Origin of the sequence: Amycolatopsis roodepoortensis (genome assembly GCF_024628825.1) — a bacterium.
In the GTDB taxonomy this organism is placed as follows: domain Bacteria; phylum Actinomycetota; class Actinomycetes; order Mycobacteriales; family Pseudonocardiaceae; genus Amycolatopsis; species Amycolatopsis roodepoortensis.
Genome location: NZ_CP102415.1, coordinates 3,573,374 through 3,630,425, shown reverse-complemented (window position 1 = coordinate 3,630,425; position 57,052 = coordinate 3,573,374). Strand labels below are relative to the sequence as shown.

Below are 57,052 nucleotides of genomic sequence, written 5' to 3'. Positions count from 1 at the left end.
TCGGGCCCGAGCATCGCTTCGGGCGTGTACGGCGCCGAAGCCGGCAGCACCTGCTTCCCGCCAGGCCCGCTGAGTGCGATCTCCGAGCCCGACAGCCGGTACTCGACCTTCCGCCGCCCCGAGTCGTCCTGCAGGTCGGCCTTACCGACCGCGCCACCCTCGAGGCTGACTTCGCCGTCGAGCCCGCGCACCGGCAGGCCGGTGACGACGCCGTTCACCCCGAGCGTGAACCGCACGCTGCGCAACGAGACGAGGGAGTCGGCCGCCGCGCTTACGTAGTCCTGGGCAGGCGGCAGCGGGGGAGACCCCGCGCAGCCGCCGATGAGCCCGATCGTGAGCAGCAGCGCCGGCACGAGGTGACGGCAGCGCATGACCGAAGCCTATGGCTTGGCCCGAATCTTTCGCACAGTGTCCTTCCGGCCGCTTTCGCTGAGCTCCGCCGCCCACGACTCTGTACCCGTGCAATCCGAGACCCGGCTCCACCGCGCGTGGTTCGTCGCCGCCGCCGCATTCATCGCCCTGCTCGCCGCCGCCGGTTTCCGCGCGGCTCCCGGCGTGCTCATCGACCCGCTTCACAACGAGTTCGGCTGGTCGCGCGCGACGATCGCGTCGGCCGTCTCCGTGAACCTCGTCCTCTACGGCCTCTTCTCGCCCTTCGCCGCGGCTCTCATGGAGCGCTTCGGCATGCGACGCGTCGCTTCGACGGCATTGTTCGTCGTCGCGATCGGCGCGGGCGGCACGGTGTTCATGAACGCGAGCTGGCAGCTCATCCTCTGCTGGGGCGTCCTGGTCGGCGTCGGCACCGGCTCGATGGCGATGAGTTTCGCCGCGACGGTCGCCGCCCGCTGGTTCGTCCGCAGCCGCGGCGTCGTCACCGGGGTCCTCACCGCGGCGGGCGCCACCGGCCAGCTGATCTTCCTCCCGATCGTGGCGAACCTCGCCGTCGACGAAGGCTGGCGGACGGCGTCGCTCGTCATCGCCATCGCCGCATTGGCCGTCGTGCCCGTCGTTCTCCTGGTGGTCCGCGATCACCCGTCCGATATCGGAATGACGGCTTACGGCGCGGAGCCCGGCGAAGTCGCCCCTGCCACCCGCACGGGTGGTTCCGTCCGCCGCGCGCTTTCGGTGCTGGGCTCGGCAGCGCGCACGAGGACGTTCTGGCTGCTCGCCGTCGGCTTCGCGATCTGCGGCGCCACGACGAACGGACTGGTCAGCACCCACTTCGTGCCCGCGGCGCACGACCACGGCATGCCGCAGACGACCGCCGCCGGACTGCTCGCCCTCGTCGGAATCTTCGACGTCGTCGGCACGATCGCCTCCGGCTGGCTTACCGACCGCGTCGATCCGAGGATCCTCCTCGGCGTCTATTACGCCCTTCGTGGTGTTTCGCTCGCTCTCCTCCCGCAACTGCTGAGCGGAACGGTGGAACCGAGCATGTGGGCGTTCATCATCTTCTACGGCCTCGACTGGGTGGCGACGGTTCCGCCCACGGTCGCGCTCTGTGTCCGGCAATACGGCGCCGCCGGGCCGATCGTCTTCGGCTGGGTCTTCGCCAGCCACCAGCTCGGCGCTGGTCTCGCGGCCTTCGGCGCGGGCGCGATCCGCGATTCCTCGGGCAGCTACGCGCTCGCTTGGTACATCGCGGCGAGCCTCGCCGTGATCGCTTCGGTCGCTTCGCTGGCGATCACCAAGGCGGCCAAACCCGAACCGGTCCTCGTGGGGTGATCCACCACTTCCGGCCGAACGGCGCGTCGCGAAACATGTCGTTAACACGTTCTCGTTAGGGTGCGGCCATGGATCGCCAGCAGGAGTTCGTGCTCCGTACCTTGGAAGAGCGCGACATCCGTTTCGTCAGGCTCTGGTTCACGGATGTGCTGGGGTTTCTCAAGTCGGTCGCGGTCGCGCCCGCCGAGCTCGAGGGCGCCTTCAGCGAAGGGATCGGCTTCGACGGGTCGGCCATCGAAGGATTCGCGCGGGTCTACGAGTCCGACATGGTCGCGAAGCCCGACCCCGCCACGTTCCAGGTCCTCCCCTGGGAGACCCCGGACGGCGGCCCGTACTCGGCGCGCATGTTCTGCGACATCGCGATGCCGGATGGTTCCCCGTCCTGGGCGGACCCCAGGCATGTCCTGCGCAGGCAGCTCTCGAAGGCGGGCGAAGCGGGTTTCACCTGCTACGTCCACCCCGAGATCGAGTTCTTCCTGCTCTCCAACCTGCCGGACGACGGCAGTGAGCCCGAGCCCGCGGACAACGGTGGCTACTTCGACCAGGCCAGCCACGCGACCGCGACGCACTTCCGCCGCCACGCCATCGAGACGCTCGAGGCGATGGGGATCTCGGTCGAGTTCAGCCACCACGAGGGCGCGCCCGGTCAGCAGGAGATCGATCTCCGGTACGCCGACGCGCTGACCATGGCCGACAACGTGATGACCTTCCGCTACGTGGTCAAGGAGGTCGCGCTCACTCAGGGCGTCCGCGCGACCTTCATGCCGAAGCCGTTCACCGATCAGCCGGGTTCCGGGATGCACACCCACGTGAGCCTGTTCGAGGGCGATCGCAACGCCTTCTACGACGCGGAAGACCCGTACGAGCTGTCCGCGACGGGCAAGGCCTTCGTGGCGGGACTGCTGCACCACGCGAAGGAGATCTCGGCCGTCACCAACCAGTGGGTGAACTCCTACAAACGCCTGATCAGCGGCAGTGAGGCCCCGACGACCGTTTCGTGGGGCCGCGCCAACCGCTCCGCGCTGGTCCGGGTGCCGATGTACTCGCCGGGCAAGGCGTCGTCACGCCGTGTGGAGATCCGCACGCTCGACTCCGCGTGCAACCCCTATCTGGCGTACTCGGTCATCCTGGCCGCCGGGCTCAAGGGCATCGAGAAGGGCTACGAGCTCCCGCCTCCCGCCGAGGACAACATCTGGCAGCTCTCGGACGCCGAGCGCCGCGCGGCCGGATACGCCCAGCTCCCGCAGAACCTCGGCGAGGCACTGGCGGAGATGGAGAAATCGGAACTTCTGCCCGAAGCGCTCGGAGAGCACGTTTACGACTTCTTCCTTCGCAACAAACGTGTTGAATGGGATAACTACCGCAGCGCGGTGACCCCGTACGAGCTGCGGACCCTGCTTCCGGTTCTCTAGACGAAGGAGACCTGATGGTGCGGCGACCGGTGTTCCGAGTTCTGACGACAGTGGTCGCCGCGGCCATCGCGGCGAGTGCCGCGCCGGCGGCGTCCGCCACCGGGAAGCCACTCGATCTCGACTCCGCCGACATCCCCGCGCTCCAGGCCCGGATGTCCGCCGGACGGCTGACCGCGGTCGGCCTGACCTCGGCTTACCTCGATCGCATCCGCAAGGTCGACCGTAAGGTGAACGCGGTCATCACGGTCGATCCGGCCGCGATCGCGCAAGCCGCGGAGAGCGACGTCCGGCGTCGCGCCGGCAAGACCCGCGGACCGCTGGACGGCATCCCCGTCCTGGTGAAGGACAACGTCGACACCCGCTCCATGCAGACGACGGCGGGCTCGCGCGCGCTGCGCAGCAAGCCCGCGAAGGACGCGACCCTGATCCGCCGTCTGCGTGACGCGGGTGCGGTCGTCCTCGGCAAGGCGAACCTGTCCGAATGGGCGAACTTCCGCGCCGCCAAACCCACTTCCGGGTGGTCAGGCGTCGGTGGGCAGACGAACAACCCGTACGTGCTCGATCGCAACCCCTGTGGGTCGTCCGCCGGATCCGCCGCCGGTATCGCCGCGTCACTCGCCCAGGTCGCGATCGGCAGTGAGACCGACGGCTCGATCGTCTGCCCGGCCGGGATGACCGCGACGGTGGGGCACAAACCGAGCCTCGGCCTGGTCAGCCGCACCGGCGTGGTGCCGATCTCGGCCGAACAGGACACCGCCGGTCCGATGGCCAGGCACGTCGTCGACGTCGCGCTGACCCTGTCCGCGCTCCAGGGCCGCGACCCGAGCGACCCGGCCACCGGCGCGTACCCGCCGAACCAGCCGACCGACTACGCCGCGCACCTGCGGCCCGGTGTGCTGAAGGGTTCCCGGATCGGTCTCTGGCGCCTGCCGGTCCTCGGCCCGGACGTCGACGCGGTGATGACGAAGACCAGGAACTCGCTGGTGAAGGCGGGTGCCGAGGTCGTCGAGGTGACGCCGCCGTACCAGGCCAGGCTCAGCGAACTGGAGTTCCCGGCCCTGCTCACCGAGTTCCACCGGGACATCGATCGCTACCTGGCCACGCGCCCCGAAGGCCCGCGCGACCTCGCCGCGCTGATCGCCTACAACAGGTCCGATCCGCTGGAGCGGACCTGCTTCGCCGGACAGGAGCTTTTCGAGCAGGCGCTCGCCGCGCCCGGCCCGTCCGACCCCGGCTACCAGGCCATGCGCCGCGAGCTCACCGATCTGGCGAAACGCTCGATCGACGAGACCCTCGCGAAGTACCGCCTCGACGCGATCGCCGCGCCCACGAACCCGCCCGCCTGGAAGACCGACTGCAAGACCGGCGACAACGACGTGATCCCGTCGTCGACGCCGGCCGCCGTCTCGGGCTACCCCGCGGTGACCGTGCCGGCCGCGTTCGTCGGCGAGCTCCCGGTCGGTGTCTCGTTCATGGCGGGGCAGTGGACGGACGCCCGGGTGCTCGCCTACGCGGCCGACTTCGAACGTGTCGCGCCCGCCCGCAAACCGCCCCGCTACCTGAAGACCGTCGGATGACGGTGGTGCGTACCGGCTGACCTGCGGCGATGTCGTTAAGTGACCCCCCTGTTTTCAGGGGGTTCCGGGGCATGTAATCTTCTCTTCGTCGCCAGGAACACCGGGCCGCCGGGGCCGAAAGCCCCGAGGCAAGGAACCAGGGCCGAGCGGGTTGACACCGCGAACCGGACCAGGTAATGTTCAGCGTCGGCCCACGAGCGGCCGCCGACCCCCTACGACTAACAGCGTAGGATTCGGCATGCTCGACCAAAAAGCTTGTGAATATCGCTTTGAAACAAAGCGTGTTGCTTGAGAACTCAACAGTGTGCTAGTGAACTAAGCCAGTAGAGCTTATGTATTTGAACCTCGTTTGAGGTTCCTTTGAGAGCATTAAATTGCCTCGATCAAATTTGACATTGTTGGAGAGTTTGATCCTGGCTCAGGACGAACGCTGGCGGCGTGCTTAACACATGCAAGTCGAACGATGAACCGGTTTCGGCCGGGGATTAGTGGCGAACGGGTGAGTAACACGTGGGCAATCTGCCCTGTACTTTGGGATAAGCCTGGGAAACTGGGTCTAATACCGGATATGACTGCTGATCGCATGGTTGGTGGTGGAAAGCTCCGGCGGTACAGGATGAGCCCGCGGCCTATCAGCTTGTTGGTGGGGTAATGGCCTACCAAGGCGACGACGGGTAGCCGGCCTGAGAGGGTGACCGGCCACACTGGGACTGAGACACGGCCCAGACTCCTACGGGAGGCAGCAGTGGGGAATATTGCACAATGGGCGCAAGCCTGATGCAGCGACGCCGCGTGAGGGATGACGGCCTTCGGGTTGTAAACCTCTTTCGCCAGGGACGAAGCGCAAGTGACGGTACCTGGATAAGAAGCACCGGCTAACTACGTGCCAGCAGCCGCGGTAATACGTAGGGTGCGAGCGTTGTCCGGAATTATTGGGCGTAAAGAGCTCGTAGGCGGTTTGTCGCGTCGTTCGTGAAAACTCCACGCTTAACGTGGAGCGTGCGGGCGATACGGGCAGACTTGAGTTCGGTAGGGGAGACTGGAATTCCTGGTGTAGCGGTGAAATGCGCAGATATCAGGAGGAACACCGGTGGCGAAGGCGGGTCTCTGGGCCGATACTGACGCTGAGGAGCGAAAGCGTGGGGAGCGAACAGGATTAGATACCCTGGTAGTCCACGCTGTAAACGTTGGGCGCTAGGTGTGGGCGACATCCACGTTGTCCGTGCCGTAGCTAACGCATTAAGCGCCCCGCCTGGGGAGTACGGCCGCAAGGCTAAAACTCAAAGGAATTGACGGGGGCCCGCACAAGCGGCGGAGCATGTGGATTAATTCGATGCAACGCGAAGAACCTTACCTGGGCTTGACATGCGCCAGACATCCCTAGAGATAGGGCTTCCCTTGTGGTTGGTGTACAGGTGGTGCATGGCTGTCGTCAGCTCGTGTCGTGAGATGTTGGGTTAAGTCCCGCAACGAGCGCAACCCTTATCCTACGTTGCCAGCGCGTTATGGCGGGGACTCGTGGGAGACTGCCGGGGTCAACTCGGAGGAAGGTGGGGATGACGTCAAGTCATCATGCCCCTTATGTCCAGGGCTTCACACATGCTACAATGGCTGGTACAGAGGGCTGCGATACCGCGAGGTGGAGCGAATCCCTTAAAGCCGGTCTCAGTTCGGATCGCAGTCTGCAACTCGACTGCGTGAAGTCGGAGTCGCTAGTAATCGCAGATCAGCAACGCTGCGGTGAATACGTTCCCGGGCCTTGTACACACCGCCCGTCACGTCATGAAAGTCGGTAACACCCGAAGCCCATGGCCCAACTCTTCAGAGGGAGTGGTCGAAGGTGGGACTGGCGATTGGGACGAAGTCGTAACAAGGTAGCCGTACCGGAAGGTGCGGCTGGATCACCTCCTTTCTAAGGAGCAACACATCCACCCCGCCGGGATACCCGGGGCAACGGTGGTGGAGTGGCCAGGACTCAAGTGCCGAATGTGTGCGTGTTCTGGTTGCTCAAGGAATTGTGGAACTACTGGTTAGGGTTGGGTTCGGCGGGCGAGTACTGCCCCGGGAGCGGGGAAAAGTGTTACGGGAGTCGAGAATTGTTCACTATGCACGCTGTTGGGTCCTGAGGCAACACGCCGAGGGGCTTACACGAGCTCCGGGGTTTTTTGTTTCTGGTGTGGTGTTTGAGAACTGTAGAGTGGATGCGAGCATCTTTGTGGTCAAGTTGTTAAGGGCACATGGTGGATGTCTTGGCTTCAGGAGCCGATGAAGGACGTGGGAGGCTGCGATATGCCTCGGGGAGCTGTCAACCGAGCTGTGATCCGAGGATTTCCGAATGGGGAAACCCAGCACCAGTTATGTGGTGTTACCCGCATCTGAATATATAGGGTGTGTGGAGGGAACGCGGGGAAGTGAAACATCTCAGTACCCGTAGGAAGAGAAAACAACCGTGATTCCGTGAGTAGTGGCGAGCGAAAGCGGAAGAGGCTAAACCATGCACATGTCAAGCTGTCAGGCGTTGTGTGTGTGGTGTTGTGGGACCCGCCTTGGAAGATCTGACAGTCTTCCGGGTTTACGCGTGTGTTAGTGGAACGCCTTGGGATGGGCGACCGGAGTGGGTGAGAGTCCCGTACGCGAAAACACATGTTTGTGGACCTTGGTGGTGTTCCCGAGTAGCAGCGAGCTCGTGGAATTTGCTGTGAATCTGCCGGGACCACCCGGTAAGCCTAAATACTTCCTGAAGACCGATAGCGGACTAGTACCGTGAGGGAAAGATGAAAAGTACCCCGGGAGGGGAGTGAAAGAGTACCTGAAACCGTGTGCCTACAAGCCGTCAGAGCCCGAGCACATCCTTGTGATGTTGAGGTGATGGCGTGCCTTTTGAAGAATGAGCCTGCGAGTTAGTGCTGCGTGGCGAGGTTAACCCGTGTGGGGTAGCCGTAGCGAAAGCGAGTCTGAATAGGGCGATTGAGTCGCGTGGTCTAGACCCGAAGCGGAGTGATCTACCCATGGCCAGGCTGAAGCGTCGGTAAGACGACGTGGAGGGCCGAACCCACTTAGGTTGAAAACTGAGGGGATGAGCTGTGGGTAGGGGTGAAAGGCCAATCAAACTCCGTGATAGCTGGTTCTCCCCGAAATGCATTTAGGTGCAGCGTCACATGTTTCTCCACGGGGGTAGAGCTACTGGATGGTCTAGGGGCCTTACCGGGTTACCGAAATCAACCAAACTCCGAATACCGTGGTGTGAGAGTGTGGCAGTGAGACGGCGGGGGATAAGCTTCGTCGTCGAGAGGGAAACAGCCCAGAACACCAGCTAAGGCCCCTAAGTGTGTGCTCAGTGGGAAAGGATGTGGGATTGCCCAGACAACCAGGAGGTTGGCTTAGAAGCAGCCACCCTTGAAAGAGTGCGTAATAGCTCACTGGTCAAGTGGTCCTGCGCCGACAATGTAGCGGGGCTTAAGCACACCGCCGAAGCTGTGTCATTGACACATATAGATCGGCGTTCTCCTTGCGGGGACGTCTAGTCGTGTTGATGGGTAGGGGAGCGTCCTGCATCCAGGGAAGCGGCGGCGGAAGCCAGTCGTGGAGGGTGTGGGAGTGAGAATGCAGGCATGAGTAGCGAATGCAGAGTGAGAAACTCTGCCGCCGGATGACCAAGGGTTCCTGGGCCAGGCTAATCCGCCCAGGGTAAGTCGGGACCTAAGGCGAGGCCGACAGGCGTAGTCGATGGATAACGGGTTGATATTCCCGTACCCGAGCACGTGCGCCCAGGATGAGGCGGTTGATACTAACCACCCGAAGCGCCATCCAAGACCCTTCGGGGTGGAGGGTGGTTGTGGAGCGTGGGATCTGATTCCGTAGTAGTCGAGTGATGGGGTGACGCAGGAAGGTAGCTCCGCCAGTGAGTGGTAGTACTGGTGTAAGCGTGTAGACCGAGTGGTAGGCAAATCCGCCGCTCATCAAGGTTGAGACGTGATGCGTAGCCGATTGAGGCGAAGTAGAGTGATCCTATGCTGCCGAGAAAAGCCTCTAGCGAGTGCGTGCACGGCCCGTACCCCAAACCAACACAGGTGGTCAGGTAGAGAATACTAAGGCGATCGGGTGAACTGTGGTTAAGGAACTCGGCAAAATGCCCCCGTAACTTCGGGAGAAGGGGGGCCAAACACTCTGAAGTCCCTTGCGGACTAGGGGTGGGTGGCCGCAGAGACCAGCGGAAAGCGACTGTTTACTAAAAACACAGGTCCATGCGAAGTCGCAAGACGATGTATATGGACTGACGCCTGCCCGGTGCTGGAACGTTAAGAGGACCGGTTAACCCTTCGGGGTGAAGCTGAGAATTTAAGCGCCAGTAAACGGCGGTGGTAACTATAACCATCCTAAGGTAGCGAAATTCCTTGTCGGGTAAGTTCCGACCTGCACGAATGGCGTAACGACTTTCCGGCTGTCTCAACCACAGGCCCGGCGAAATTGCACTACGAGTAAAGATGCTCGTTACGCGCGGCAGGACGGAAAGACCCCGGGACCTTTACTATAGTTTGGTATTGGTTTTCGGTTCGGCTTGTGTAGGATAGGTGGGAGACTGTGAAGCCGGCACGCTAGTGTTGGTGGAGTCGTTGTTGAAATACCACTCTGGTCGGATTGGGAATCTGAACCTCGGACCATGATCTGGTTCAGGGACAGTGCCTGATGGGTAGTTTAACTGGGGCGGTTGCCTCCTAAAGAGTAACGGAGGCGCCCAAAGGTTCCCTCAGCCTGGTTGGCAATCAGGTGTTGAGTGCAAGTGCACAAGGGAGCTTGACTGTGAGACAGACATGTCGAGCAGGGACGAAAGTCGGGACTAGTGATCCGGCACCACCTGGTGGAAGGGGTGTCGCTCAACGGATAAAAGGTACCCCGGGGATAACAGGCTGATCTTGCCCAAGAGTCCATATCGACGGCATGGTTTGGCACCTCGATGTCGGCTCGTCGCATCCTGGGGCCGGAGTAGGTCCCAAGGGTTGGGCTGTTCGCCCATTAAAGCGGCACGCGAGCTGGGTTTAGAACGTCGTGAGACAGTTCGGTCCCTATCCGCCGCGCGCGTAGGATACTTGAGGAAGGCTGTCCCTAGTACGAGAGGACCGGGACGGACGAACCTCTGGTATGCCAGTTGTCACGCCAGTGGCATGGCTGGTTGGCCACGTTCGGAAGGGATAACCGCTGAAGGCATCTAAGCGGGAAGCCTGTTCCAAGATGAGGTATCCCACCCCTTTGTGGGTTAAGGCCCCCAACAGACCATTGGGTTGATAGGCCAGAAATGGAAGCACAGTAATGTGTTGTCGAGTTGACTGGTACTAATAGGCCGAGGACTTGCCCACAAAGATGTTACGCATCCACTCTACAGCTCTGAAACACCACACAACCACACACCAACGTGTGAGCGTGTGTGGGTGTTTCACAGTGTTTCGGTGGTTATAGCGTCAGGGAAACGCCCGGTCCCATTCCGAACCCGGAAGCTAAGCCTGACAGCGCCGATGGTACTGCAACCGAAGGGTTGTGGGAGAGTAGGACACCGCCGGACTAACATTGAAAGAAGAGGGTCCAGGCCCCGGTCGAGAACCACGAGTTCTCCCGGGGCCTGGACCCTTTTTCCATACCTGCCCCTTGCGAAGTGGTAGCAAAGGTCCCTTGCTCCCGCAGCGCCGCTCAGCAGGCCCGCCGGCCTACCGCGCGCCGCCGAACAGGCGACGAGAAGACGAGAGAAGTCATCGTCTCCCCATAGCGCTGCATCCGCTCTACAAGCTCCTCCAACTCCGCAGTGCTCCGGCAGGCGACTCGGACCAGCCAGCACTCGTCACCCGTGACGTGATCGGCGTCGAGCACCTGGGGAAGCGCGAGGATGGTTTCGCGGAAGCGGGCTGTGTCCAAGCTGCGCACCTTCGCCCGGACCATCGCCTCGATCGGTAACCCGAGCTTCGCCACGTCGACGTTGGCCGAGTACCCGGTGATGATCCCCTTCTCCTCGAGCCGGCGAACCCGCTCGGTCACCGCGGGCGCGGACAGCGACACGCGCCGACCGAGTTCCGAAAAGGTCAGCCGGCCGTTGGACTGGAGCAGTTCGAGTAGCTGCCAGTCGAGATCGTCGAGGTTCACAGAACTCCAGGTTGATCGTCGTGCCCACCAGGAAACTCCAGGCTAGCCGCCGGCGAGACCAGGATTATCCGATGTTGTGGACGATCACCTGCCAGCAGGATTGAGGCATGACGACCGAACCCCGCGTACTCATGTTTCCGGCCTTGGACAGCGCGACCGCGGCCGCGCACCTGCGCGCCGAGCTCGCCCTCGAAGTCGACCCGGATGATCTGGTCCGAGACCTCACCTCTGGTTCTCGGCAGGGGTACATCGTCGTCGAAACCCGGGCCCCTGAAGCCTTCGCGTCGGCTCGCATCCCGGGCGCGATCAACCTCCCCTATCGGGAGATGACCGCCGAGTCGGTCAGCGGCTTGGACCGCGAACTCGTCTACGTCTGCTATTGCGAGAGCATCCACTGCAATGCCGCGACCAAGGGGGCGTTGAAGCTCGCGGAGCTCGGCTTCAAGGTCAAGCGCCTCTCCGGCGGCATCGCCGCCTGGCAAGCCGCCGGCTATCCCGTCGACCGAGACGACTCGGTACCCGCTATCACCTCGACGCCCACCCCCCGCTGCGCCTGCTGAGCAGAGAAGCAAGGGACCTTTGCTACCGCCACCCCGAGCGGTAGCAAAGGTCCCCTGCTCTCCCACCGGTCGTAGGCTGGGGACGTGACCGCTCTCAAGTTGCTCGTCATCCAGCCGGATGCATCAGACCCGATCGGCCCTCTCGGGGACTGGCTCACCGAGGCCGGCGCCGAGCTCGACATCCGGCTGCTGCCCGATCAGACACTCCCTACCGATCTGGACGGGTACGCGGGCGTGGTATGCCTCGGTGGTGGGATGGGCGCCAACGACGACGGCGAACATCCGTGGTTGGCGGACGTGCGGAAGCTTCTTTCGAAGGCCGCGGGTGCGCGCATCCCGACGCTCGCGATTTGCCTCGGTGGTCAGCTGCTGGCTGTGGCGCTGGGCGGCAGCGTCGCCACAGGTGATCAAGGGCCTGAGGTCGGCCCCAGCCTTGTGTCCAAGAAGGACGCTGCCTGGACCGACCCGCTCTTCGCGGACTTACCGCTGATGCAGGACGTCCTGCAGTTTCACAACGACGCGATCACCCGGCTGCCCGCAGGTGCCGAGCTTCTCGCCTCCTCGCCGCGGTATGCCTACCAGGCTTTCCGATTCGACCGTTGTGCCTACGGTGTCCAGTTCCATATCGAGACGACGCCGGATGTGGTCCTCGACTGGGCACGGCAGTCACCCGAAATGGCAGAACTCACCCGGCCGGACGCACTGACCCCCGACAACCTCGCTCGGGTGCATGCCGACATCACCGAAACCTGGCGGCCGTTCGCTCATCGCTTCGTCCGTCTGGTGTCCGGTGACCTCGCCCCGGCTGCGGACCGTCAACGTACATTGCCGATGGCTTAACGACCTATGTCTCAAACGTGTATGGGTTATTAACACCCGGGTCGTGCCGTCAGGTACCTTGCGGAGGGAATTTCGAAGGGTTCGGAGGTCGGGGTGGAGCCCTCAGTCTTGGTCATGCTCGTCGTCGTCACGGCCCTAATTTTCGATTTCACGAACGGGTTCCACGACACGGCCAACTCGATGGCGACGTCGATCGCCACCGGGGCGTTGCGTCCCAAGGTCGCGGTGACGATCTCCGCGGTCCTGAACCTGGTCGGAGCCTTCCTGTCGGTCGAGGTGGCCAAGACCATCTCGAATGGACTCGTCGACGACTCCAAGATCGGACCGGCGATCGTGTTCGGCGGCCTGGTCGGGGCGATCGTATGGAACCTGATCACGTGGTTCGTCGGACTACCGTCCAGCTCGTCCCACGCGCTGTTCGGCGGGCTGATCGGCGCCACCTGGGTGTCGGCCGGAACGGACTCCGTCCATTTCGGAAAGATCGTCGAGAAGGTGCTGGTCCCAGCGGCACTGTCGCCGATCTTGGCCGGTCTCGTCGCGATGATCGTGACGTACTTCGTCTATCGGATCTTCGTCCGCCGCGGTCGTACCGCCGGCTTCCGGGTCGGCCAGATCATCTCGGCCTCGCTGGTCTCGCTCGCCCACGGCACGAACGACGCGCAGAAGACCATGGGCGTCATCACACTGACGATGATCACCGCCGGAACCCTTCCCGCCGGCGCAGGGCCCCCGCTTTGGGTGATCGTCAGCGCGGCGCTGGCACTCGCGCTCGGTACGTACCTGGGTGGCTGGCGAATCACCTTCACGCTGGGTAAGGGCTTAACGGATATCGACGGCCCGCAGGGCTTCGCCGCGCAGACCAGCTCGGCCGCGGTCATTCTCGCGTCGACGAATTTCGGCTTTCCGCTTTCGACGACCCACGTCTGCTCCGGCGGCATCGTCGGTTCCGGGGTGGGCAGGAACGAATCACCGGTTCGCTGGCGCACAGCCGGCCGCATGGTGCTCGCCTGGCTGTTCACACTTCCCGCCGCTGCCATTGTCGGCGCCGGGGCCGGCCTCGTGACCTCGACGGGCACGGTGGGCACGATCGCCGTCGGTGTCGCGGGCCTGGCGATCGGCATCGGGATCTACCTCCTTTCACGGCGGAGTCCCGTCAACGCAGGCAGCTTCGCGAGCCCAGCCCCGCCCGTTCCCGAACAGGAAGTCGGCAGGGTCGCCGCTTAGGAGAGCAAGGGACCTTTGCTACCGGCCTCACGCGGTAGCAAAGGTCCCTTGCTCCCTTGCGCGTCCGTCTGGCCTTGGGCGGAAGGGCGACTACGGTGGAAGCCGATGGTTGAGCGCGCCAGGCCGACCGCTTCCGTGGCGAGATACGGCTTCACCGACCCCCGAGCCGACGGGCAGCTGCGTGCTGCCGGCTGGTGGACCGAATCCGGCCCGGACGGCTCCGCCGCCGACGTGATGTCGGCACTTTCCCGTGCGGCGGATCCCGACCTCGCCCTGAGCGGACTGGACCGGATCCGGGAAGCCGACCCTGGTACCTGGAATGAGCTCGACCAGGCGCTCCGCACCAACCGGACCTTCCGAGGCCGGTTGCTCGGTGTTCTTGGCACTTCGAGCGCGCTCGCGGACTTCCTGGTCGCGAACACCGACTGCTGGAAGACCCTCCAGGGCGAGAAGAACATCGCCCCGGATCAGTATGTGAACAGTCTTCTCGCCCATCTGCGACCGGACGGCGAGCTAATCACAGGGCTCGAGTCGGAGCAGGCTCTTCGCATCGGTTACCGCGAACTGCTGCTCGGAATAGCTGCGGCCGACCTCGGGCATCTCGTCGAACCTGGTCTCCGCCAGCCGCCTTATGCCGAGATCGGAGCCCAGCTCACGACGCTGGCAGAGGCCGCGCTGACGGTTGGGTTGCTGGTCGCGGAGGCCGAGGTGGGTGCCGCTGCCGAAGGCCACCTGTCCGTGATCGCGATGGGCAAATGCGGCGGTCGTGAGCTGAACTATGTGAGCGACGTGGATGTCATCTTCGTCGGGGATGGAGATCTTTCGGTCTCCACGAGACTGGCGAGCACGATGATGCGTGTGGTCGGCAAGGCATGCTTCGAGGTCGACGCGGCGTTGCGCCCGGAGGGCAAGGCGGGCGCCTTGGTCAGAACCCTCGATGGCCATGCCGCCTACTATCAGAAGTGGGCCAAGACCTGGGAGTTCCAGGCATTGCTCAAAGCGCGGCCGGTCGCAGGCGACGCCGAGCTCGGACGGCAGTACGCGGAGATGGTCGCACCGAAGGTGTGGGCTGCGGCCGATCGGGAGAATTTCGTTCCCGAGGTCCAGAAGATGCGGCGCCGCGTCGAAGGCCATGTGCCGTCCGCGCACGCCGAACGGGAGCTCAAACTGGGGCGCGGCGGCCTTCGCGACGTCGAGTTCGCCGTGCAATTGCTGCAACTGGTCCACGGCCGGATCGACGCCGAGCTGCGTTCCCCGTCCACGATGGACGCGCTCGCTGCCCTGGGGGACGGCGGGTACGTCGGCCGGAAGGACGCTGCGGAGCTCGCATCTTCCTACGAGTTCCTCCGGACCATCGAGCACAGGCTCCAGCTTCGCCGGCTACGGCGTACGCACTTGTTCCCGGCCGCTTCGGACGTCAGCGAGCTGCGAACGATCGCGAGAGCGAGCGGCGTGCGGCCGGCACGGGGCAGAAGTGAAGGGGACGTGTTGGTGGCGGAGTTCCGCCGCCATCTGCAGAGCATCCGGCGTCTTCACGAGAAACTCTTCTACCGGCCGCTGCTGCAATCGGTCGCGAACGTGCCGACGGAAGCGCTACGGCTGACCACGAAACAGGCAGAGAGCCGCCTCTCCGCGCTCGGCTACGCCGCGCCGGACGGGGCCTTGCAACACATCAAGGCACTGACCGCGGGAATGTCCCGCCGGGCGGCCATCCAGCAAGCTCTGCTGCCGGTCCTGTTGGACCTTCTGGCCGACACCCCGGACCCTGACCGCGGACTTCTGTCCTACCGGAAGGTCTCGGAAGCGCTCGAGGCGACGCCCTGGTATCTCCGGGTGCTTCGGGACGAGGGTGCCGTTGTCGAGCGGCTCGCGTTCCTGCTCGGCACGTCACGTCTGGTTCCCGACCTGCTGGCTCGAGCGCCGGAAGTACTGCAATTGCTCGGTGATCCGGCGCGGCTGGCAGGCCGTACCCCGGCGGAAGTGGCCACTTCACTGAGAGCCGCCGTGCGGCGTCAGCCGGGTTTGAACGCGGCGGTCGCGGCTGCGAGATCGTTGCGCCGGCACGAAATGCTCCGGATCGCGTCGGCGGATTTGCTGGGGTTGCTCGACGTCCCGGCAGTGTGCGAGGCGCTGTCCAGTGTGTGGGTCGCCGTGCTTCAAGGTGCCTTGGCGGCTGCTTTTCGCCAGCGCCAGGCCGAGCTCGGCCAGACCCCCGCGAAGATCGCCGTCATCGGTATGGGGCGGTTGGGCGGGGCCGAACTCGGCTATGGATCCGACGCGGACGTTCTTTTCGTGTGCGAGCCCGCCGAGGGTGTGTCGGACTCCGAAGCAGCGAAGTTCGCCTCCTCCGTCGCCGAGACGGTCCGCAAGATCCTCGGTGCCCCCAGCCCCGACCCGGCACTGGTCGTCGACGCCGATCTCCGGCCGGAGGGGCGGAGCGGTCCGTTGGTGCGAACCCTCGAGTCCTACCGCAGCTACTACGGGCGGTGGGCGGAGGTCTGGGAATCGCAGGCGCTGCTCCGCGCTCGGTTCATCGCCGGTGACGACGACCTTGGTGCACGGTTCATCGAGATGATCGACCCCATTCGCTATCCGCAGGCGGGCCTCGATGCGGTTCGCGTGCGGGAGATCCGGCGGATCAAGGCGCGTGTGGAAACGGAACGGATGCCCAAGGGCGCCGACCCGACCCGGCACACGAAACTCGGTCGCGGAGGGCTCGCCGACGTGGAGTGGACCGTGCAGCTCATGCAGCTGCGTCACGGGCATGAGGTCGAGGGGCTCAGGACCACTTCGACGATCGAGGCCCTGAAGGCCGCGGCGGAGGCGGGGCTCGCTGAGCCCGCCGAGATCGAGTCGCTGACCGAGGCCTGGTTGCTGGCGACGCGCGTCCGGAACGCCGGGATGCTGGTCCGCGGTAAGGCGGTCGACGAAATTCCCAGCTCCGGTCGCGACCTCGCCGCGGTCGCGCGAGTGCTCGGCTACTCGGCCGATGATGATCCAGGCGAATTCCTCGACGCCTACCGGCGGACGACGCGACGTGCCCATGCGGTTGTGGAGACCCTTTTCTATCATGGCTGACCGCTCTGACCTGCGGTAAGGGAGCAAGGGACCTTTGCTACCGCTTGCCGTGAGCGGACGGGGCGGTAGCAAAGGTCCCTTGCTCACACTCGGCATCGCGGACGGCGGGTGGCGCTTACAGTGGACCGGTGACTGTGCGCGAGCCGTTTCGCACCCGGATCAAGGTGCGTCATTACGAGCTGGACACCCTCGGCCACCTCAACCATGCGGTTTACCACTCGTATGGCGAGGTCTCCCGACTTGAGCTGATGGAACTCGCCGGCGGCCTCAACGCGGGTATGCGTGATGCGAATCTTGCCTTCGTGCTGCTCGAATCCCACATCGTCTTCCGGCGCGAGCTTCGGGCAGGCGATGTCGTCGACGTGACCTGCGACGCCAAATTCGGCACCGGCAAGACCTTCCACATGGACTCGAACATCTACAAGCTCGACGGCACCCTCTCGGCGGAGATCACGTGCACGCTGGGGTTGATGGATCTCGAGCGACGCAAACTGGTGGACGACCCGCGTGGCCGGATCGAGCGAGCGGGCGTCGACCTGAAGGTTCTTTCCACTTCGGAGTAGCTGTACTGCCTAGCCCAACAAGAAACGCCGGTGGTGAGGGCGATTCCGCACCTCACCACCGGCGTGCTCTTGGTGTTTCCTACCGCACGATCACACGTCGTAGTACAGCGAGAACTCGTACGGGTGCGGACGCAGCCGCAGCGGGTCGATCTCGTTCTCGCGCTTGTAGGAGATCCACGTTTCGATCACGTCGGGAGTGAACACGCCACCTTCGAGCAGGTAGTCGTGGTCGGCTTCCAGCGTGTCGAGAACCGCACCGAGGTCGCCCGGAACGAGCTTGACGTTCTGGGCCTCCTCCGGCGGAAGCTCGTAGAGGTCCTTGTCGATGGGCTCCGGCGGCTCGATCTTGTTCTTGATGCCATCGAGACCGGCCATCATCATCGCCGAGAACGCGAGGTACGGGTTGCCGGACGAGTCCGGGCACCGGAACTCGGCGCGCTTGGCCTTCGGGTTGTTGCCCGTGATGGGGATACGGACACAGGCCGACCGGTTCCGCTGCGAGTACACCAGGCTGACCGGGGCCTCGAAGCCCGGCACGAGCCGGTGGTACGAGTTGACGGTCGGGTTGGTGAAGGCCAGGAGGCTCGGTGCGTGCTTGAGCAGACCGCCGATGTAGTGGCGGGCGGTGTCGGACAGACCCGCGTACCCCGACTCGTCGTGGAACAGCGGCGTGCCGTCCTTCCACAGCGACTGGTGGCAGTGCATGCCCGAGCCGTTGTCGCCGGCGAGCGGCTTCGGCATGAAGGTCGCGGTCTTGCCGGCGGCGAACACGGTGTTCTTCACGATGTACTTGAACAGCTGCAGGTCGTCCGCAGCGTGCAGCAGCGTGTTGAACTTGTAGTTGATCTCGGTCTGGCCGGCGGTGCCCACCTCGTGGTGCGCGCGCTCGATCTCGAAACCGGAGCCCTGCAGGTTACGGACGATCTCGTCGCGCAGGTCGGCGAAGTGGTCGACCGGCGGGACGGGGAAGTAGCCGCCCTTGAACTTCGTCTTGTAACCCTGGTTGCCGCCCGGCACGTCGGCACCGGTGTTCCACCAGCCCTCGACGGAGTCGATCTCGTGGAAAGAGGCGTGCTCGGCCGAGTCGAACCGGATCGAGTCGAAGATGTAGAACTCGGCCTCGGGGCCGAAGAACACGTTGTCCGCGACGCCGTACTCGGAGATGTACTGCTCGGCCTTGCGTGCGATGTTGCGCGGGTCGCGGCTGTACGCCTCACGGGTGAACGGGTCGTGCACGAAGAAGTTCAGCGAGAGCGTCTTCGCCTTGCGGAACGGGTCGATACGCGCAGTCTCGGGGTCCGGGAGGAGCAGCATGTCGGATTCGTGGATCGACTGGAAACCACGCACCGAGGAGCCGTCGAAGGCGAGGCCTTCTTCGTAGGCTTCTTCGTTGAACGCCTTCGCCGGAACGGTGAAGTGCTGCATAACGCCGGGCAGGTCGCAGAACCTGACGTCGACGACCTCTACGTTCTCGTCGGCGATAAGGCGCTGAATGTCGTCTGGAGTAGTGGGCACCCTCGGTGACTCCTTCTCGTTCGTTGCCGGCGGCAGTACTCTCTTCGGCTCACGCTAAGAGCGCGGTGTTGCCCGACCGTCACCCGTATGTTTCGCCGGTGTTAACGGGGCGGCGATATCGGGTAGTCGACCAGGGCGAATGTGGCCCGCGCCACCGGCATACCCTGGATGGGTGGCGAGATGGACCGGAGAATGGCTGCCCGGAGCCGGCGATGAGACGACGGCCGGTGGCGAGGGTACGCAGCGGTGGCGTGGTGAGCGACTCGGCTTGCCCCAGTCGGGTGTCGGCTCGGTAGCGGGCGGCGGCGCGCGCCTTCTCGGGCTGCTCATCGACCTGGTCCTCGCCTCGCTGGTCACCGCCCTCTTCGTGACGCCCAGCCTTCAGGACCCGGCCGTCATGCAGACCTTCAACCTCTGGTCGGTCGGCGTCTGGGCGGCGATCACGGTCATTCCCGCGGCCTTCTTCGGGTTCACCCCCGGTATGGCAGTGGTCGGAATCCGCGTCGCCAGGCTCGACGGCGCGCAAATGGTAGGTGTGTGGCGTGCCGTCGTGCGAGGGGCGCTGACCTTCGTGATCATTCCAGCCGCGATCCGCAACATCGACGGACGAAGCTGGCTCGACCGGCTGACCGGAACCGTTGTAATCCGCATGCGATGACCGCGGGTGGGGAGCAAGGGACCTTTGCTCTCGCCGGAAGCCGGACCGGTAGCGGTCAGGCAGCCGGAGCCGCAGGGACGCTCCCGAGATCTGGAGGCGGTCGTTGTCGGGCACGGCGGTGGGCTGCTCGCAGGTCTTGGATCACCACCAGCGGCTCGTCACGTAACCGCCCCGGCCTCACCTGTACGACGATGAGGCCCGGAGCGACGAGAGCCGGCATTTCCGACACCGTGTCCGGTCCGAGAGCGACCTCGTCATAGCGCACTTGCAGTGCGACGCCGACCTGCGGCCACCAGGCATCGGCGATTCCGACAACCACTCCGTCGGGAGTCCGTAGCTCTGCCTTCCACACGGGCTGGGGCAAGCCGCTGCGCTCGACTGCAGATTCCAGCCACTGTTCGACGGCAAAGTCGACGCCGTCCTGGAGGGCGTTGACGACTATTCGTGGGAGCGCGGAGCCGATCGTGCTGGCCTGGGCCAGCTCGTCGCGAAGTTCCTCTGGAGTGCAGAGCCCACGATGGACCGCGTCGTGGATCATCGCCCGTACCGACTTGAGTTCGTCCATACGTCGAGCCGCGTCGATGAGGGCTCGGGCTAGAGGAGCGACAGGCAACCCATCGATATCCACCGGCTCCGGTAGGTGGATCGTTCTTTCTACGACCGCGAATCCCCAGGTGGCGACCTTGCTTCGGTGAGGGATCAGGGTGTGCGCCCGTCTTTCCGGCGGGAGTCTTCGAACCCCGTACAACCTGGCGGCCTGTACTCCGGTGAGCATCGCCTCCGGCCCCGCGTGAGTCAGCGCGACCTTCAAGAGCTGGTGCCTGGTCGGCGTGGCATTGGTCAGGAGGATGACGCCGGGGATCGGACGGCGCCACGGGCCGCCCTCGCGGCAACGGCGCGAGATCGAGGAGTGAGAGTGCCCGAGGGCGACAAGTTTCGCCCGGGCGGCCACGCCGTCCGGGAACATCGCTGCCAGCGCCTTCTGCCGGGCGCTCGAGGTTCCGTCCACACAGTGATCATGCGACCACCCACCGACAATTTTTACCCGGAGACGAATCAGGGGTCCTTTGCCACCGCACGCGGCGGTAGCAAAGGACCCCTGATCCTCGTTTCGTCAGCGGCGACGGATGGTGCGCTGGACGTTGCGCATCTTCGCGCCGGCGGGCATCGGGCCCTTCGGCATGGCGGCGCCGCGGCTGCCGAGCGCGGCCAACTTCGCTTCCAGCGCGTCGACCTGGGCGGGCTTGAGGTTGCGCGGCAGCTTCATCAGGTGGCTCTGAAGCTTCTTCAGCGGCACCTGCTGGTCTTCGTTGCCGATGATCACGTTGTAGATCGGTGTCTCACCGATCAAGCGGGACACGCGCTTCTTCTCCTGCGCGAGCAGGGACTTCACACGGTGCGGCGCACCCTCGGCGACGAGCACGACACCCGGACCACCGAGAACTCGGTGCACGGCGTCGAGCTGGGTGGTGGCCGCCACGGTCGGCGTCACCTTCCAGCGGCCTCGCATGTTCTCGAGCGCCCACGCCGCGGCACCCGGCTGCCCGTCGGCCTTCGAGTACACGGTCTTCTGGACCCGCCTGCCGAAGATGATCACAGCGGCGAGTGCACCGAGCAGGATGCCCAGCGGCAGCAAGACCCAGTGGACGTCGAAGATGAACCCGATGCCGAACACGACACCGGTGATGACCAGGAGCGATCCGACCATCCAGGGGATGAGCGCCTTGTCTTCCTTGCGCTGCATCTTGAAGGCTTCGAAGATCTGCCCGCGGCGAGCCTTGCTCGCGGCACGCTTCTCCTTCTTGGCCAGCTTCGCTGCTTCCTTGTCCTGCTTTCCCGCCATGTGACCAGGATACGGCTGCGTGCCCTGCGCCGAACCCGGCGGGCACTCTGCGAGGATCGGGACGTGGTTAGCGCATCGTCCCCGAAGAGTCGTCCAGGCCTGCTCGATGGGCTCGATCCCGAGCAACGCGCCGCCGCCTGCGCGCCCAGGGGGCCGGTCTGCGTCCTTGCGGGAGCAGGGACCGGCAAGACCCGGACGATCACCCATCGCATCGCTCACCTGGTCCGTTCCGGCCACGTCGCCGCTGGTCAGGTCCTCGCCGTCACCTTCACGACCCGCGCCGCGGGGGAGATGCGCACGCGTCTCCGGGGGTTGGGTGTGGACGCCGCCCAGGCGCTCACGTTCCACGCCGCCGCCCGCCGCCAGTTGCGATATTTCTGGCCTCAGGTCGTCGGGGACCGGCCTTGGGAGCTGCTCGAGAACAAGTTCCGCTACATCAGCCAAGCCGCCAACAAGGCCGGCCTCGGCACTGAGACGGAACTGCTGCGCGACCTCGCCAGTGAGATCGAGTGGAGCAAGGCCTCTTTGGTATCGCCGGACGACTATCCCGCGGTAGCCGCACGGACACAGCGAGACACACCGGCGCCCGCCTCCCAGGTCGCGGAGGTCTACCGCAACTACGAGAAGGTCAAGAACGCCGCGCAGGTCCTCGACTTCGACGACCTGCTCCTGCACACCACGGCCGTCCTCGAAGAGCACACGGTGGTGGCCCAGGAGTTCCGTGAGCGGTATCGCTGCTTCGTCGTCGACGAGTATCAGGACGTCACCCCGCTGCAGCAGCGGTTGCTCGACGCCTGGCTCGGCGGCCGTGACGATTTGACCGTCGTCGGCGACGCGAATCAGACCATCTATTCGTTCGGTGGTGCTTCTCCCCGGCCGCTCCTGGAGTTCACGCGGAGGTTCCCCGAGGCGACGGTCGTGCGGCTCGAACGGGACTACCGGTCGACGCCGGAAGTCGTGGCTCTCGCCAATCAAGTGATCGGTGCCGCGCGCGGCCGTCCTGCGGGGTCGAGGTTGAAGCTGATCGGCCAACGTCCGTCCGGGCCGGCCCCGCGGTTCGCGGAGTATGACGACGAGACCGCCGAGGCCGCGGCTGTCGCGCGCAGAATCCGTGATCTGCTCGACAGCGGCGTCGCGGCCAGCGAGATCGCGGTGCTTTACCGCGTCAACGCCCAGTCTGAGGCCTACGAGCAGGCTCTGGCGGAGATGGGCATTCCGTACCTGGTCCGCGGCGGCGAGCGGTTCTTCGCCAGGGCCGAGGTCCGGCAGGCCATGTCCGCGCTGCGGATGGCGTCGACCGACGCTTACACCGGCGAGCTGGTGACCCGTGTCCGCTCGGTCCTCGCGAAAGTGGGGCTCACCGACCAGCCTCCTGCCGGAGGCGCGGCGAAAGAGCGGTGGGACGCGCTTCTCTCGATCGTCGAGTTGGCGGAGGAACTGGCTTCCACGGTCGAAGACGCCGATCTTCCTCGATTCGTGGCGGAGCTCGAACAGCGGGCGACAGCGCAGCATCCACCGACGGTGGAGGGCATCACCCTGGCCTCGCTTCACGCGGCGAAAGGTCTCGAATGGGATGCCGTGTTCCTCGTGGGCCTCGCCGAGGGGACCATGCCGATCCTCCACGCCGACGGCGACGACGCCGCCATCGAGGAAGAACGCCGCCTCTTCTATGTCGGCGTCACACGTGCTCGAGTGCATCTCTCGCTGTCGTGGGCCTTGGCCAGAACGTCGGGAAATCGCCGTAATCGGCGACGCAGCAGGTTCCTCTACGGCCTCATCCCCGAAGATCACCCGGCGGCGAGGGTCGCCCGAGCGCAGCAGCCGAAGCAGTCCGGCAACAAGGCACGGTGCCGCGTGTGCGGCGGACCGCTGCTGGAGACACTGGACATCAAGCTCGGCCGGTGTTCCCGCTGCCCGTCCAACGTGGACGAGCAGCTGCTCGAGAAGCTGAAATCCTGGCGAGGTGAGCGCTCGCGCGAGCTCAAGGTGCCGGCCTTCGTCGTTTTCACGGACGCGACGCTCGTCGCCATCGCCGAGCAGCGGCCTACCGATGACACGGCGTTGTGTGCCATCTCCGGGATCGGAGCGACGAAGCTCGAACGCTTCGGCGCGGAGGTTCTCGACGTCGTGCGGGCCTCGGTGGAGACTTGACCGCGTCCCAGGCTTGATCCACGCGGCGAACCTGCTGCTCAGAGCCGATCTTCGCAACTTCGACGGATTTTCTGGAAAATAAGTTGCCCCGGTGCGGCCGGGGGCAATAACCTGCAGGTACCGGGCGGGAAGCGCCCGGCCTGGGGAAGAACATCTACAACACAGCGTAGACCGCAGGGCGGCTCGCGCGCGACAGAGAAAGGTGGTGTCAGTGAAATGAGGATCAACATGAAGCTCACGAACCCTGGCACCCGTCTGTCCTGCGTCGCGGAAGTCCCGCAGGCACAGCGCCAGGGCACCTTCATGCCCGTGAGCATCCTTGCCGCCCGCGGCACTCAGCGTCTCAACCGGCGCTGGGTCACCGCCGACGAGACCTTCACGCACGCTGCCGCCTTCGGTGGGGCGTACGTGAACGGTGGCGTCGATCTGCCGGTCATCAAGCAGTTCCGTGTTCCGTTGTCCGAACGGGAGCGAAGTTCCTGACCTAGTCAGGACCAGAGGCTCACGAAGGCCGCGGAACCGGTTACCGGATCCGCGGCCTTCGTGTTTTTTGCTGCACAACCAAGTTGGCTGCACAACCTAATTGGGGTTCAGCGTTGTCCAGTTCCACCGTGAGTACGAAATCCGTTACGGCACAGAGGAGTGCACTTATGTCATCGGCCATAGCTTTCGCGCCGGGGGAGGCCCTGCCCTTCGCCGACGCAGGCGTCGTCGACCTGCTCGACGCCATCGACTCGCCCGAGTCGATGCTTCCCTGCCGTTCGGGCGACGCGGACCTGTGGTTCGCCGAGTCGCCGGCAGAACTCGAGCGAGCGAAGGCGTTCTGCGCGGACTGCCCGGTCCGTTCCGCCTGCCTCGCGGGCGCCCTTTCGCGGCGTGAGCCGTGGGGTGTCTGGGGTGGCGAAATCTTCGAGCGCGGCGTCGTCGTCGCGCGGAAGCGGCCCCGTGGCCGTCCCCGCAAGAACGCGGTCGTCGAGCCCGCCGCCGAGGCTCGCCCGGTCGCGGGCAAGGTCGAGCGGAGCGCCGCGGCATGACCGTCGAACTCATCACCACCAGGGATTACGAGGCGCGGACGGGAACTCACGCGCCGACCGAATTGAACGAGATCAAGGTCGAGGAGACCAGCGAAATGTTGCTTTATGAAGAACTGTCCAGGGCCCGAATACGAGACCTCGAGGAGGGAGTCCGCGCGCAGCGGGCTCGGAGCGGTCCACGCGCCGCGCGCAGGTGGACCAAGGTCGCCCGGTGGGCGACCCGGCGAGCTGAGCGTTTCCAGGCCTGACCACTCAGGGGGAGCGGGGGACCTTTGCTATCGCGGCGCGATAGCAAAGGTCCCCGCTCCCCTTTTGGGACGTGGCGCGGCTCGGCGTGGTGTTCACTTGAGGAATGGCCGTACACACGCATGACGACATCGACTGGTCTGATCGGCTTCGCTCGCTTCGCATGGCCGAGGCACTTGACGCCGAGCAGATGCGGGCGGCGGCTCGGCGGCTGCTGGAAGGGATGCCGGACGGGCTGACGATCCTCGACGTCGGCTGTGGCGCGGGCGGGATGAGCGTGCTCTTCGCCGAGGAGCTCTCCGCCGCCGGCGCCAAGATCGTGCTGGTCGACGCGACCGAACAGCTACTCGCCGAAGCGCACCGAGTCGTCAGCGCGGCTGCTGGGGAGAAAGCCGTCGTCGAGACGATCCACGCAGACGTGGCCGACGAGGGGTTGCCCGCCAAGCTCCCCGCCGCCGATCTGGTCTGGGCGTCCCGCGTGGTCCACCACCTGCCCGATCAGCAGGCGGCCATCGACACCCTCGCCCGGCTCGCCCGCCCCGGCGGGCTGGTCGCCATCTCCGAGGGTGGCCTGGACTTCAACTGCCTCCCCTGGGATCTCGGCATCGGCCGCCCCGGGCTCGAGGAAAGGCTGCTCGCCGCGCGCGGCGAGTGGTTCGCCGAGATGCGGGCAGGAATCCCCGGCTCGGTCTCCATGCCCTACGGCTGGAACATCGCGCTGCAGCGAGCCGGCCTCGTCGACGTCGATTCCTTCGGGGTGCTCATCCACCACCCGGCGCCCGGCCCGGAGCTGCTGCGCGAGTTCGTCATCGAGCGGGTGACCTGGCTCAACGAGGTCGCGGGCGACCGGCTCGGCGATGACGACCACGAGACCGCGGCCGCGCTGGTGGATCCGGCGAACCCGGCCTTCCTGGGCGCTCGCCGGGATCTGTTCCTCCAAGGGGCGAAGACCATCCATTGTGGACGGCGATCGTGAGTGAGCAGGTCACTTGCTCGTTGTGCGGCCGGATCCGCGGCGGCGACGAGGAGCCCGCGCAGACACTCGCCTGGGTTTCCACTCGCGAGAAGAACGTCGTGCGCTGGATGTGCCCCGCCTGCGCTCGCCGCCACACCCGTGACATCGAAGGAAAGCTGCCGGACGAGTACTGGTGAACCTCAGGCGGCGTCGATCCGGCCGATCGTGCGGACCTTCGGCCTCGGCGTCCGCGTCGCTTCGCCGAACGCCCTGACGAGCTCCGCCGCGACTTCCAGCGGGACCTTCTTCAGCTGGTCGATCGTGCAGCGGACCAATACGATCCCGGTCGCGGTCAGCGCCAGCGGGTGGAAATTCGCGGCGCCCTGTTTCGGGGGCCGGAATTGCCACGCCATGCCGATGTCGTCCCACCAGGCGTCGGCGGTGCCGATGGGGCGTCCTCGTCTGTCGCAGAGCGTCGTGTTCCACGACGGCGAGGGCAGCGGGCAGCCGCTTAGGACCTTCTTCGCCAGCCCATGCGCGTACGTCTCCTCGGGATCGACGCGTCGCAGAGCCGCGCGTACCGCGGCCGAACCTCGCCGGTTACCGGAATCGAGCTCCTCGCTGAGTTCGTCGAGCGTACACAGCCCCCAATACAGCGGCAGCGAGATCAGCTCGTCGATTCGCAGGGGGTCGAGCTCCAGCCGGGCGAGATCGAGCGCTGCCCGGGCCGCTGGGGCGAACGGGACGCCGTCGATCATGGTCGGCGACGGCATCCGCGTGGTTCTTCGCGGCAGCATGCCCGGTTCCGCCGGCACGCGCCGGTAGTCGGGGACGAGGAGATGGACCTCCCGTGTCAGCGGGCAGCCGACACCTCGTGCGCGTAGCGCGTCGGCGCCTGTCACGACGACCTCCGGTCCGAACCGCGCGACAGCGGCTTGTAGCAGCTGGAGCCGGGTGGGCGCGGAGTCGCGCAACAGTATGACGCCCGGCATCAGCCTTCGCCAAGGACCGCCCGGGCCACAGAGCTTCGCGGCGTAGCGTGCGGTGACGCCCGCCTGCCGCAGCTCTCGGCTGGTGATGATCCCGGATTCGCTGGTGTTACTGAGCGCCATGAGTCGGGCGCTTCGTGTAGTGGTCATGAATCGAGGATGGCCGCTGGGCCGACCGGGTGGAACCACTTCAGCCAACTTGTGGACAACTTGCCCGGGCGGACACGTTTTCGGCTCAGTCGCACCGTTCCCTGTGGATAACTTCTCAGGCCGCGAAGCCCGGCTGCCACCGTTCGACGATCGCGCGGGCGGGGATCTCGGCGTCGAGCTGGCAGAGGATGCCGGTCGATCCGGCGGTCACCCGGTGGATCATCAGGTACTCGGGCGGCAGGTTGAGGGAACGCCCGATCCGGAAGTCGCGGCCGCGGGTGTCGCCGACCCGGCCAGCCTGGCGTTGCATCCAGCGGCGGGTGAAATGGAACGTGTCGCCCGCCAGCGGTTCGGTGAACGGTGCCAGGTACGCGAGCACGTCGTCGGCCTGCAGATCCGCGTCGCCCCGGATGAAGCCGGACTCCCTGAGCAGCCGCATCAGCTTCGCGGACTCGCCGTCGAGTGCCAGCCTGGTCATCTCGCCGAGGTGCTGCGGGATCCCCTCGGGCAGCCGGGACACCCCGCCGAAGTCGATGACGCACAGCCTGCCGTCGGCGGTCAGCATGAAATTGCCCGGATGCGGGTCCGAATGCAGGAGCCGGGCTCGTTCCGGCGACGAGTAGTGGAATTCGGTGAGCAGGCGGCCGGCGCGATCTCGGGTCTCCTTGTCGCCGCCGGCGATGATCTTCGACAGCGGGGTGCCGGTGGCCCACTCGGTGACGACGACCTTCGGCGCGCTGGCGACCACGCGGGGGATCAGAAACCCGGGCACGCCCTCGAACGCCTTGACGAAAGCACGCTGGTTCTGCGCTTCGGCCTGGTAGTCGAGCTCTTCGTTCATCCGCTCGGCGAGCTCTGCCAGTAGCGGCTTCACCTCGGTCCCCGGCACGAAGGCCTGGAACAACCTGCTGAAACGCTGGAGCTGCCGGAGGTCGCTCCGCAAGGCGTCGTCGGCTCCGGGATATTGCACCTTGACGGCGACTTCGCGGCCGTCGTGCCAGGTCGCGCGGTGGACCTGGCCGATGCTCGCCGAAGCGGCGGGCTCGTCGTCGAAGGCCGCGAACCGCTGCTGCCAGGTGCGCCCCAGCTGCTCGGCGAGGACCCGATGGGTCTGCCGGGTGGGCATGGGCGGCGCGGCGGCCTGAAGCTTCGTCAGGGCCTCGCGATAGGGCTTCGCCATCTCGTCCGGCACCGCGGCCTCGAAGACGCTCAGCGCCTGGCCGAACTTCATCGCGCCGCCCTTGAGCGTGCCGAGGACCTCGAAGAGCTGCTCCGCCGCCTTGGCGGACAGCGTCGCGTTGACCTCGTCGGCGCTTTGCCCGGTCAGCCGCCTGCCCCAGCCGCCGACCGCCCGCCCCGCTATGCCGAGCGGGATACTGGCCAGCTTCGCCGTTCGCGCTGCCCCGTTGCGGGGGATGGCGGCTTCACGGTCCTCGGCGTTGCGGGAGTCGGTCACCTTCGCGATTCTGCCTTGATTCACTGCGCCCGCGCAGCCTGTTGAGGGAGTGCGTGTGGGCTACGTCGCTCGCCGTATCAACGAGCACCGCATCCGCAGGCGGTATGCGGCGGCCAGTCGCGATGCCGGATCTTGCCGTCGAAGAAGTCGATCTCCAGCGTGGCGTTCCACGTGGGCGGCGCCTGATCGCTCGGGGACAGGAGCCTGAGCGCCTGTGCGGCGGCGAGCGCCGCGCAGGCCTGAACGGAGCCGAGATCGGCTCGCTGCACCCGGCCGACGAGCTGGCTCGCCACCCTCGGCCAGGAATCGTCGCGGCCTGCCCGGTGCAGGTCGGCGCAGCGCAGGCAGCTGCTGCGGCCGGGCACCACCAAAGGTCCCACGATCCCGACCCCGTCCCTGACGCGGACCGGCAGGTGGTTGATCCCGTCGCGGACGAGTTCGTCGACCACTTCGGGAGCGGGCACCACGGCATCGGTGAGCAGGGCGAGTTCCGGCCGGCGGTCCGAGTAGAGCCGCGTCGTCACGGTGCTCGCCCTGGCACGGCGCACGACCTGCGCCATCGCGTCCCGGCGTGGCAAGCCGATTTCGGCTTCGGTGTAGCCCGAGCCCAGGTCGGCTTCGAGAACCGTGCCCGAAGCCCGGACGTCGATGTGCCCGACGCCGCCGTTGGCGAGCAGGACGGCGATGGCCACCGCCAGCCTGCCGTCGCCGTGGATCGCCACCGCGGTGCGCTTGCGGCGGGCCGTCATGGCCGTTTGATGGTGGCGGGCGCGAAGCGACCAAAGCCCTGTCTCGGCCCTCGGTCTCGGCTGCCGATCGGACTGGCCCGCATCGGTCACGAGACCTCGGGCCGTCAGGTCCGTCATCAGGTCCCGCAGCTGTTCGTCGTGTTCGCTCTGCGCGAGCACGATGTCGTCCGCGGCCTGTTTCCCGTCCAGCCCGCGGAGGGCTTCGGCCACCTCGGTGGCGACGCCGGCGATCACCACGGCGTGTGCGGGGTCGAGGCCGATCTGGATCTCGCCGTTTCCCCGTTCCAGCACATCCAGCCCCGGAAGCAGGGCGGGAAAGTCGGGCAGGATGATCGATCGCAGGTCCGGTTCGCGCAGGTTCATGATCGCAGGATCGCACCTGGCTGCCGTCCACCCGCTCGAAAAAACGGGAGTTATCCACAGGTTGGCCCCGTTGTGGACAACTGGAGGCTGTGACCTTTCGGCTCTCGGAGTTGTCGGTGACTGGCCTTACCGTGGTCGAGTGGTCGAAGCACGGACGCCCTCATTGAGGGGCCGGGACACGACGAATCCGTCGGACACTCCCGAACACAAGGTCGAGGTACGGCGCAGCCAACGCCGCCACCGGACCGTCACCGCGTACTGGGACGAGGACACCCTCGTCGTGCTGATCCCCGCCCGGATGACCCGGGCCGAGGAGAAGCACTGGGTTGCCGAGATGCAGCGCAAGCTGCTGCGCAAAGGCCCGCGGCAGGCAGCGCCGCCCAAGGCGTCGGACGAGGCGCTGCTGGCACGCTGCGCCGTGCTCTCGGCGAAGTATCTGGACGGAAAGGCGATACCCGCGAGCGTTCGCTGGGTGCCGCCGATGAGGACGAGGTGGGCTTCCTGCACACCGGTCGACGCGACGATCAGGGTCAGCGATCGTCTGCGCCGGGTGCCGGCATGGGTGCTGGACTACGTCCTCGTGCACGAACTCGCGCATTTGAAGGAGCCAGGGCACAACGCGGCCTTCTGGGAGCTCGTTCGCCGTTACCCGAAGACCGAACGCGCCATCGGCTACCTGGAGGGTCTGTCCTCCGCCGCCGGATGGGGCATCGCGGCGGAGGACTGACGTGCCTCAGTTCTCTTCTTCGTCGCCCTTGGGCTTGTTCTTCTCGCGCTCGGTGCGCTCGATCTCGGCGATCGGGTCGATGCCTTCGAGTGTCGACTCGCCGTCGCCGAGGCGTTCGGAGAAGTCGAGCGGCTCGTCGAGGTCGTCGGCGGTCGGCATCAGGTCGGGGTGGGACCAGAGGCCGTCACGCTTCTCGATGCCGTGCTGGTCGCCGACGAGCTTCCACAGCGAGGAGGCCGCCCGCATCCGCCTGGGCCGGAGCTCCAGCCCGACCAAGGTGGCGAAGGTCTGCTCGGCGGGGCCACCCGTGGCCCGGCGGCGGCGCAGCGTCTCCCGGAGTGCGTCCGCGCCCGGAAGCCGGTCGCCGATGGCCTCGGCCACCACGACGTCGACCCAGCCTTCGACCAGCGCGAGCAGGGTCTCCAGGCGGTTCAGGGCCGCCTTCTGCTCGGGCGAGGTCTGCGGCTCGAGAAGGCCGGAGGACATGGCCTCTTCAATGCTGGCCGGGTTCGACGGGTCGATCTGGCCCGCGAGCTGCTCCAGCGCCGACGTGTCGACGGAGATCCCGCTCGCGAACTCCTCGACGGTGGCCAGGAGCCGCTGCCGGAGCCAGGGGACGTGGGCGAACAGTCGCTGGTGGGCGGCCTCGCGCGCGGCGATGAAGACCAGCACCTCACTGGTCGGCAGCTCCAGGCCCTCGGTGAACTTCTCGATGTTCGCCGGCAGCAGCGCGGACGTGGCCGCGGGGCCGAGCGGGAGACCGACCTCGGTGGAGGTGAGCACTTCGGAAGCCAACTGAGCCAGAGCGTTACCGAGCTGGGAGCCGAAGGCCATTCCGCCCATCTGGCCCATCATCGAGAGAAGCGGGCCGGCGGCCTGTTTGGCCTCTTCAGGCAAGGCCTGGACCCACGCACCCGAGACCTGCTGGGCGACCGGGTCGCAGAGGCGCTGCCAGGTGGGCAAGGTCTTCTCGACCCAGTTACGCGCGGACCAGGCGACCGTGGTCGTGGCTCCGGCGGGCAGGATCGTCGCGGCGTCGAGCCACAGCTCCGCCAGGTGGGCGGCGTCACGGACGGCCGTGCTCGAGTCGCCACCGCTGGACGACGAAAAGCCGAGCTGGACGTCGGTGCTGCCGCTGCTGCTGAGGTTCTGCAACGCGATCTGTTTCGCCAGGTCATAGTTGACCGGCCCGGTCGAGCTGCCGGCCTGGCTGAGCATCTGGCCCAGCTGGCTGAGCATCTGACCGAGCTGATTGAAGGCCTCGGCGCCGGAGGGCTGGCCGCCGGAGTCCGACGGCTCGTTCTCGCCTCGTTTGTCGGGATCGGGCGGTCCGAAGCCGAACGGGGGTTTGCTCATGGCACCACCGTACGCGGGTCCCGGGTTTCACAGCTCGTCAAGTGGAGTGATGAGCGTGGCCTTCACCGAGAAGCGAACACGGTCACCGTACGCTGTCACGCGTGACAGAGCCCTCGGAGGAGACCACAGGAGCGCGGAGCCGTGCGGGCTCCGCGGGTGACCAGGACCGCTCCGAACGGCGGCTGACCCGGCGCGGCTGGACGCTGCTGGTCAGCGGCGCGCTGTTCGTCGTCTTCGCGCTGGTCGGGTTCTTCATCCCCGTGCCGTATGTGGCGATCAGCCCCGGGCCGACTTACGACACGCTCGGCAAGGACGCCGCCGGGCAGTCCGTGATCCAGGTCAACGGGCACGAGGTCTTCCAGACCTCCGGCGAGCTGCGGATGACGACGGTCTCTCTGCGCGATGGCGGTATCACGCTGTTCAACGCGCTCGGGCTCTGGGCGAGCGGCCGGTACGCGCTGGCGCCGCGCGAGGAATATTTCAAGCCGGGCGAAACCAACGAGCAGGTTCGGCAGGAGAACATCCAGCAGCTGCAGGACTCGCAGACCGCTGCCCAGGTCGCCGCGCTGCGCCGCAAGTTCCCGGTGAAGGTGCTCGCGAAGGCGATCGTCTCCGGCAGTCCCGCGGACAAGGTGCTCGCTCCCGGCGACCGGCTTCTGGTGGTCAACGGGAAGACGGTCACCGAGGCGACCGAGGTGCGGGCCGCCCTGAACGGGACGAAGCCCGGGCAGACCGTCCAGATCACCTTCAAATCCGATGGTCAGGCCGAACGCACCGTGCCGCTCACGCTCGCGCAGCGGCCCGATGGGCCGGAAGGCTTCATGGGCCTGACCGCGGTGGACCGTGCCGACGTTCCCTTCGACGTGAAAATCTCGCTGCAGGACGTCGGCGGCCCGTCGGCGGGCCTGATGTTCGCGCTCGCGATCGTCGACAAGATGGAGCCCGGCGACCTCGCCGGTGGCAGGCATATCGCCGGGACGGGCGAGATCTCCGAGAAGGGTGACGTCGGCGCGATCGGCGGCATCTCGTTCAAGGTGGTCGGCGCTCGAGAGGCCGGCGCCACCGACTTCCTCGTGCCCGCGCACAACTGCGCCGAGGCGAAGACCGCCGCGCCCGAGGGGCTGAACCTGATCAAGGTGTCCACGCTGGACGAGGCGATCGCGCAGCTCGACAACCTCAAGGCGGGTAGGCCGACCGCCTCCTGCTGACCGCGGGGGAGCAAGGGACCTTTGCTACCGCCCCACGGATCTGGCTGAGGAGAGCAAGGGACCTTTGCTATCGCTCGCCGCCTACCTGGGCAGGCGGTAGCAAAGGTCCCTTGCTCTCTTTTCGCAGGTCAGGGCAGCAGGGTGGCCTTCAGGGCTTCGAGCAGGTTGGGCGCCAGCTCCGGGTTCTCGATGATCTCGTCGACGGGGACGTCATCGGGTTCGGAGGGCTGCCCGGCGCCGCGAAGCCGCATGACGCACGCTCCGGCGCCATCCCGCAGCACAGCCGCGACGAGGCGGGCTTCGGTCCGGCGCGGGTGGTCGGCGGCCGCTTGACGCAGGCGTTCGGCGTCGGTCTCGGGCACGACGGGAAGCTCGGCTTCGGCGTCCGGCGGCAGCACGATGATCTCCTGCGCGAGCGCGCAGCCCAGCACCAGATCGGGCCACGCGATCTGGGCCAGCGCTTCGCCGAGGTCACCTTCGGGCAGAGCCTCCTGAGCGACCGGCGTCAGCGGGGCCGACGCGTCGAGCTGACCGGCCAGTTCGGGCTGCTCGTCCAGCAGCGCCGCGGTCGGGACCAGCGCGAACAACTGCGGCGGCTGGTCCCATCCTCCGGAGGCGACGAACTCCTCGACTTCGCGGGCCAGGCCGGCCACGCCCTGCTGCTCACTCGGTGCCATTGGCACATCGTTCCAGGCGGCCCGGGCAGCGGCCTTCCGAGTCCGGTTTGGGCGGGTTCCGGGAACTTCCGACGGCATCCGTAGAGTTAGAGCATCAGGGGACGCACGCGGACGCGCGCCCCCGCGAAAAGTTCACCAAACCAGGAGCGTGTGCAGTGGCCACTCGGCCCCCCGTGAGCCTGCCGAAGCTGTCCCGGCGCAGCCGGATACTGCTCATCATCGCCGCCGTAGTCATTCTGGCCCTGCTGCTGGGCGCGAGACTGCTGGACACCTACGTCGACTGGTTGTGGTTCGGCGAGGTCGGCGCCCGCACGGTGTTCAGCACGGTGTTGATCACTCGTGTGATCTTGTTCTTCGCCGTAGGGCTCCTGGTGGGCGGGGCGCTCGCGATCAGTTTGATGATCGCGTACCGGTCCAGGCCCGTCTTCGTGCCGATTTCCGGCAACGACGACCCGCTCGCGCGCTACCGGTCGGCGATCGTCGGCCGGATCCGCCTGTTCGGCATCGGCATCCCGGTGCTCACCGGGCTCATCGCCGGCGCGTCCGCGCAGAGCGACTGGCAGGTCGTGCAGCTGTTCCTGAACGGCACCCGGTTCGGGCAGACCGATCCCGAGTTCGGCAACGACGTCGGCTTCTACGCCTTCGACCTGCCGTTCTACAACTGGCTCCTGGGCTGGCTGTTCATCTCGGTCGTCATCGCGTTCTTCGGCGCGCTGATCTCGCACTACATCTTCGGCGGCATCCGGCTCGCGGGTAAGGGCGGTCAGCTCGCCGGCCCGACCCGCGCCCAGCTCGCCATCACCATCGGCATCTTCGTGCTGCTGAAGGCGGTCGAGTACTTCTTCGACCGCTACAACCTGCTGCTCTCGGACCGCGGGGCACCGCTGTTCGTCGGTGCGACCTACACCGACCTGAACGCCGTCTTGCCCGCGAAGCTGATCCTCCTGTGCATCTCGGTGATCTGCGCCGTCGCGTTCTTCGCCGGCGCGTTCCTCCGCAACCTGCAGCTGCCCGCGATCGCGCTGGTGCTGCTGATCCTGTCGAACGTGCTCGTCGGTGTCGCGTGGCCCGCGGTGCTCGACCAGTTCTCGGTGCGTCCCAACGCGAACGAGAAGGAATCCGCGTCGATCCAGCGCAACATGGACGCGACCCGTCAGGCGTTCGGCCTGACCAACGTCGAGTACAAGGACTACACCGGCAAGTCCGAGGCGACCTCCGCGGAGATCAAGGCGGACAAGGGGACCGTCCCGAACATCCGGCTCCTCGACCCGAACGTCCTCAGCGACACGTTCACCCAGCGCGTCGGCCGTGAGAACTTCTACGGCTTCCCGTCCAAGCTGGACATCGACCGCTACACCCTCAACGGGGTCACGCAGGACTACATCGTCGCGGCCAAGGAGATCAAGACCGAGGGCCTCACCGGCAACCAGACGAACTGGATCAACAAGCACCTCGTCTACACGCACGGGAACGGGTTCGTCGCCGCGCCGGCCAACACGATCGACCGCGCGCTGAAGGACGCCAACTCCGACGGCGGCTACCCGATCGCCACCACCAGCGACACCCAGAACCCGTCGGGCGCGGGGTCGACCGACCCGAGCAAGCCGGGCATCAAGGTGGACGAGCCCCGTATCTACTACGGCGAGCTCGCGACCGACGCCGCGTACGCGATCGTCGGCGGCAAGGCGGGGCAGGCGCCCGGCGAGTACGACACCGCCGTCGACCGCGCCTACATCTACAAGGGTTCCGGCGGCGTGCCGATCGACAACTGGTTCAACCGCCTCGTTTTCGCCGCCGAGTACGGAGAGCGCAACATCCTCTTCTCCGACGCCATCGGCGACGGATCGAAGATCATGTTCAACCGCGAACCGCGGGACCGGGTCGCCAAGATCGCCCCGTGGCTGACGCTCGACGGCGACCCGTACCCGGCGGTCGTCGACGGCAAGATCAAGTGGATCGTCGACGGCTACACGACGATGAACAACTTCCCGTACGCCCAGCAGACCCAGCTCGGCCAGGCGACCAACGACTCGCTCAGCGGCACCACCCGCCAGGCGAACTCTTCGATCAACTACATCCGCAACTCGGTCAAGGCCACCGTCGACGCGTTCGACGGCACCGTGACCCTGTACGGCGTCGAGGACAACGAGCCGGTGCTCAACGCCTGGAAGCAGGTCTTCCCGGGGCTGGTCAAGCCGAGCAGTGAGATCTCGCCGGACCTGCGGTCGCACTTCCGCTACCCCGAAGACCTCTTCAAGGTGCAGCGGGAACTCCTGTCGAAGTACCACGTGAACAACCCCGCGGAGTTCTACGCCCAGCAGGCCTTCTGGAGCGTTCCGCAGGATCCGACGCAGGAAGGCGGCGTGAACGCGTCCGCCTCCGGGATCGCCAACCAGCCCGGCTACTACGTCCTGGCCACCGCGCCTGGCGACACCAAGTCGCGGTTCCAGCTCACCAGTTCGCTGACCGGTCTCCAACGGCAGTATCTGGCGGCCTGGATGTCGGTGTCTTCGGATCCCGAGGACTACGGGAAGATGCGCGTCCTCAGACTGCCGACAGGCGCCAGCGGATCCACCCAGGTGGACGGTCCCGTCCAGGTCCAGAACAGATTCCAAAGTGACCCACGGGTCGCGCAGGACCGGACGCTGTTCAACAACCCGAACGTCACCGTCACCTACGGGAACCTGATCACGCTGCCCGTCGCCAACGGCTTCCTCTACGTGGAACCGGTCTACATCCGGCAGCGGAACCAGCTGAGCTATCCGCAGCTGGCGCGGGTCCTGGTCTCCTACGGCACCAAGATCGGGTTCGCGCCGACGCTGAACGAAGCGCTCGACCAGGTCTTCGGCGCGGGCACGGGCTCCGGGGTCACACCGCCGCAGACCGGCGGCACCCCCGGACCCACGACGCCTCCGCCGCCGGGCACGACGACGCCGCAGCCGCCCTCCAGCGGAAACCCGGCGCTCGACAAGGCCGCGGGCGACATGCACGACGCCTGGGTCAAGTTCCGCGCGGCCCAGCAATCCGGGAACTACGCCGACCAGGGTGCTGCCCTGGCCGCACTCGAAGCCGCCTCCAAGGCCTACGAGTCGGCCAAGGCCAGCCCGCCGGCGTCCGGTGCGCCCCCGACCTCCGGCCAGCCCGGAGGGTGACGTCGCTTACCTAAAGGGCACCTGCTTTGCGCCTGCTCGAAACGCAGGCGTAAGGTAGGTGTCACGACGCGGGGTGGAGCAGCTCGGTAGCTCGCTGGGCTCATAACCCAGAGGTCGCAGGTTCAAATCCTGTCCCCGCTACAGAGGTAGGAGGCCCGTGTCTGCGGAAAACGCAGACACGGGCCTCTTTCGCATTTGTCCCGGGGGTCGAACCCCCGGACCCCCGCCAGGAGGGCTCCGCCCCCTGGACCCCCGGGCGTCGGTCGCGTGGGGTGCCCGAGGTGGCGGGGGGAGCGAGGGACCTTTGCTATCGCGTGGGGGCGACCCAGCAGACGTAGCCATCGGGGCGGTACAGGACGGCATCCGTCGACGGCCACGGCAGCGTGGTGACCAGCTGGGTGGTCAGACGGGGTGAGTGGGCGTGAGCCCGGGCGGCATCGACGTGGGCCTGAGTGGTCGTCAGGAGCACGAAGCCGCCATCGCGGAACAGGGTGCTGGGACGCAGCGGGCCGGCTTCGGTGGCGACGTCCTGGTCGGTCAGACGCGAGCCGAGCGCGGGATGCGACGTCCCGTGCGTCGCGTAGCGGATCCCGAGGCCGGAAACCATGCCCGACAGGTACCGGCTCACCTCGGGTAGCTCCGCAAGGTCACCGAAGAGGGCGCGAAGCGCGCGAGACTCGTGAGAGCGCGGAGTCAGCCCCAGCTGAGCGGCGACGTTGTGCAGCACCTGAGCGCCCACGGGGTGCCGCTCGGCCTCGTAGGTGTCGAGCAGGTCGTCACCAGCCCAGCCGCGCACTGTCGCGGCGAGCTTCCAACCCAAATTCATCGCGTCCTGCACACCCAGGTTCAGTCCCTGGCCACCTGCCGGGAAATGGATGTGCGCGGCATCCCCTGCCAGCAGCACCCGGCCGACGCGGTAGCGCTCCGCCTGCCGCGCCGCGTCGGAGAACTGTGACGCCCAGCGGATTTCCGACACCGTCGCCGTCTCGCCGTACGAGTCGAGCAGGGCCTGCCGGACTTCGTCGTGCGAGATGGCGGACCGGATGTCCTTGGGGCGCGAGGCTCGATCGCCGTACACGAACCGGTAGAGCCCCGGCTCTCCCAGCGGAATCAGGCCTTTGAACGTGGTCGCCCCGGTCGGCTCGCCGACGTTCCGCATCGTTCGCCACTGTTTTTGCGCACCGGCGGGGATTTTGTCGAACAGGACGTCCGCGACCACCCCGTAGCCTTCACCGTCCACCCCGGGAAAGTCCACGTCGAGTCCTTTGCGTACAACGCTTCGAGCGCCGTCGCAGCCGACGAGGAACTTCGCGTGCAGCCGGTTCTCGCCACTGTCTGTTCGGTACCGAACAGAGACAAAGTCCTTGTCCTGCACGAAATCGATTACTTCGGCGCCGCGGACCACCTTTGTTCCTTGTGCGGCAAGCCGTTCCTCCAGGTACGCCTCGACCTGTGCCTGCGGAATCCCCAGTTGGAAAGGGAATCGAGTGTCCCAGCCGTCGTAGCCGATCGGGATCATCGCGAAATGCCCGTCCTGCACCGTCGCGAACGAACGCTCCTCGGCGCCGTCCAGAAGTCCGCGCAGCTCCAGCATTTCCGCGGTCCGCGGCTGCAGGTTCAGCGCCTTCGACAGTCCCGTGCGCTCGTGATGCCGTTCCAGGACCACGACATCGACGCCGGCGAGCGCGAGTTCGTGGGCCAGCATCAGCCCCGTCGGCCCCGCTCCGGCCACGACCACGTCCGTCCCCGGGTTGTTCATACCACTCCTTAACGACGTTAAATTGACCTGCGGCCAGCCTGCCCTTAACATCGTTAAATTGTCAAGGTGCTTCCGCTGGAACGAGGGACAAAAGTGGGTCTGACCAGGCAGGACATCGTCCGCGCCGGGCTTCGGCTGCTCAACGACGTCGGGCTCAACGGGCTGACGCTCCGCCTGATCGCGCAGGAACTCGGCGTCAAGGCGCCCGCGCTGTACTGGCACGTGAAGAACAAGCAGGAGCTGCTCGACGAGATGGCGACGCAGATGTACGCGGACGCGATGCCGGGCCGTGTTCCCGAGGGAACGGGGGAGCGGGAAGCGCTCGAGCTGGCGTCGCGGGCCTTACGCCGGATGATGCTTGCTTACCGTGACGGGGCGAAGGTCTTCTCCGGGACTTTCCTGACCGACGACAGTCTTCTTGGTGACAATCCGTTTCAAGGGCGCGTCGACGCGGGACTCGAACTGCACCTGGCCGGACGAGCGTTGTTCACCGTGTACAGCTACGTCATCGGTTTCACCATCGAAGAGCAGGCCGTTTACCCGGTTCCGGGCGAACGGGACCCGCGTTACGACGTCACGCCCACGGCCTGGGTGTTCGACGAGGACATCGAGGGCAGGTTCGCCGACGGGCTGACCATGGTGCTCAACGGCGTCTTCGGCTGGCTCGATGACAAAGTCGCGCCATAACACCTGGTCAAAGGCTCTTCGGGAAGTTAGGGGTACCCGCCTGAAAGCCGGTTTCACCCCCATGTAATCTATTAACACAACGACGCGGGGTGGAGCAGCTCGGTAGCTCGCTGGGCTCATAACCCAGAGGTCGCAGGTTCAAATCCTGTCCCCGCTACTGAAGAAAACGAAGCGCGGATCTGCGGAAATCGCAGATCCGCGCTTCTTCGTTTCCGGGATCCCGTGGTTCGCACGGTGCTCACTCCCTGTCGTTGGTCGGGGCGGGGGACCGGTACCGCTGTCCGTGGCCGTCGCCGGTTGCGTAGCGTGTCCGGTCCATTGTGGACAGGCGTAGCGCGTTGGGCCGAATGAGCGCATATCACTAGCCACAATGGACAGATGTGCTGACCACAGTGGACACAGGTTCCGAAAAGTGGGACCGTAGAGGACGTGTCCGAATTGAATGCAACAGCCGCCGCACTGCTCGGTCTTCTCCACGACGGTCCCGCCACGGGCGGGCAACTGGTCGCGGGGGCGGGTGAGCGTTTCGGCGCCTTCTTCAGCGTGACCCGCAGCCAGGTGTACCGCGAGCTCCCCGCCTTGTCGAAGGAGGGCCTCGTCCGCCTCGGCAAGCAGGGCCCGCGGTCGAGCCAGCAGTACCTCATCACCGCGGCGGGCAAGAAGGCGTTCAAGACGTGGCTGACCTCCGAAGCCGGTCCTGACCACCTCCGCAGCCCGCTGATCCTGCGTCTCGTGCACGCCGGTTCGCTGACGGTCAAGCAGCGTTCGGCCCTGCTCGAGTCGGCCCGCGCGAGCTACACGCAGCAGCTCGACGAGGCCAAGGCCGCCACCAAGGCCGCCGACGGCCCGTACGCCAAGGCCGTCGCCGAGTTCGCGCAGGCGCAGGCGAAAGCCGCACTGAAACTGCTGGATTCCATCCCCCAGTCCTGACCCGGACAGGTGCCCACGGCCGGTTCCCCGCAACCGGTCGTGGGTTTTGCCGTAACCTTGGCCGACGTGAGTGATGAGTTCGATGCGGCACTGAAGGACCTGGCCGGCAAGCTGACGCAGATCGAGTCGGTGATGGACCTGGATGCGCTGCGTGCCCAGGTGGCCGAGCTGGAGGAACAGGCATCCAGCCCGAACCTCTGGGACGACCCCGAAGCGGCGCAGAAGGTCACCAGCCAGTTGTCCCACCGGCAGAGTGAGCTGCGACGCATTTCCGAGCTGCGGCAGCGGCTCGACGACCTGGGCGTCCTCTACGAACTGGCCGAGGCCGAGGGCGACTCCGCCAGCGTGGCCGAGTCCGAGTCCGAGCTGACGGCGCTCACCAAGGACATCGACGGGCTCGAGGTCCGCACCCTGCTGTCGGGTGAATACGACCCGCGCAACGCCGTGGTCACCATCCGGTCCGAAGCGGGCGGCGTGGACGCGGCCGACTGGGCCGAGATGCTGCTCCGGATGTACCTGCGGTGGGCGGAGCGCCACAACTACCCGACGGACGTCTACGACATCTCCTACGCCGAGGAAGCGGGCATCAAGTCCGCCACCTTCAAGGTGAGCGCGCCCTACGTCTACGGCACGCTCTCGGTCGAGCAGGGCACGCACCGGCTGGTGCGCATCTCGCCGTTCGACAACCAGAGCCGCCGCCAGACCTCCTTCGCGCACGTCGAGGTGATGCCCGAGGTCGAGGAGGTCGACCACGTCGACATCCCCGAGAAGGACATCCGCGTCGACGTGTACCGCTCGTCCGGCCCCGGTGGGCAGAGCGTGAACACGACGGACTCGGCGGTGCGGATCACGCACATCCCGACCGGCGTGGTCGTTTCGTGCCAGAACGAGAAGTCGCAGCTGCAGAACAAGGCGGCCGCGATGAAGGTCCTCCAGGCGCGGCTGCTGCAGCGGAAGAAGGAGGAGGAGCGCGCCGAGATGGACGCGCTCAAGGACGGCGGCTCCAGCTGGGGCAACCAGATGCGCTCCTACGTGCTGCACCCGTACCAGATGGTCAAGGACCTGCGGACCGAGTTCGAGGTCGGCAACCCGTCGTCGGTGCTCGACGGCGAGATCGACGGTTTCCTGGAGGCCGGCATCCGCTGGCGCAAGCAGTCCGGAGCCGCGTAACAACCCTGCGTGAGAGAGCAAGGGACCTTTGCTATCACTTTCCGGGAGAGAGTGACAGCAAAGGTCCCTTGCTCGCTTGGCCGCCGGGACCGGGCTACCCGGGCTTAACGACGGGCATGGGTAGTATGCCGAACCGTGATCCGGCTCGAAGAGGTTTCCAAGGTCTACAAGACCTCGACCCGTCCCGCCCTTGAGCGGGTGTCGGTCGAGATCGACAAAGGCGAGTTCGTCTTCCTGATCGGTCCCTCGGGATCCGGGAAGTCGACCTTCCTGCGTCTCCTGCTGCGCGAAGAGGTGCCGAGCAAGGGTCGCGTCATGGTCTCCAACTTCGACGTCGCCAAGCTCGCCCGTCGCCGGGTGCCGCGGCTGCGGCAGACCATCGGCTGCGTGTTCCAGGACTTCCGTCTGCTGTCGAACAAGACCGTCGCCGAGAACGTCGCCTTCGCGCTCGAAGTCATCGGCAAGCCGCGCCCCACGATCCGCAAGGTCGTGCCCGAGGTGCTCGAACTCGTCGGCCTCGACGGCAAGGCCGACCGTCTCCCCAACGAACTCTCCGGTGGTGAGCAGCAGCGCGTCGCGATCGCCCGCGCGTTCGTGAACCGCCCGCTCGTGCTGCTCGCCGACGAGCCGACCGGGAACCTGGACCCCGACACCAGCCAGGACATCATGTTGCTGCTGGAGCGGATCAACCGCACCGGCACGACGGTGCTGATGGCCACCCACGACCATTCGATCGTGGACTCGATGCGGCGAAGGGTCGTCGAGCTCCAGCTCGGCAAGGTCATCCGTGACGACGCCCGAGGCGTCTACGGCATCGGCCGCTGACCGGCCCCGCCCTCCTCCGTAACCCACGACTTCCAAGGGACATCAACCCCGATGCGCGCCAGTTTCGTCTTCAGCGAGGTAGTCACCGGCTTGCGCCGGAACGTCACGATGACCATCGCGATGATCCTCACCACCGCGGTCTCCCTCGCCATGCTCGGCTTCGGCCTGCTGGCCGTCGGCACGATCGACAAGATGAAGGCCAACTTCCTCGCCGACGTCGAGGTTTCGGTCTATCTGGTCAACGACATCAGCGCGGGTGACCCGAACTGCTCGCAGTCCGCTTGCCAGACGCTGCGCCAGGACCTACAGGGCAACGAAGGCGTCGAGTCGGTCGTCTTCGAGAACCGAGAGCAGTCCTACGAGCGGTTCAAGAAGATGTTCGAGAGCCAGCCGGAACTGCTCGCGCTGACCGGGCCGGAGGCGCTGCCCGCGTCGCTCCACGTCAAGCTGAAGAACCCCGAGCGCAGCCAGGCGATCATCCAGGAGTACACCGGCAAACCCGGCGTCTCCAAGGTCGACGACCAGCAGAAAGCGCTCGACCGCGTGTTCAACGCCCTCAACGGTGTGCGGAACCTGGCCTTCGGCGCCGCGCTGATCATGGCCATCGCCGCGCTGCTGCTGATCGCCAACACGATCCAGGTGTCGGCGTTCACCCGGCGCACCGAGGTCGGCATCATGCGGCTGGTCGGCGCGACCCGCTGGTACACGCAGCTGCCGTTCCTCCTGGAGGCGGTGGTCGCCGGCCTGGTCGGTGCGATCATCGGGATCGTCTTCCTGATCCTGACCAAGGTGCTGTTGCTCGACTTGGTGCTCACGGGAGACGTGTTCCCCGCGGTCGGCATGCTCGAATTGCTGTTCCCGGTGGCGCCGATCCTGCTCGCCGTCTCGATCGTCATCTCGGCGATCACCGGCTACGTGACGCTGCGCCTGTACGTGCGCCACTAGCCGCCCGATAACCACCTGCCCGAACACAGAAACTCACGTAGAGTCGCCGCTATGCCCAAGGAACGTGGACACAAGGTGATCGTGTCGAACCGCAAGGCTCGCCACGATTACTCCATCCTCGACACCTACGAAGCCGGTCTCGTGCTCGTCGGTACCGAGGTGAAGAGCCTGCGTGAAGGACGGGCATCGCTGGCCGACGCGTTCGCCACGGTGGACGACGGCGAGGTCTGGCTCCGCAACGTGCACATCCCGGAGTACGTGCAGGGCACGTGGACGAACCACACGCCCCGGCGCACCCGGAAACTGCTGCTCCACCGCCAGGAGATCGAGAAGCTCATCGGCAAGACCAAGGAGAGCGGCCTTTCGCTGGTCCCGCTGTCGATGTACTTCAAGGACGGCAAGGTCAAGGTCGAGATCGCGCTGGCGAAGGGCAAGAAGTCCTACGACAAGCGGCAGGACATCGCCAAGCGGGACGCGGAGCGCACCATCAGCCGGGCCATGGGCCGGGCGCTCAAGGGCCGGTACAACGATTGATCCACGGGCCCGCCTCCGACGCCGAGATCCCCGGCTGGATCTCGGCGCTCGGCATCGACGGGCTCGTGGACCTGCACCTGCACTTCCTGCCGAAGCCGGTCATGGACAAGGTGTGGGCCTACTTCGACCAGGCCGAAGAGCACTACGGCATGGCCTGGCCGGTGCACTACCGCACGCCGGAAGAAGAGCGCATCGAAACCCTGCGCTCGTTCGGTGTGCGCAAGTTCGCACCGCTGGTCTATCCGCACAAGCCGGGGATGGCCGAATGGCTGACCTCGTGGGCGCTGGAGTTCGCGGAACGCGTTCCGGAGGCGGTGCCGACCGGCACGTTCTACCCGGAGCCCGGCGCGCTGTCCGTTGTGGACGGTGCGCTGCGCGCGGGCGCCCGCTGTTTCAAGGCACACGTCCAGGTCGGCGCCTACGACCCGCGTGACGAGCTGCTGGACGGCGTCTGGGGCGCGCTGGCGGACGCCGGCGTCCCGGTGGTCGTCCACTGTGGACACGGTCCGTTGAAGGGCGCCTACACCGGGCTACGGCTGTTCGAGGAGATCCTGGTCCGGCATCCCAGCCTGACCCTGGTGCTCGCGCACGCCGGCATGCCGGAGATCGACTTCGCGTTCGAGCTGGCCAGGAGGTATCCGCGCGTGTACCTCGACACCACGATGGTCGGGGTGGAGTTCACCTCGCGCGGCAATCCGCTCCCGCCGGACTGGCAGGATCTGCTGGCGGAGTTCCCCGATCGCGTCGTGCTCGGCACCGACTTCCCCAACATCCCGTACTCGTACGCCACACAGCTGCGGGCGATCGCCGGCTGGGCCGCCGACGATCGCCTGGGTGAGCCGTTCCTGCGGGCGGTGCTGCACGACACGCCCGCGAAACTGCTCAGCGTTTGAGTTGCGCCACCTCGGTGACCGAGACGGCGCGGCCGAGTAGCCGCGTCCCCAGCTCCGAAACCTGGATCTGCTTGCCCGCCAGGAGGAATCCGCCCGTCGCCAGCGCCACCCACGGCGCCGGGCCCTGGGCGAGACCGTCGCTCAGCGGGGCGAAACCGTGCGCGGCCAGCCCGAGCAGACCGCCCGCGATCGCCAGCCCGGCCACCACCAGCTGAGGCGTGTGGGCGGTCGACGCGGGGCCGGAACCCTGCGTTTCGAAACGGGCGAACATGCGCAGCAGACCGAAGAGCACCAGCCCACAGGCGCCGAGCCACGCGGGGAGCATCGTCAGCCACAGCACGGAACCCGGTTCGGGGGTTTCGTAACCCAGCCCGTAGACCGCGATCCCGGAGACGACGATCAGCGCCGGCATGTGCCACAGGTAGACGCTCATGAACCGCGGGCCGATCCACTTCAGCGCGGCGTCGAGGTTCGGCCGTGCGGCCAGGGCGTTCAGCTGCGGTTTGAAGGCCAGCAGGAGCCCGATCTGGCCGATCGCGAGGAAGGCCAGCAGCACGGTCGGCGGGCTCATGTTCGACACCGGGGCGCCCGGCATGCCGATCATGCTCGCGGGGTACGGGCCGAAGGCGACCATCAGCGCGGTGATGCCGAATCCGGCAGCCGACATGCCCAGCGCGGCGTTGCGGCTCAGCGAGCCGAGACGGCCTTGCGTGTAGTGGAAACCGAGCTGGTGCACGGCCATCCAGACGAAGACGGCGTTCGCGAAACCGATCAGGCCGAGGTCGTTGAAGCGGGCGACGTCGACGAGGACGGCGGCGGCGAGCATCACGAGCGGGACTTTCAGGCCCCAGCGGCGATGTGCCGCGGCCAGCATCGGGGTGAGCAGCACGGTGAGCACATACACGGCCAGGAACCACAGCAGCTGCGCGGCGATCGCGCCGCCGACCTGCAGCGGCTGCTCCGGAATGCCCATGCCGCGCAGGATGTCCGGGACGAACAGCCAGACGGCCACCAGCGGCAGCACCGGGATCATCAGCCGCTTGAGGCGGGCCGCGAGCCAGAAACGGGAACTTTCCGCGCGGCTCAACGAGATCAGGTTCGCCGCGCCGCCGGCGAAGAAAACTAAGGGCATTACTTGCGACAGCCAGGTCAAAAGCCACCAGCCGGGGGTCGCGAGGGCGTTCCCGGTCGAGAGATGGCCGTCGGCGTACGAGAGCACCGGCATTCCCCAGTGCTGGACGACGACCGCGAGGATCGCGACCGCTCGGACGATGTCCAGGAACCTGTCCCGGCCCTGCTTCCCGCTTGTGTGCATGGAAAAGAGCCTGGTGCTTGGAGGCCGCGAAAACAGCGGTGCGGGCCGCCGTATCGATCTTCCTGTTTTCGCCCTCGGAAGGTGGAGTTTTCCCTACCCCACGCCGTCGGTCTCGGGCTCCGGGAGCGGGGCGGGACACAGCCGGAATTCCCAGCAGTCGTCCTCGGCGAGACCGAGTTCGTAGCGGGTCTCGATCTTCGGCCCGTCGTGCAGATGGACGTGTTTGAGGACGGTGCCCGCGACGGGCTCGGTGTCACCGAGCTCCTGGACGCGTCCGTCGAGTGGGCCGCCGAAGAAGCGGGCGCTGTGGGAGGGCCTGTCGGTCATGGGTCCTCCTCGGTTCGGCTCGGCACTCACCTGACAGTCTGCCCATGTTAGGTGAGTGACGGCTTCGCCACCAAGAGCTACTTCAGCGTCCTAAGTAAGTGAGCACCGCGCGGACCCGGCGGTGTTCCACCGAACTCGCTTCGAGGCCGAGCTTCGAGAAGATGTTGCCGATGTGCTTTTCGACCGCGCCGTGCGAAACGACGAGCGAGTTCGCGATCGCGGTGTTCGACAGGCCCTGCGCCATCAGCCCCAGCACTTCGGACTCGCGGGCGGTGAGCGCGTCGAGCGGGTTCTTGCGGCCACGGGCCATCAGCTGCGCGATGACGTCCGGGTCGATCGCCGTGCCACCGCCGGCGACACGTTTGACCGCGTCGAGGAAATCCCCGACGTCGGCGACGCGTTCCTTGAGCAGGTAACCGACTCCGCCCGCGCCGCCGGACAGGAGCTCGACCGCGTAGCTCTCCTCGACGTATTGGGAGAGCACGAGAACCGGCAGGCCCGGGATGACCTCGCGGGCGCCCAGTGCCGCGCGCAGGCCCTCATCGGTGAAGGTGGGCGGCATGCGCACGTCGACGATCGCAAGGTCCGGCCGGTGTTCCTTGACCGCAACCAGCAGGTCTTCGCCGTTGTCCACGGCGGCGACGGTCTCGATGTCCTCGTCGGCGAGCAGGCGGATCACCCCCGCGCGCAACAGAACCGCGTCTTCGGCGATGACAACCCGCATGCTGCCCCCAGCGTCGTGAGTGAATGGCAGAGCCTATTCACTCACGAGCGGGTCACCATTGGCACGGCAGGTCCGCGCGAATCACCGTCGGGCCACCGGGCGGGCTGACGACGGTGATCACGCCGTCGATCGTGGCCGCCCGGTCGGCGAGCCCGGCGAGGCCGCCACCTGGCCGGACTTCGGCGCCGCCGTGCCCGTTGTCGGTGATCTCGACGATGACCATCGCTTCGGTGCGCCACACCTTCACGCCCGCTTCGGTCGCTCCCGAATGCTTCGCGATGTTCGTCAGTGTCTCGCCGACGATGAAGTAGGCCGTCGTCTCGACCGCCGCCGGGGGCCGCGGTTCGACGTCCACCTCGACGTCGACGTGGATCGGCGATTTCGCGGCCTGCGCGGACAAGGCGGCGTCGAGACCGCGGTCGCCGAGCACGGCCGGGTAGATCCCGCGGGCGAGATCGCGCAGTTCCGACACCGCGAGTTTGGCGTCGAGATGGGCCTCGTCGATCAGTTCGCGCACCGCGGCCGGGTCCTGGTCGAACTTCGACTTCGCGCGGCCGAGGCTCATCGCGACGGCGACCAGGCGCTGCTGGGCGCCGTCGTGCAGATCGCGCTCGATGCGGCGGCGTTCGGCCTCGGCGGCGTCGACACCGCGAGCCCGCGACGCCTGCAGTCGCTCGGCCTTCTGCTCCAGCTTCGCGGCGCGGTTCGGTCCGAGCAGCGAGTACGCCAGGTTGCCGTGCAGCCACCCGACCCACGGGGTCACCCAGATCGCCATCGGCAGCAGCACGATCGACGCGATCGCGATCGGCAGCTCCAGACAGGCCAACGGGAACGCCGCCATCAGGTAGGCGAGGTCGCGCCACGTCGTCGCGTCGGTCAAGCGGGTCAGCCAGCGCTTGACCAGCGAAAGCCCCTCGACCGGCAGGCGTTCGACCGGCTCGAGCGGAGTTTCGAGCATCGTGCGCGCCCAGCCCCGCTCGCGGTCGGCGGACCAGCGGATGAAGCTGGTCGTGGCCATGAGGATGGGGAAGCCGATCCACACCACCGCCGTCGCGATGCCGACCGCCAGGCCGACGACGATGAGAACGAACTGGAGGAGCCGGAACACGAAGCTGACGATCATGTAGACGATCGACCGCAACGGCCGGGGGCGGGGGATCCCCACCTGCTGTACCTGCTGGTCGATCGTCATCCGTGAACCTCGCCCCATGAATCCTCCAGACGGCGGCGCTGGGCGTGGGTCGGCCCGAGCAGCGCCGTCGCCAGCCGGGCGTGCATCCCGGCCAGCGCCTTCGTCAACGCTACCGAGAGGGCGATGCAGAGCACGCCGAGCGCCGCCCAAGGCAGCGCCGAAACCGTCGAATCGACGGTGAACCACGCGTTCTCCCAGGTTGGGAAGCGGTACTCACCGCCGGGGAGGAAGCGGTAGTAGATCGGCAGGCCGGCGAGGCCGAGGCTGGTCGACCAGAACGCCGTGACCAGGACGAACTCGACGATCCCGAGCGGGAAGAGCAGGAAGAAGTAGCCGAGGTCGCGCCAGGTCGAGCCGTCCTTCAGCCGCGCCTTCCAGCGCACGGACTGGCCGGCCACGGGCAGCGGGAGATACGGCAGGTCGATGTAGCGATCGAGCAGGGCGTACACCCGGGCGCGCTCCATCCGGGCCGCGCCGCGGACCGTCAGGATCACCAGTGCGAGCAGCGGCAACCCGATCCAGACGATCGCCGTGCCGATGCCCGCCGAGATGAAGGACATCAGGAGCGCGAAGGCCAGGACGCCCATCGGCAGGTTCATCAGCAGGTAGACCAGCGAGCCGCCGAACGACGGATCGGACCTGCTCAGCTCCCGCTCGGCCGCCAGCGAACTCATGGTCGTGCTCCTCTCCTGTTCGAGGAGTCCAGCATCGCGCCCCGCGGGCGTCCGGTGACATGGTGCGCGCGGGCATCTCCCAGGTAGGGCTAGCCCCACCTGCGGGATTAACCCGGTTGCCGCCCGCGTTATGATGTACAGGTTGTGTCCCACCAAGGGGGTGAACGGTTTCGACTTTGGACGTTGAATCAGGAGAAGCGTGCCGGTGCAGGCGAGAGACCACCGTAAGCGTCATCGCAAACCAATAAGCGCCGAGCCTAAGAGCCAGCGCGAGTTCGCTCTTGCTGCCTAAGCAGTAGAGCAACTCTGTCGGTCCGGGGTCGCCTCCGACCCGGTCACCGGCATCAGCTAGGAGGCTTACCGCCACACCCGGCCGCGGGGTGTGGTTGGGAAACAAACAGTGGCTGGGCCCGTCACTTCAGCTTGTTCGCGTGACTGAAGGGGTCAAGTAGAGACATAGCGGACTGCGCACGGAGAAGCCCTGGTGATGCGCCAGAGGACCCGGGTTCAATTCCCGGCACCTCCACTGGTCGACGGAGCGGCCCTGCCCCTGAAGGGGTGGGGCCGCTTCTTTTGTGTGTCGGTCGGGGTTGCGCGTGGGCGCCGGTGCGTTCAATATATGCTTATGTTCAATTTGAATGAACATGATGACTTGTTGAACAAGGAGCTTCACTGTCGGCTCCAAGAGCTGGGGCTCGAGAGTGAAGTACTCAACGGCGTCCTGCTGAAACTCACCACGCGGTCCGGTGCTGCCCGGACCTACGGTGTCGAGTTCAAGCAGCGGATGACCGCGGAACTGGCCACCGCGGTCCACTTCCCACCGTTTCCTCCGCCGCTGCTGTGCACCACGTACCTCAGTGAATCGGTCGCCGAGCGGCTGCGCGCCCGGGGCATCGACTACCTGGACACCGCGGGCAACGCACACCTCGCCTGGGACGACGTCCTGATCGACGTCCGAGGCCGCCGCAAACGCACCGTTCCCGCCGGACGAGCCTCGTCGCGAGCCGCGGGAGCCTTCGGCAGAGCGGGCCTTCAGGTCCTGTTCGTCCTGCTCAGCTGGCCGGAGACGGCCGCCTTCACCTACCGTCGGCTGGCCGAGATGAGCGGTGCGTCGCTCGGGACGGTCAAGACGGTCATCGATGAGCTCACCCGCGCCGGCTACCTGTACGAGCGCGGGGATGAGCGACGGCTCGCCCGCGGAGCCGAGTTGCTCGACCGGTGGTCTGAGGCTTACTCGATCACCCTGGACACTTCGTTGACTCTCGGCGAGTTCGCCGCGGCCGACCTCTCGTGGTGGCGCGACGCGGAAGCCGAGCTGTTTTCCTCGGGGGTCCAGGTGGGCGGCGAAGCCGGCGCGAGCATCATCGATCCGCATCTGCGGCCCGCCTCGCTCACTCTCTACGCCGACCGGCTACCGGCGCAGGCCATCGGCCGGTATCGGTTGGCACGAGCGGAAAACGGCAACGTCCACATCAGACGCCGGTTTTGGCAGGCGCCCGAGCCGGAGTCGTGGATCGTGCCGTCGCCGTTGATCTACGCTGACCTGCTGGCCTCGGGTGATCCGCGTCAGCGCGAGCACGGCGACCGGCTTCGGAGCGGTGATGATCGACTTAAGCGGATCGACCGAACCTGATCTCCGGCTCGCCGCGAGAGTGCTCGCTCGCGTTGATGCCGTAGCGCGCGCGGTGGGTGTGGAGTACCTCGTGGTCGGGGCGACGGCGCGCACGATCTTGTCTATCGGGCTGGTCGGTGGACCACCCGAACGAGCCACCCAGGACATCGACATCGCCGCCGCGATGGGCACCTGGGACGATTTCGAACACTTCGTGAGCCGGCTGGAACGACATGGCCGGAGCGTGCATTCGTTTCTGGTGGAGGGCGTTGAGGTCGATGTGCTGCCTTATGGCGGCATCGAGGACGAAGACCGGACCGTCCTCTGGCCCGACGACCACCGGATGAACGTCCGCGGACTGCGCGAAGCAGTGGCATCGGCCGAGTCGGTGCTCCTGCCCGGCGGGGTCCTCATCAAGGTCCCCGCGGTACCGGCGTTGGCCCTGCTCAAGCTCTTGACCTGGCGGGATCGGCGGGCTACGACCACGCGCGACGCCGTCGACCTCGGGACGATGATCGGCTGGTATTCGTCGGGACCGTATTGGGACCGGCTCTACGACGAGGAGCTCGAAGTCCTCGAACGGCACGGCTTCGATCCGGCGCTCGCTGGTGCCTGGTTACTGGGGTCGCATATGCCCGGTCTGCTGGATGCCGACGGCGTCGGAGTATTGCTCGGAATCGTCGGTGACGAGGACGCAATGGGCCGGCTGGGCAACGACGTTCGTCTCACGCGCGGGCCGGAACTTGTCCGTGTGTTGGCCGAGGGGATCAAGGACGTGGTCTCGTAGGCTCGGGAAATGCGCCTTCATGTGCATCGATGGGGATCAGGTCCGCGTGTCGTTCTCGTGCACGGCGTGCTGCTCGGCGGCAGGGAGGCGTGGCGGGCTCAGCGCCCGTTGACCGAGCGGTGGACGTTGCTCGCGCCGGATCGTCCCGGGCACGGGAAATCGCCGGACGGCGTACAGGATTTCGAAGTCGACGCGGAGTTGATCGCGGAGCAGGTGCTCGACGAGCCCGCGCATCTGGTCGGGCTGTCGTACGGCGCGATCGTCGCGATGCTCGCCGCCGCGCGGCGGCCGGAGATGGTCCGGACGCTCACCGTGGTCGAACCGCCCGCGACCGGGATCGTCCGAGGCGACGAGGTCGTCGACGCATGGGACGCCGAACTGCGGAGGTTCCTCGACGGGCCGCTCGACGATCCACGCGAAGTGTTCAAGGCGTTCTTCCCGCTGGCCGGTGTGCCGTTGCCGATCCCCGATCCGGTACCCGAGACGCTGCGGCGCGGCGCCCGCGCGCTGGTCGGGATGCGGCCGCCGGGAGACGCGGAGCTGCCGCTCGGGACGTTGGCGTCGGCGGATTTCCCGATGCTCGTGATCACCGGGGACCACCGGCCGGAGTACGAGATCATCGCCGACGCGATCGGGGAGGGGGCCGGCGCGCACCGCGGGATCGTGCGGGGGATGGGGCATCTGGTGCCGGATACGGGTGCGCCGTTCAATACCCGGATCGAAACTTTTCTGAATCACGGAGCGTAGCGAAATCTAGATCTTTTTCGTCTCAATTCACCCGCGCCGGGAACTGTCGCGGGGTGGGATGTCATGCTGAGTGTCCGACCATGGCCCTCTTTCGAAACGACCCCGTGTCGCCGGAGGGCCGGAAGAAGGTGGCAGATGACCTGGGCTAGGCATTCCAGTCGTCCCGACCCCGCTGAAGACCAGAGCCGCATGGCCGGTGTGCGAGCGGAGGAAGAAGTCCGCCTCACGCTGCAGAACGGCCGAGCCGCTCGAACCGTCGCAGGGCATGCTTCGGACGCCCTCGACTGTGCTGAACTGCTGGCGATGCTCGGGCTCGAGGGAGTCCAGAAGAAGCACGCTCAGCGCATCTGACCCCCGATCCGGGTGGTCAGTTCGGCCGCGGTCAGACGGACCTCCTCGGCGAGGTCCGGCCAAGTCTCCTCGCACCCCTCGGCTCCCGGGCAGAGGTGGCGGAGGGTCACGCTGATCGCGGCCATCGGCCGGCCGCCGTGGTCGAAGACCGGGCAGGCCACCGAGGCGAATCCTTCGGTGACGTGTCCGTCTTCGACCGCCCAGCCGAGCCTGCCCTCCGCGTTCAGCGTCCGGCGCAGCTCGGCGAGGGTGCGCGGGCCGCGACCGGTGCGCAGGACGAAAGCCGACGCGTTCGGGAAGAGCGCGCGGACATGCGGCGACGGCAGATGCCGCAGTATCGCCCTGCCCGACGCCGTGAGCTGGCCCGGCAGTCGGACGCCGACCTCGGTCACCAGCGTTTCCGGGCGGGTGGGGCGCTCTTTGACCAGGTAGAGCGACTCGTTGCCGTGAAGCACGCCCAGATGCGCGGTGTGGCCGACGCGGTCGGCGAGTTTGCGCAGCAGCGGGAGGGCGAGCCGCTCCAGCGGGTCGTGCCGCAGGTAGGCCGAGCCGAGTTCGAACGCGGCGATGCCGAGGCCGTAGCGGCGCTCGGCGGGTAAGTGTGTCACGAAACCGGCGGCCTCCAGTTCGGCGAGCAGGTGATACGTCGTCGAACGCGGGAGCCCGAGTTCGCGCGCGATCGCGGCCGCCGACACCGGGCCCGGACGCGCGGCGAGGGCGCGAAGGATGCCGAGGCCGCGGCGCAGAGCCGGGACCTCGCTGCTCTCACCCATGCCGACCTCCTGTTTCGCTTCGGCGGGGGAGCAAGGGACCTTTGCTACCACTTGTCTCAATGTCGAGAGAGCGGTAGTAAAGGTCCCTTGCTCTCTTTTCGCAGGTGGGAGCGGTGACTGTGTGGGTTTCGGGTCATCCAACGCACCAAAATCCACACGGTCGGTAGGCGCCGCTACGCGGAGTGCAGGGTGTGTGGAAATAGGGACACTCAACGTCTCTATTTCCACACACCCCTCCGCCGCGCGGTAGCAAAGGTCCCTTGCTCCCACCGTGCGTGTCTTGGATACCAGACACAACCACTGGTTGGGGCCGCCCACCAGCGGGCATGGCGTTGTCCAATGGGGCTATGCCGGAAACCGTACTTCTGGGCTCCGAACCGCTTCGGCCCGAACAGGTCGTCGCGGTCGCCCGTGACCACTCGCCCGTCGCGGTCAGCGAAGCGGCCGAGAAGAACCTCGCCGCGACGCGCCAGCACATCGACAACCTCGCGCACGCCGAGACGCCGACGTACGGCGTTTCGACGGGCTTCGGGGCGCTCGCGACCAGGCACATCCCGCTCGAGAGTCGCACCGCGCTTCAGCGGTCGCTGATCCGGTCGCACGCGGCCGGCGCGGGCCCGGTCGTCGAGACCGAGGTCGTGCGCGCGCTGATGTTGCTGCGTCTGCGCACCCTCGCCAGCGGGTACACCGGCATCCGGCCGCAGACCGCGCAAGCGCTTGCGGCCCTGCTCAACGCCGGGATCACCCCGCTCGTTCACGAGTACGGCTCCCTCGGCTGCTCCGGTGACCTCGCGCCTCTCGCCGCTGTCGCGCTCGCGCTGATGGGCGAGGGCGAAGTCGAGTACAACGGCGAAGTTGTCCAGGCGGGCGTAGCGCTGAAGCACGCTGGCATCGAGCCTGTCGTTCTCGCGGAGAAGGAGGGCCTCGCCCTTACGAACGGGACCGACGGCATGCTCGGCATGCTCCTGCTCGCCGCGGCCGACCTGCGCAAGCTGCTCGACACCGCCGACATCACCGCGGCGATGAGCGTCGAAGCGCTCCTCGGCACCGACAGCGCCTTCGCGGCCGATCTCCAGGCGCTGCGTCCGCACCCCGGGCAAGCAAGGAGCGCGCTCCGCATGTGGACGGCGCTCCAGGACTCGAAGATCGTCGAGAGTCACCGCGGCCCCGACTGCAACCGCGTCCAGGACGCGTACTCCCTCCGCTGCGCGCCCCAGGTGCACGGCGGCGCCCGCGACAGTCTCACGCACGCCGAACTCGTCGCGGAGCGTGAGCTTCAGTCCGCCGTCGACAACCCGGTCGTGTTGTCCGACGGCCGCGTCGAGTCGAACGGAAACTTCCACGGCGCCCCGGTCGCGTACGTGCTCGACTTCCTCGCCATCCCGCTCGCGGACGTCGCGAGCATCGCCGAGCGCCGCACGGACCGCATGCTCGACAAGGCCCGCTCGCACGGCCTGCCGCCGTTCCTCGCCTTCGACCCCGGCGTCGATTCCGGCCACATGATCGCCCAGTACACGCAGGCGGCCGTGGTCAGCGAACTCAAGCGGCTCGCGGTGCCGGCATCGGTCGACTCGATCCCCAGCAGCGCCATGCAGGAGGACCACGTCTCCATGGGCTGGTCCGCCGCGCGCAAGCTGCGCAAGGCCGTCGAGGGCCTCAACACCGTCCTCGCCATCGAACTGCTCACCGCCGCGCGCGCTCTCGACATGCGCGCGCCCCTGGTCCCGTCGCCGGTCACCGGCCGGGTCCGGGATCTCGTCCGCACCAAGGTCGAGGGCCCCGGCCCCGATCGTCATCTGGCGCCGGAGATCGCCGCCGCCGAAGAACTCGTCGCGTCGGGTGCCGTCCTCGCCGCGGCCCAACTGGAGGTCTGAGCCCATGACCCGCACGGTCCGTGCCGCCCGAGGCACCACGCTCACCGCGAAGAACTGGCAGACCGAAGCCGCGCTGCGGATGTTCCACAACAACCTCGACCCCGAGGTCGCCGAGCGCCCGGAGGACCTGGTCGTCTACGGCGGCACCGGCAAGGCCGCCCGCAACTGGGCCAGCTTCGACGCGATCACCCACGAGCTGACCAGCTTGGAGCAGGACGAGACGCTGCTCGTCCAGTCCGGCAAGCCGGTCGGCGTGTTCCGCACGCACGAATGGGCGCCGCGCGTGCTCATCGCGAACTCCAACCTCGTCGGTGACTGGGCGACGTGGCCCGAATTCCGCCGCCTGGAAGCCCAGGGCCTGACCATGTACGGCCAGATGACCGCGGGATCCTGGATCTACATCGGCACGCAGGGAATCCTGCAGGGCACGTACGAGACCTTCGCCGCCGTCGCCAAGAAGCGGTTCGGAGGCAGCCTCAAGGGCACGCTCACCGTCACCGCCGGCCTCGGGGGCATGGGCGGCGCGCAGCCGTTGGCCGTCACGATGAACGACGGCGTCGCGCTCGTCATCGAATGCGACCCGCAGCGCGCCCACCGCCGCGTCGAGACGCGCTACCTCGACGAGGTCGCCGACGACCTCGACGACGCGATCCGCCGGGTGGAGGCCGCGAAGAAGGAGAAGCGCGCGCTGTCCGTCGGGGTGGTCGGCAATGCCGCCGAGGTGCTGCCCGAACTGCTGCGCCGCGGCGTCGAGGTCGACATCGTCACCGACCAGACCTCCGCGCACGACCCGCTTTCCTATCTGCCCAAGGGCGTCGGCGTCGACGAGTGGCAGGACTACGCGGACAAGAAGCCCGACGAGTTCACCGAACGCGCCCGCGAGTCGATGGCGGAGCACGTCGAGGCGATGCTCGGCTTCCTCGACAAGGGCGCCGAGGTCTTCGACTACGGCAACTCCCTCCGTGGTGAGGCGAAACTCGGCGGCTGCGAGCGCGCGTTCGACTTCCCGGGGTTCGTGCCCGCATACATCCGTCCGCTGTTCTGCGAGGGCAACGGCCCGTTCCGCTGGGCGGCGCTGTCCGGCGACCCGGAGGACATCGCGGCGACCGACCGCGCGATGCTGGAACTGTTCCCGGAGAACGAATCCCTCGCGCGCTGGATCCGGCTGGCCGGTGAACGCGTCGCCTTCCAGGGGCTTCCGTCGCGGATCTGCTGGCTCGGCTACGGCGAACGGCACCTCGCGGGCCTGCGGTTCAACGAAATGGTCGCCAGCGGTGAGCTCAAGGCCCCGGTCGTCATCGGCCGTGACCACCTCGACTCGGGCAGCGTCGCCTCGCCGTACCGCGAGACCGAGGGCATGGCCGACGGTTCCGACGCGATCGCCGACTGGCCGCTGCTGAACGCGCTGGTCAACACCTCGTCGGGTGCCAGCTGGGTGTCGATCCACCACGGCGGCGGCGTCGGCATGGGCCGCTCCATCCACGCGGGCCAGGTCAGCGTGGCCGACGGAACCCCGCTGGCCGCGCAGAAACTCGAGCGCGTGCTCACCAACGACCCTGGCATGGGCGTCATCCGGCACGTCGACGCCGGGTACGACCGCGCCGCGGACGTCGCCGACGAGCGCGGCGTGCGCGTGCCGATGCGGGACGCCGAGTGACCGCGTCCTCGCTGCTGGAGGAGATCTCGGACGTCGGCCGCGACCCGAAGCGCGGCGGCTACTCCCGCCACGCCTTCGACGCGGCCGAAACCGAGCTGCGCGGGTGGTTCGTCGAGCGTGCCGGGCGGCTGGGGCTGGGCGTCGAGACCGACCGGAACGGCAACATCTGGGCCTGGTGGGGCACCCCCGGCCCGGACGCGGTCGTCACCGGCAGCCATCTCGACTCGGTGCCGGGCGGGGGTGCCTTCGACGGCCCGCTCGGCGTCGCGAGCGCGCTCGACGCGGTGGAGATCTTGCAGGCCAAGGGATTCCGCCCCGCGAAGCCGTTCGCCGTCGTGGTCTTCGCCGAGGAGGAGGGCGGCCGATTCGGCGTGCCCTGCCTCGGCTCGCGGCTGCTGACCGGGACCATCGACGCGGACAAGGCGCGCGGCTTGCGCGACCCGGACGGCGTCACGTTCGCCGAAGCCGCGGCGAAATCCGGCCTCGACCCCGATCGGATCGGGAAGGACTCCGAGCGGCTCGGGTTGATCGGGCGGTTCCTGGAACTGCATGTCGAGCAGGGACGCGGGCTGATCGACCTCGGCTCGCCAGTCGCCGTCGGCAACACCGTGATCGCGCACGGCCGGTGGCGATTCTCCTTCCAGGGGCAGGGAAACCATGCCGGTGCGACGCTGATCGGAGACCGTCGTGACCCGATGATCCCGGCGGCGGAGACCGTGCTCGCCGTACGGAAACTGGCGAGGGCGACCGCCGACGCGAGGGCGACCGTCGGCAGGCTCGTGCCGACTCCTGGCGGGACCAACGTCATCGCGTCCACTGTGGACCTTTGGCTCGACGCTCGTGTGCCGGGTACGGCTACGCCCGAGCTGGTCGCCGAGATCGCGAAGCTGGCCGAAGAGGCGGCCGCGCAGGAAGGATGTCGTGTCGAGGTCAGCAGGG

At 66.7% G+C, this 57,052-nt stretch carries 49 protein-coding genes, 2 tRNA genes, 3 rRNA genes and 1 other RNA gene (2 of these 55 cut by a window edge); 38 read left to right on the top strand and 17 right to left on the bottom strand.

Going from position 1 to position 57,052, the window contains the following annotated elements:
• Positions 1–371: the 5' portion of an LppX_LprAFG lipoprotein gene (locus NQK81_RS16830; protein ID WP_257488948.1), read on the bottom strand. The gene continues 298 nt to the left of window position 1, outside the view; 371 of the gene's 669 nt are visible here — the first part of the coding sequence; the start codon lies at positions 369–371; the stop codon falls past the left edge of the window.
• A gap of 88 nt (positions 372–459) precedes the next feature.
• Here NQK81_RS16830 and NQK81_RS16825 point away from each other — a divergent pair, with 88 nt between their 5' ends.
• The 6 genes from NQK81_RS16825 to rrf all read left to right on the top strand — a co-directional run bounded on the left by NQK81_RS16825 (position 460) and on the right by rrf (position 10,271).
• Entirely contained in the window at positions 460–1,725 is a 1,266-nt protein-coding gene (locus NQK81_RS16825) for an MFS transporter (protein ID WP_257488947.1), read from the top strand.
• 68 nt (positions 1,726–1,793) lie between these two features.
• Positions 1,794–3,137, top strand: a complete 1,344-nt coding sequence (glnA, locus tag NQK81_RS16820) for a type I glutamate--ammonia ligase (RefSeq protein ID WP_016331613.1) — start codon at positions 1,794–1,796, stop codon at positions 3,135–3,137.
• A 14-nt stretch (positions 3,138–3,151) separates the two neighbouring features.
• Positions 3,152–4,714, top strand: a complete 1,563-nt coding sequence (locus NQK81_RS16815) for an amidase (RefSeq protein WP_257488946.1) — start codon at positions 3,152–3,154, stop codon at positions 4,712–4,714.
• 395 nt (positions 4,715–5,109) lie between these two features.
• Positions 5,110–6,626, top strand: a 16S ribosomal RNA gene (locus NQK81_RS16810).
• Between the two features lie 305 nt (positions 6,627–6,931).
• Positions 6,932–10,068: ribosomal RNA gene (locus NQK81_RS16805) — 23S ribosomal RNA — on the top strand.
• An 86-nt stretch (positions 10,069–10,154) separates the two neighbouring features.
• Positions 10,155–10,271: ribosomal RNA gene (gene rrf / locus NQK81_RS16800) — 5S ribosomal RNA — on the top strand.
• The 16S, 23S and 5S rRNA genes sit together here, the layout of an rRNA operon.
• 125 nt (positions 10,272–10,396) lie before the next feature.
• Here rrf and NQK81_RS16795 read toward each other — a convergent pair.
• Positions 10,397–10,843: an Lrp/AsnC family transcriptional regulator gene (locus NQK81_RS16795; RefSeq protein WP_257488944.1), complete on the bottom strand. Its 447-nt coding sequence runs from the start codon at positions 10,841–10,843 to the stop codon at positions 10,397–10,399.
• A gap of 107 nt (positions 10,844–10,950) precedes the next feature.
• On the opposite strand from NQK81_RS16795, the gene NQK81_RS16790 reads away from it, so the two are divergent.
• From NQK81_RS16790 to NQK81_RS16770, 5 genes are all read left to right on the top strand, one after another.
• Positions 10,951–11,403: a rhodanese-like domain-containing protein gene (locus tag NQK81_RS16790; protein WP_257488943.1), complete on the top strand. Its 453-nt coding sequence runs from the start codon at positions 10,951–10,953 to the stop codon at positions 11,401–11,403.
• An 84-nt stretch (positions 11,404–11,487) separates the two neighbouring features.
• The gene (locus NQK81_RS16785; RefSeq protein ID WP_126737713.1) at positions 11,488–12,243 is read left to right on the top strand and encodes a type 1 glutamine amidotransferase; all 756 of its coding nucleotides are present in this window, start codon (positions 11,488–11,490) and stop codon (positions 12,241–12,243) included.
• A gap of 114 nt (positions 12,244–12,357) precedes the next feature.
• Positions 12,358–13,467 (top strand): inorganic phosphate transporter, encoded by a 1,110-nt coding sequence (locus NQK81_RS16780; protein ID WP_371878903.1) that lies wholly within the window; start codon positions 12,358–12,360, stop codon positions 13,465–13,467.
• A gap of 105 nt (positions 13,468–13,572) precedes the next feature.
• The gene (locus NQK81_RS16775) at positions 13,573–16,545 is read left to right on the top strand and encodes a bifunctional [glutamine synthetase] adenylyltransferase/[glutamine synthetase]-adenylyl-L-tyrosine phosphorylase (RefSeq protein WP_257488941.1); all 2,973 of its coding nucleotides are present in this window, start codon (positions 13,573–13,575) and stop codon (positions 16,543–16,545) included.
• Positions 16,546–16,673: 128 nt separating this feature from the next.
• The gene (locus NQK81_RS16770) at positions 16,674–17,108 is read left to right on the top strand and encodes an acyl-CoA thioesterase (RefSeq protein WP_126737716.1); all 435 of its coding nucleotides are present in this window, start codon (positions 16,674–16,676) and stop codon (positions 17,106–17,108) included.
• Positions 17,109–17,198: 90 nt separating this feature from the next.
• On the opposite strand, the gene glnA (NQK81_RS16765) is transcribed toward NQK81_RS16770, so the two are convergent.
• The gene (glnA, locus tag NQK81_RS16765) at positions 17,199–18,623 is read right to left on the bottom strand and encodes a type I glutamate--ammonia ligase (RefSeq protein WP_007033879.1); all 1,425 of its coding nucleotides are present in this window, start codon (positions 18,621–18,623) and stop codon (positions 17,199–17,201) included.
• A gap of 172 nt (positions 18,624–18,795) precedes the next feature.
• Between glnA (NQK81_RS16765) and NQK81_RS16760 the strand changes: the two genes are divergently transcribed.
• Positions 18,796–19,281 (top strand): RDD family protein, encoded by a 486-nt coding sequence (locus tag NQK81_RS16760; RefSeq protein ID WP_185927434.1) that lies wholly within the window; start codon positions 18,796–18,798, stop codon positions 19,279–19,281.
• 55 nt (positions 19,282–19,336) lie between these two features.
• Here the strand turns inward: NQK81_RS16760 and NQK81_RS16755 are convergent, their stop codons facing one another.
• Together NQK81_RS16755 and NQK81_RS16750 are read right to left on the bottom strand one after the other, a co-directional pair.
• Positions 19,337–20,290: a hypothetical protein gene (locus NQK81_RS16755; protein WP_257488940.1), complete on the bottom strand. Its 954-nt coding sequence runs from the start codon at positions 20,288–20,290 to the stop codon at positions 19,337–19,339.
• A gap of 105 nt (positions 20,291–20,395) precedes the next feature.
• Entirely contained in the window at positions 20,396–21,124 is a 729-nt protein-coding gene (locus NQK81_RS16750) for a DUF4191 domain-containing protein (protein ID WP_192746453.1), read from the bottom strand.
• Positions 21,125–21,187: 63 nt separating this feature from the next.
• On the opposite strand from NQK81_RS16750, the gene NQK81_RS16745 reads away from it, so the two are divergent.
• From NQK81_RS16745 to NQK81_RS16720, 6 genes are all read left to right on the top strand, one after another.
• Positions 21,188–23,275 (top strand): ATP-dependent DNA helicase UvrD2, encoded by a 2,088-nt coding sequence (locus tag NQK81_RS16745; RefSeq protein ID WP_257488939.1) that lies wholly within the window; start codon positions 21,188–21,190, stop codon positions 23,273–23,275.
• A gap of 216 nt (positions 23,276–23,491) precedes the next feature.
• On the top strand, positions 23,492–23,758 hold the full coding sequence (locus NQK81_RS16740) for a hypothetical protein (protein WP_126737720.1): 267 nt from the start codon (positions 23,492–23,494) through the stop codon (positions 23,756–23,758).
• Between the two features lie 167 nt (positions 23,759–23,925).
• Entirely contained in the window at positions 23,926–24,309 is a 384-nt protein-coding gene (locus NQK81_RS16735) for a WhiB family transcriptional regulator (RefSeq protein ID WP_126737721.1), read from the top strand.
• Positions 24,306–24,557 (top strand): hypothetical protein, encoded by a 252-nt coding sequence (locus NQK81_RS16730; RefSeq protein ID WP_126737722.1) that lies wholly within the window; start codon positions 24,306–24,308, stop codon positions 24,555–24,557. Before NQK81_RS16735 ends, NQK81_RS16730 begins: the two co-directional genes overlap by 4 nt.
• Before the next feature lie 104 nt (positions 24,558–24,661).
• Entirely contained in the window at positions 24,662–25,531 is an 870-nt protein-coding gene (locus NQK81_RS16725) for a class I SAM-dependent methyltransferase (RefSeq protein WP_257488938.1), read from the top strand.
• Positions 25,525–25,707 carry a hypothetical protein gene (locus NQK81_RS16720; RefSeq protein WP_371878902.1) on the top strand — a complete coding sequence of 61 codons (183 nt, stop codon included), beginning with the start codon at positions 25,525–25,527 and terminating at the stop codon, positions 25,705–25,707. Before NQK81_RS16725 ends, NQK81_RS16720 begins: the two co-directional genes overlap by 7 nt.
• A gap of 3 nt (positions 25,708–25,710) precedes the next feature.
• On the opposite strand, the gene NQK81_RS16715 is transcribed toward NQK81_RS16720, so the two are convergent.
• The 3 genes from NQK81_RS16715 to NQK81_RS16705 all read right to left on the bottom strand — a co-directional run bounded on the left by NQK81_RS16715 (position 25,711) and on the right by NQK81_RS16705 (position 29,217).
• Positions 25,711–26,622, bottom strand: a complete 912-nt coding sequence (locus NQK81_RS16715; RefSeq protein ID WP_257489774.1) for a hypothetical protein — start codon at positions 26,620–26,622, stop codon at positions 25,711–25,713.
• Between the two features lie 142 nt (positions 26,623–26,764).
• A complete protein-coding gene (locus NQK81_RS16710; protein WP_257488937.1) occupies positions 26,765–28,105 on the bottom strand; it encodes an ABC1 kinase family protein in 1,341 nt (446 codons plus the stop codon).
• A gap of 77 nt (positions 28,106–28,182) precedes the next feature.
• On the bottom strand, positions 28,183–29,217 hold the full coding sequence (locus NQK81_RS16705) for a hypothetical protein (RefSeq protein ID WP_257488936.1): 1,035 nt from the start codon (positions 29,215–29,217) through the stop codon (positions 28,183–28,185).
• Between the two features lie 163 nt (positions 29,218–29,380).
• On the opposite strand from NQK81_RS16705, the gene NQK81_RS16700 reads away from it, so the two are divergent.
• A complete protein-coding gene (locus NQK81_RS16700) occupies positions 29,381–29,944 on the top strand; it encodes a M48 metallopeptidase family protein (RefSeq protein WP_007033866.1) in 564 nt (187 codons plus the stop codon).
• Between the two features lie 6 nt (positions 29,945–29,950).
• On the opposite strand, the gene NQK81_RS16695 is transcribed toward NQK81_RS16700, so the two are convergent.
• Positions 29,951–31,300, bottom strand: coding sequence for a zinc-dependent metalloprotease (locus NQK81_RS16695; protein ID WP_126737727.1), 1,350 nt, complete (start codon positions 31,298–31,300; stop codon positions 29,951–29,953).
• A 203-nt stretch (positions 31,301–31,503) separates the two neighbouring features.
• On the opposite strand from NQK81_RS16695, the gene NQK81_RS16690 reads away from it, so the two are divergent.
• The gene (locus tag NQK81_RS16690; protein ID WP_371878901.1) at positions 31,504–32,508 is read left to right on the top strand and encodes a YlbL family protein; all 1,005 of its coding nucleotides are present in this window, start codon (positions 31,504–31,506) and stop codon (positions 32,506–32,508) included.
• 128 nt (positions 32,509–32,636) lie between these two features.
• Here NQK81_RS16690 and NQK81_RS16685 read toward each other — a convergent pair whose 3' ends face one another.
• Positions 32,637–33,185: a PPA1309 family protein gene (locus NQK81_RS16685; RefSeq protein WP_126737729.1), complete on the bottom strand. Its 549-nt coding sequence runs from the start codon at positions 33,183–33,185 to the stop codon at positions 32,637–32,639.
• Positions 33,186–33,358: 173 nt separating this feature from the next.
• Between NQK81_RS16685 and NQK81_RS16680 the strand changes: the two genes are divergently transcribed.
• Together NQK81_RS16680 and NQK81_RS16675 are read left to right on the top strand one after the other, a co-directional pair.
• Positions 33,359–36,337 (top strand): UPF0182 family protein, encoded by a 2,979-nt coding sequence (locus NQK81_RS16680; RefSeq protein ID WP_257489773.1) that lies wholly within the window; start codon positions 33,359–33,361, stop codon positions 36,335–36,337.
• 67 nt (positions 36,338–36,404) lie between these two features.
• Positions 36,405–36,478, top strand: a tRNA-Met gene (locus NQK81_RS16675).
• 166 nt (positions 36,479–36,644) lie between these two features.
• Here the strand turns inward: NQK81_RS16675 and NQK81_RS16670 are convergent.
• Positions 36,645–38,096, bottom strand: coding sequence for an FAD-dependent monooxygenase (locus NQK81_RS16670; RefSeq protein WP_257489772.1), 1,452 nt, complete (start codon positions 38,094–38,096; stop codon positions 36,645–36,647).
• Positions 38,097–38,189: 93 nt separating this feature from the next.
• Here NQK81_RS16670 and NQK81_RS16665 point away from each other — a divergent pair, with 93 nt between their 5' ends.
• From NQK81_RS16665 to NQK81_RS16630, 8 genes are all read left to right on the top strand, one after another.
• The gene (locus tag NQK81_RS16665; RefSeq protein WP_257488934.1) at positions 38,190–38,783 is read left to right on the top strand and encodes a TetR family transcriptional regulator; all 594 of its coding nucleotides are present in this window, start codon (positions 38,190–38,192) and stop codon (positions 38,781–38,783) included.
• An 83-nt stretch (positions 38,784–38,866) separates the two neighbouring features.
• Positions 38,867–38,940, top strand: a tRNA-Met gene (locus NQK81_RS16660).
• Positions 38,941–39,212: 272 nt separating this feature from the next.
• On the top strand, positions 39,213–39,713 hold the full coding sequence (locus NQK81_RS16655; RefSeq protein WP_034322153.1) for a PadR family transcriptional regulator: 501 nt from the start codon (positions 39,213–39,215) through the stop codon (positions 39,711–39,713).
• A gap of 66 nt (positions 39,714–39,779) precedes the next feature.
• On the top strand, positions 39,780–40,883 hold the full coding sequence (prfB, locus tag NQK81_RS16650; protein WP_037345950.1) for a peptide chain release factor 2: 1,104 nt from the start codon (positions 39,780–39,782) through the stop codon (positions 40,881–40,883).
• 135 nt (positions 40,884–41,018) lie between these two features.
• Positions 41,019–41,708 carry a cell division ATP-binding protein FtsE gene (gene ftsE / locus NQK81_RS16645; RefSeq protein WP_005168409.1) on the top strand — a complete coding sequence of 230 codons (690 nt, stop codon included), beginning with the start codon at positions 41,019–41,021 and terminating at the stop codon, positions 41,706–41,708.
• 51 nt (positions 41,709–41,759) lie between these two features.
• A complete protein-coding gene (ftsX, locus tag NQK81_RS16640; RefSeq protein ID WP_126737133.1) occupies positions 41,760–42,653 on the top strand; it encodes a permease-like cell division protein FtsX in 894 nt (297 codons plus the stop codon).
• 51 nt (positions 42,654–42,704) lie between these two features.
• Complete coding sequence (gene smpB / locus NQK81_RS16635; protein WP_038518755.1) at positions 42,705–43,187, top strand: SsrA-binding protein SmpB; 483 nt, start codon at positions 42,705–42,707, stop codon at positions 43,185–43,187.
• Positions 43,184–44,080, top strand: coding sequence for an amidohydrolase family protein (locus NQK81_RS16630; RefSeq protein WP_257488933.1), 897 nt, complete (start codon positions 43,184–43,186; stop codon positions 44,078–44,080). Before smpB ends, NQK81_RS16630 begins: the two co-directional genes overlap by 4 nt.
• On the opposite strand, the gene NQK81_RS16625 is transcribed toward NQK81_RS16630, so the two are convergent.
• The 5 genes from NQK81_RS16625 to NQK81_RS16605 form a co-directional block, all read right to left on the bottom strand.
• Positions 44,070–45,395, bottom strand: a complete 1,326-nt coding sequence (locus tag NQK81_RS16625) for an acyltransferase family protein (protein WP_257488932.1) — start codon at positions 45,393–45,395, stop codon at positions 44,070–44,072. The two genes, NQK81_RS16630 and NQK81_RS16625, sit on opposite strands and share 11 nt — an antisense overlap.
• A 93-nt stretch (positions 45,396–45,488) precedes the next feature.
• On the bottom strand, positions 45,489–45,722 hold the full coding sequence (locus NQK81_RS16620) for a DUF8847 domain-containing protein (protein WP_034322139.1): 234 nt from the start codon (positions 45,720–45,722) through the stop codon (positions 45,489–45,491).
• 82 nt (positions 45,723–45,804) lie between these two features.
• Complete coding sequence (locus NQK81_RS16615; protein ID WP_126737129.1) at positions 45,805–46,446, bottom strand: response regulator transcription factor; 642 nt, start codon at positions 46,444–46,446, stop codon at positions 45,805–45,807.
• A 52-nt stretch (positions 46,447–46,498) separates the two neighbouring features.
• Entirely contained in the window at positions 46,499–47,638 is a 1,140-nt protein-coding gene (locus NQK81_RS16610) for a sensor histidine kinase (RefSeq protein WP_126737128.1), read from the bottom strand.
• Positions 47,635–48,312, bottom strand: a complete 678-nt coding sequence (locus NQK81_RS16605) for a sensor domain-containing protein (RefSeq protein WP_257488931.1) — start codon at positions 48,310–48,312, stop codon at positions 47,635–47,637. The genes NQK81_RS16610 and NQK81_RS16605 overlap by 4 nt, the downstream gene beginning before the upstream one ends.
• Positions 48,313–48,468: 156 nt before the next feature.
• Between NQK81_RS16605 and ssrA the strand changes: the two genes are divergently transcribed.
• The 5 genes from ssrA to NQK81_RS16580 all read left to right on the top strand — a co-directional run bounded on the left by ssrA (position 48,469) and on the right by NQK81_RS16580 (position 51,809).
• Positions 48,469–48,841: a transfer-messenger RNA gene (gene ssrA, locus NQK81_RS16600) on the top strand.
• A 126-nt stretch (positions 48,842–48,967) separates the two neighbouring features.
• Positions 48,968–49,945, top strand: a complete 978-nt coding sequence (locus NQK81_RS16595; protein WP_257488930.1) for a type IV toxin-antitoxin system AbiEi family antitoxin — start codon at positions 48,968–48,970, stop codon at positions 49,943–49,945.
• On the top strand, positions 49,869–50,711 hold the full coding sequence (locus NQK81_RS16590) for a nucleotidyl transferase AbiEii/AbiGii toxin family protein (protein WP_257488929.1): 843 nt from the start codon (positions 49,869–49,871) through the stop codon (positions 50,709–50,711). Before NQK81_RS16595 ends, NQK81_RS16590 begins: the two co-directional genes overlap by 77 nt.
• Positions 50,712–50,720: 9 nt before the next feature.
• The gene (locus tag NQK81_RS16585) at positions 50,721–51,458 is read left to right on the top strand and encodes an alpha/beta fold hydrolase (protein ID WP_257488928.1); all 738 of its coding nucleotides are present in this window, start codon (positions 50,721–50,723) and stop codon (positions 51,456–51,458) included.
• A gap of 135 nt (positions 51,459–51,593) precedes the next feature.
• A complete protein-coding gene (locus tag NQK81_RS16580; RefSeq protein ID WP_125680489.1) occupies positions 51,594–51,809 on the top strand; it encodes a hypothetical protein in 216 nt (71 codons plus the stop codon).
• Here NQK81_RS16580 and NQK81_RS16575 read toward each other — a convergent pair.
• Complete coding sequence (locus NQK81_RS16575) at positions 51,797–52,582, bottom strand: IclR family transcriptional regulator (protein WP_125680490.1); 786 nt, start codon at positions 52,580–52,582, stop codon at positions 51,797–51,799. The two genes, NQK81_RS16580 and NQK81_RS16575, sit on opposite strands and share 13 nt — an antisense overlap.
• A 347-nt stretch (positions 52,583–52,929) precedes the next feature.
• On the opposite strand from NQK81_RS16575, the gene hutH reads away from it, so the two are divergent.
• The 3 genes in view from hutH to NQK81_RS16560 are tightly spaced (at most 4 nt apart) and all read left to right on the top strand, a layout consistent with a single transcriptional unit that may run on beyond the window.
• A complete protein-coding gene (gene hutH / locus NQK81_RS16570; protein ID WP_257488927.1) occupies positions 52,930–54,456 on the top strand; it encodes a histidine ammonia-lyase in 1,527 nt (508 codons plus the stop codon).
• 4 nt (positions 54,457–54,460) lie between these two features.
• The gene (gene hutU / locus NQK81_RS16565) at positions 54,461–56,113 is read left to right on the top strand and encodes a urocanate hydratase (protein ID WP_257488926.1); all 1,653 of its coding nucleotides are present in this window, start codon (positions 54,461–54,463) and stop codon (positions 56,111–56,113) included.
• Positions 56,110–57,052 carry the 5' portion of an allantoate amidohydrolase gene (locus NQK81_RS16560; protein ID WP_257488925.1) on the top strand. Its footprint extends 254 nt past the window's final position, so only the first 943 of its 1,197 coding nucleotides appear in the window; the start codon lies at positions 56,110–56,112; the stop codon falls past the right edge of the window. Before hutU ends, NQK81_RS16560 begins: the two co-directional genes overlap by 4 nt.

What these genes read in the sequence shown, in the direction of transcription:
- NQK81_RS16725 (WP_257488938.1), top strand. Translation starts at nt 24,662, where the DNA reads ATGGCCGTACACACGCATGACGACATCGACTGGTCTGATCGGCTTCGC.
- NQK81_RS16730 (WP_126737722.1), top strand. Translation starts at nt 24,306, where the DNA reads ATGACCGTCGAACTCATCACCACCAGGGATTACGAGGCGCGGACGGGA.
- NQK81_RS16625 (WP_257488932.1), bottom strand. Translation starts at nt 45,395, where the DNA reads ATGCACACAAGCGGGAAGCAGGGCCGGGACAGGTTCCTGGACATCGTC.
- NQK81_RS16780 (WP_371878903.1), top strand. Translation starts at nt 12,358, where the DNA reads ATGCTCGTCGTCGTCACGGCCCTAATTTTCGATTTCACGAACGGGTTC.
- NQK81_RS16615 (WP_126737129.1), bottom strand. Translation starts at nt 46,446, where the DNA reads ATGCGGGTTGTCATCGCCGAAGACGCGGTTCTGTTGCGCGCGGGGGTG.
- NQK81_RS16620 (WP_034322139.1), bottom strand. Translation starts at nt 45,722, where the DNA reads ATGACCGACAGGCCCTCCCACAGCGCCCGCTTCTTCGGCGGCCCACTC.
- NQK81_RS16670 (WP_257489772.1), bottom strand. Translation starts at nt 38,096, where the DNA reads ATGAACAACCCGGGGACGGACGTGGTCGTGGCCGGAGCGGGGCCGACG.
- NQK81_RS16750 (WP_192746453.1), bottom strand. Translation starts at nt 21,124, where the DNA reads ATGGCGGGAAAGCAGGACAAGGAAGCAGCGAAGCTGGCCAAGAAGGAG.
- smpB (WP_038518755.1), top strand. Translation starts at nt 42,705, where the DNA reads ATGCCCAAGGAACGTGGACACAAGGTGATCGTGTCGAACCGCAAGGCT.
- NQK81_RS16580 (WP_125680489.1), top strand. Translation starts at nt 51,594, where the DNA reads ATGACCTGGGCTAGGCATTCCAGTCGTCCCGACCCCGCTGAAGACCAG.
- NQK81_RS16695 (WP_126737727.1), bottom strand. Translation starts at nt 31,300, where the DNA reads ATGAGCAAACCCCCGTTCGGCTTCGGACCGCCCGATCCCGACAAACGA.
- NQK81_RS16740 (WP_126737720.1), top strand. Translation starts at nt 23,492, where the DNA reads ATGAGGATCAACATGAAGCTCACGAACCCTGGCACCCGTCTGTCCTGC.
- NQK81_RS16815 (WP_257488946.1), top strand. Translation starts at nt 3,152, where the DNA reads ATGGTGCGGCGACCGGTGTTCCGAGTTCTGACGACAGTGGTCGCCGCG.
- ftsX (WP_126737133.1), top strand. Translation starts at nt 41,760, where the DNA reads ATGCGCGCCAGTTTCGTCTTCAGCGAGGTAGTCACCGGCTTGCGCCGG.
- NQK81_RS16605 (WP_257488931.1), bottom strand. Translation starts at nt 48,312, where the DNA reads ATGAGTTCGCTGGCGGCCGAGCGGGAGCTGAGCAGGTCCGATCCGTCG.
- NQK81_RS16715 (WP_257489774.1), bottom strand. Translation starts at nt 26,622, where the DNA reads ATGGCGCTCAGTAACACCAGCGAATCCGGGATCATCACCAGCCGAGAG.
- NQK81_RS16705 (WP_257488936.1), bottom strand. Translation starts at nt 29,217, where the DNA reads ATGAACCTGCGCGAACCGGACCTGCGATCGATCATCCTGCCCGACTTT.
- NQK81_RS16775 (WP_257488941.1), top strand. Translation starts at nt 13,573, where the DNA reads ATGGTTGAGCGCGCCAGGCCGACCGCTTCCGTGGCGAGATACGGCTTC.
- NQK81_RS16575 (WP_125680490.1), bottom strand. Translation starts at nt 52,582, where the DNA reads ATGGGTGAGAGCAGCGAGGTCCCGGCTCTGCGCCGCGGCCTCGGCATC.
- NQK81_RS16735 (WP_126737721.1), top strand. Translation starts at nt 23,926, where the DNA reads ATGTCATCGGCCATAGCTTTCGCGCCGGGGGAGGCCCTGCCCTTCGCC.
- hutU (WP_257488926.1), top strand. Translation starts at nt 54,461, where the DNA reads ATGACCCGCACGGTCCGTGCCGCCCGAGGCACCACGCTCACCGCGAAG.
- glnA (WP_016331613.1), top strand. Translation starts at nt 1,794, where the DNA reads ATGGATCGCCAGCAGGAGTTCGTGCTCCGTACCTTGGAAGAGCGCGAC.
- hutH (WP_257488927.1), top strand. Translation starts at nt 52,930, where the DNA reads ATGCCGGAAACCGTACTTCTGGGCTCCGAACCGCTTCGGCCCGAACAG.
- NQK81_RS16585 (WP_257488928.1), top strand. Translation starts at nt 50,721, where the DNA reads ATGCGCCTTCATGTGCATCGATGGGGATCAGGTCCGCGTGTCGTTCTC.
- NQK81_RS16685 (WP_126737729.1), bottom strand. Translation starts at nt 33,185, where the DNA reads ATGGCACCGAGTGAGCAGCAGGGCGTGGCCGGCCTGGCCCGCGAAGTC.
- NQK81_RS16790 (WP_257488943.1), top strand. Translation starts at nt 10,951, where the DNA reads ATGACGACCGAACCCCGCGTACTCATGTTTCCGGCCTTGGACAGCGCG.
- NQK81_RS16610 (WP_126737128.1), bottom strand. Translation starts at nt 47,638, where the DNA reads ATGACGATCGACCAGCAGGTACAGCAGGTGGGGATCCCCCGCCCCCGG.